The sequence below is a fragment of the Geothrix fuzhouensis genome (genome assembly GCF_024609325.1).
GTDB lineage: Bacteria > Acidobacteriota > Holophagae > Holophagales > Holophagaceae > Geothrix > Geothrix fuzhouensis.
The window spans coordinates 169,349-226,220 of the sequence record NZ_JANHMQ010000001.1 but is presented as its reverse complement, the minus strand read 5'-3'; the positions used below and the strand labels follow the sequence as shown (position 1 = coordinate 226,220).

The following is a 56,872-nucleotide window of genomic DNA, read 5'->3' as shown; positions in this document are numbered from 1 at the left end:
CCGATAACCGGAAGGCCGTACCAAACATCTGGTTCCCTGCCGTGTACTGGTAGGCGGCCAGGTTGGTGCCGGCGATGTCCTTGCCCTTGATTACCTGGTTGTAGTACCCAGCCAGGTGACGTGACCGCTTCATCGAGGGATCAGGTATTCCACCCAGCGCCGACAGGGTGATGCGGAGGGGATTCAGGCCCAGCAACTCCAAGGTCCCCGCCTGTCGGACGACGAAGTTGTGGCTCAGCTGCTTATTGTGGATCACGTTGCCGGAGGCATCCACGATCTCGGCGCGCTCAGGGGCAAGGTTCTCAGCCAGGCGCCAGATCTGGTCTTTCGAAGGCGTGATGGGCGTGGTGAGATAGGGCCGGTTGGTATTAGCCGCATTGGTGCCGAGATACAAGGTGTTGCTCTGGACAGCGTTCCTCGCGGTCACCCGGTAAGGCTGGTTGTAGCCCGTCCCCCGTGCATCGGCGACGGCCGGCAGCAGGACTCCGATGGGTCCGTCGACCGAGGGGATGTCACTGGCCTCACGCCAGTCCACCCGTTCCGTCACCCAGTGGGAGGGATCTGCATCCGCGGCTGGATCAGCGTTCAGGCCTGTATAGCGCTCGAACCGGAACTCGGTCTGGAGGGGACCTGTGCGGGCCGCCGTACCGAAGGAATCGTAGGTCAAGATGCCGAAATCCCCACCTCGGAGGCCAGTCCGTGCCTGGACCATCTCATTGAAGACGGCCGTGGCCTGGGCTGGCTGGGTGGCGGAGATGCTGGGTCCCCCCACCAGATACAACCGCCGCCGGTAGGTCATGGACTGCCCAGCGGACAGGCTGGCCGCGGCCGGGCTCCCCACCACCAGACGACCGGGGAATCCGGGGCGCAATTCTGTGAGTGCATGCTGGGGATCCGAGGCCACCAGCACCTGATCTACATCCAGGGGGAGGATGCCCAGGGATGCGTGCTCATCCAGGGTGCTTCCGGCGGATTCCGAACCCATGAGCGCCACCATGGGGGCCACCACACTCGTGGTCAGGGGCGCCGAGAAGTCCGATCCGGGGATATCCACGCCCCAGCTGCTGAGCGGCGTTCCAGCAAAGGTGGAGATCGCCGGAACCACGAATCGGAAGCCGCCGCCATGCTGGGACAGGAAATCCCCAATGCTCTGGATGGGAAGCGCCGTGGTGCCGGTGTTGGTGACGGTGGTCTCCAGGGTAAAGAAGGTATCGGCTTTGGCCAGGGAGATCCGGTGGAGGACGCTGAGACCCTGCACCTTCCCCTGGCTGTCCGTGGCCACCCCCAACTTGCCCTTGGGATCCAGCAGGTAGCCCTGCATCTCCAGGTCCACCTGATTGGCGCCGGTCCCGGGCGCGTAGCGGTCGAAGACCAGCGGCAGATCAGGATCCTGGTTGACGACGGGCCCCAGGCGCTCCACCAGATCGGTGGGCATGGACACCCGCTTGAAGTTCTGGTCGAGAGAGACGACACCCACATCAAGGATGGCTCCGCCCGAGGCTGCCCCGAACTGGGCTTCCCGGTCCCCGAAGGCCGCGCCGTCCACCGCCAACTGCACCGCATCGTTGCCGAGGTAGAAGTCCCCCGGACCTGAGGTGGCCTTCAGGCCGGCCAGCCGGTCGCCTCCTGAGGCTGGAATTTCCTCTACCGCCACCGTGGGGCGCCCTACACCTGTGGCCCGGAAGCAACCCATCCCCCCCGCGGCCAGGATCAGGGCCAAAGGGGCCAGGACCAGCTGCAGTCGACGAGAGGACAGACGGGTGGGAAAGGCTGCGGGATCAAGGCTCATGTTCATTCAGGCGTCTCGTTCAGGCGGGAGGTCCATGGGGCTGGAGCGTACGGAAGGTCTATGCTAACTCACGATGCCGATCTCCGCCTTTCTTCATCGCTGCAGGCCGCACCGACGGACCCTGTTCCTGGTCTTGGCGCTCCTACTCCTGGGAGACTTGCTTTGGACTCTGGGAAGGTTCCCGGCCCTCCACCACCAGCAAATCTACCGGGCTGAGGACCTTCCGGCGGTGGGTGGACCAGTGCTGGTCCTGGGGGCTGGTGTCTACGGCGACGGGGAACCCACCGAATTGCTTCAGGGTCGCCTACGCACGGCCCTGAACCTCTACCAGCACGGGAAGATCCGCTGGTTCCTGGTGTCCGGTGACAACCGCCACCCTTCCTACAATGAGCCTCAGGCCATGCGGCGGTGGCTGGTGAAACAGGGCGTCCCCCCCACCCGCATCGTGAGCGATTACGCGGGATTGCGCACCTGGGACAGCCTGAAGCGAGCCCGGGCGGTCTTCGGCCAACGGCAGGTAGTCATCGTCACGTCGGATTTCCATCTTCCCCGGGCCCTCTACCTTGCCGATCACCTCGGGCTGCAGGCCTGGGGAGTGCCTGCGTCCACCGAGAACCGCCCGCCGGTGAATCGGGTCCGTTACTGGCTCCGGGAATACGTCGCCCGGCATTTGGCCCTCTGGGATGTCTGGTTCCCGCCGGATACCCGCCTCGGCCCGCGAGAACCGACCCCAGACGATTGGGATCAGGCTTCGTGAGAAACCCAGGTGATCTGCTGATCCTCGCCGCGGGGCGCCTGCCCCAGGGCCGCTATGGCGGCAGCCTCGCGGGCCTGGGCGCCGTGCCTCTCGGGCTCTCGGCCGTGGAAGGCCTGCTGTCACGACCCACCCTGCCCCGGCCGGGCAGCCTGCTCTGGGGCATGGCCAGGAGCCACACCCAGGGCATGAACCCGGCCCGTACCATCGCTCTGAAAGCCGGCCTCCCCCACGATACCCCCGCCTTCACGGTGAACATGGCCTGCGGCTCCAGCCTTCAGGCCCTCATTCTCGCTGCCCAGCGGCTCAGGGATGGCGCAGAAGCGCCCATCCTGGCGGGTGGGAGCGAGGCCATGTCGGACACCCCCCACTTGATACCGGGCCTCCGCTGGGGCTTCCGCATGGGCCACCGCGAGCTGCCGGACGTCATGCATCACGACGGTCTGCGCTGCCCGGTGACGGGCCTGCTCATGGGCGAAACCATCGAACGGCTGGCGACCAAGCGGGGGATTGCGCGCCCGGAGGCTGATGCCTGGGCGGCCGAGAGCCATCGCCGCGCCGCCAGCGCGGACTTCCAGGCTGAGCTGCTACCCCATGCCAACCTTGCTCACGACGAATCCATCCGGCCGGAGATCACGGCGGAATCGTTGGCGCGCCTCTCACCGGTCTTCGATCCGCAAGGCCAGGTCACAGCGGGCAACGCCTCTGCCCTATCCGATGGCGCTGCCGCCATTCTGGTAGCCCGGCAGGATCAAGCGGAGGGCGCCACTCCCTTGGCCCGGATCCTTGGCTGGAGCGAGGCTGGCGTGGATCCGCTGGACATAGGCGAAGCCCCCGTTCCGGCCGTGCAACGGCTATTGGCTGCCCACAGACTGATGGTGGCGGACATTGATCTGTGGGAACTCAACGAGGCTTTCTCAGCCCAGCTTCTCGTTTGCCAACGACAACTTGGCCTTCCCGAGGACCGACTGAATGTGGCCGGGGGGGGTGTGGCCCTGGGCCATCCCATCGGGGCCACCGGCGCCCGCATCGTCGCTACCCTCATCCACCAACTGAAGGCGCGGGGTGGCGGCCTGGGCGTGGCAACCCTCGGTATCGGGGGTGGTCTAGGATTGGCAGTGCTGATCGAAACCGCGCCCTAAACCAGGCAGGCACTTCTGCGAAGATGAGACAGGGCCTCTGGCGGCCCTTCGAGGTTCCCATGACCGACGCTCCCCTGATCCGTCTCACCGACATCACCAAGGTCTATCAGATGGGCGACATGGAGGTGCGGGCCCTGGACGGCGTGTCCATGGAGATCCGCCGCGGCGAGTACGTGGCCATCATGGGCCCTTCCGGCTCTGGCAAGTCCACCATGATGAACGTCATCGGTTGCCTCGACACGCCCACCAACGGCACCTACGAGTTGAACGGCAAGCTGGCCTCCGCCATGACGGACGATGACCTCGCCCAGATCCGGAATGAGGAGATCGGCTTCGTCTTCCAGACCTTCAACCTGCTGGCCCGCACCACTTCGCTCCAGAACGTGGAACTGCCGCTGATCTACGCGGGGAAGACACCCATCGAGCGGCATCAGATGGCCCTGAGGGCCCTGGAGAACGTCGGCTTGGGCACCCGTAGCGACCACATGCCCAACCAGCTCTCCGGTGGCCAGCGGCAGCGCGTGGCCATCGCCCGGGCCCTGGTGAACGATCCCTCCATCCTCCTGGCGGATGAACCTACCGGCGCCCTGGATTCCAAGACCAGCATCGAGATCATGGCCCTATTTGAAGATTTGTATCAGAAGGGCAACACCATTATCCTCGTCACCCATGAGGAGGACATCGCCCGCCACGCCCACCGCATCGTGAAGTTGCGCGATGGCAAGGTCATCCACGACGAGCCGAACACACCCATCACCTCGGAAGAGCACCTGGCTCACCTGAACCTTTGATTCACGGCCCTGTCCAGGGGCTTGACCTCCGGTAAACTGGACGGATGCAGAAGCTCGTTCAAGGCATCCACCAGTTCCAGACCCAGATCTTCAGCTCGCACAAAGAGCTTTTCGAGCGCTTGGACAAAGACCAGGCACCGGAAACCCTCTTCATCACCTGCTCGGACTCGCGCATCAGCCCGAACCTGATCACGCAGACCCAGCCAGGCGAGCTGTTCATTCTGCGCAACGTTGGCAACCTCGTCCCCCCGTACGAACACATGGGTGGCATGAGCGCGGGCATCGAGTTCGCCGTCACGGTCCTTCAGGTAAAGGACATCATCGTCTGCGGTCACTCCAACTGCGGGGCCATGAAGGCTCTGCTGGAGCCCGACCAGCTGGGCGAGTTGCCGGCCACCAAGGCCTGGCTGGCCCATGCCCGGAAGACCGAACAGATCATGTGGGAGAGCTACGGCCACCTCCATGGGAACCAGCTGCTCCATGCCACGGTCGAGGAGAATGCCCTGGTCCAGCTGGAGAACCTGCGCAGCCACCCCTCTGTCGCCAAAGCCGTCGCTGCCGGCCTGCTGCACCTGCACGCCTGGGTCTACAAGATTGAGACCGGTGAGGTCTTCGCCTTCGATCCGGACCGCGGCCAGTACACCTCGGTCACCGGGACGGAGGGTCTCGCGCCGCTCGACCCCGAGCACCGCGCGACGGATCTCTCGATCTAGCCGATCACCGGATGGCGAAGCGGCCTGCGGGGCAGGCCAGCGAAGCGAGGCTCCGGTGAAGCGGCTATGCCACGGTCGTATTAGATGGACAGTCGGTCCAACCGATCGGGACGGTCCCGCCAGTCTTCGTCCACCTTCACGAACAGTTCCAGGCGCACGGGGCGCTGAAGGAGCTTCCTCAATTCGCGCTGGGCGCTCTGGCGGATGTCCTTGATCATCTCACCCTGGCTACCGAGAAGAATCTTGCGGTGGCCATCGCGATCCACCAGGATCCGCGCCGCGATGAAGACGCCTTCGGGACCGAGATCCTCTGGGTAGTCCGCATGGCCCGCCTCGATCCATTGCTCGATGAGCACCGCCACCCCGTGGGGGACTTCCTCCCGGGTCTTCCGGAGCACCTTTTCACGGATGAACTCCGCGGCCAGGGACCGCTCGGTCTGGTCCGTGAAGATTTCCTCGGCGTAGGGCCAGCCGGGCTGGGTTGCATCCCGTTCGAGGAGGGCCCAGAGCGGATCCAGGTTCAGCCCCATCTTAGCGCCGATGGGGACGATCTCCTTGAAGGGCATCAGATCCTTGTAGGTGGCGATCTTCTCGAGGAGGCGGCCCTTGGAGAGCAGGTCGATCTTGTTCAGCAGCAGGTAGGTGGGTCGGCCCAGCTTGCGCAGGCGCTTGGCCAGAGCGTGTTCACCCGTGCCCAGGTAGTCATCCGCGTCCACCATCCACAGGAGCAGGTCGGCTTCTTCGAGGGCCTGCTCGACATGGGCCATCATGCGTTCGTTCAAGGCGTGCTTGGGCAGGTGGATCCCCGGCGTGTCGAGGAAGGCCAGCTGGACATCACCCCGGTTCACCACGCCCAGCACCTTGGTGCGGGTGGTCTGGGGGATCTGGCTCGTGGCCGCCAGCTTCTGCCCCAGCAGGGCATTCAGCAGGGTGGATTTGCCGGCATTGGGAAGGCCGATGATGGCGAGGGTGGCGTGGCGCCGGTGCGGGCCCGTCTCGGGCTGATCAGCCACGATGCACGCCCCGTTTGGCTTCCCGGATGAACTTCAGCAGGTAGGCCACCTCGGCGATATGACCCACTTCCTTCTCGGTCTGGGCCATGGCCTCGTCCCGCAGCAGTCCCGAGTGAAAGAGAAGACGGTGAGCCTTCTTCAACCCCTCGACGACCTCCACGGGGAAACCCTTGCGCTGCAGGCCGATGGTGTTCACGCCGTAGCTCTTGGTGTCCCGGGCGCCGGCGGTTTTCATGAAGGGAAGCACATCCTGGGTTGCCACGGTGAAACCACCCATGAAGGCGTGGTGGCCGACCCGGCAGAACTGGTGGACGGCGGAGAAGGCCCCGATGTTGCAGCCGTCCCCCACCTCCACGTGGCCCGCCAGCGTGGCGCAGTTGGCGAAGATGTTCTTGTTCCCCACATGGCAGTCGTGGGCCACATGGGATCCCGTCATCAGGAAGTTGTCGTCGCCCAGGGTGGTGAGGCCGCCGCCGCCTTCGGTGCCCCGATGAAGGGTGCAGCCCTCACGGATCACATTGCGGTTGCCGACCACCAGGCGCGTGGGTGCGCCCTTGAACTTCAGGTCCTGGGGGCCCATGCCCAGGGTGGCGTGGGGGTAGATGTCATTGTCCTCGCCGACCTCGGTGTGGGGGCCGATGACGATGTGGCTGCGCAGCACGGTGCGGGCGCCAATGACCGCATTGCCTTCGATGGCACAGAAGGGACCCACGACCACGCCCTCGCCCAACCGGGCCTCCGGGCTCACCACGCTGCTCGGATGGATCTGAGCGCTCATCGTCCTTCTCCCTCAGCCAGGTCCATCAGCATGGACATGAATTCGGCTTCTGCGACCTTCTGACCATCCACGAAGGCCTCGCCGCGCATTTTGCAGATCCGGCCCTTAAGGTGGATCACTTTGACTTCCATCACCATCTGGTCGCCGGGCAACACCGGCTTACGGAACTTCACCGCATCAATGCCCATGAAGTAGATCACCTTCCGCGCCCGGTCCTCGATCTCCTGGAGCAGCAGACAGCCCCCGGTCTGGGCCATGGCCTCGATGATGTAGACGCCCGGGTAGACGGGGCGACTGGGGAAATGCCCCTGGAGGACCGCTTCGTTGAAGCTGACGTTCTTCAACCCCTTGATCCATTGCTTGGGCTCGAAATCCAGGATGCGGTCCACCAAGAGGATCGGATACCGGTGGGGTAGCAGATCCATGATTCCTTGCAGATCGATCGTTCGGGGTTCGCGTTCCGACATGAGCACTCCAATCCTCTAGCCTACCGGCTTAGGCCCCTGGCCTCCAGTCTCAGGCTTTCCGGGCGGTCCGCTCGTAGATCCGGGCCTCGATAAAGAGGTCCAGCAGACCTCGGTCCAGGGCCCCCTCCCGGGCCTCTTCGTCCAGGATGGCCAGGCTCCGCTCCACCGGCACCGCCCCCTTGTAGGGCCGGTCCTGGGCGGTCAGGGCATCGTAGACGTCTGCGATGGCCATGGCCCTGCTCTGGACCGGAATTTCCGGTTCCGCCAGCTTCCGGGGATAGCCCCGGCCTGTCAGGCGCTCGTGGTGGGCGTAGGCGATGTCGGGAATGCCCGCTAGGTCCCGGGTCCAGGGGATGCGCTCCAGGAACCGGAAGGTGTGGGTGACATGGCTCTCGATCTCCAGGCGTTCGGCCTCGGAGAGACTTCCCCGGCGGATCCGGAGGCTGGCCAGGTCGGCTGGCTCCACGAGGGCCCGGCGTTCGCCGCTCCAGTGGGTGAAGGTGAGGTCCTCCAGCAGACCCAGGCCTTCGGCCACTTCCTGGGCCATCACGGTGGGCTCATTGCTCTGGCGCACCAGGTGGATGAGTCGCTCCGCTTCGGTTTGGCGATCCTGGAGGGTGCGCTCCCACAGGGCGGTGCTCCCCCCGCCCTTCCAGGCCCGGGCCAGGGCGTCCAGGGCCTCCTCTAGCTCACGCTGGCGCAAGCGCTGGAGGATGATTTCGAGCTGGCCGGGGTCCAGCTTCTTGGCCTTCACCAGCACCTGCTCGCGGACCCCCACCTTGCCGAAGTCGTGCAACAGACTGGCATAGCGCAGTTCCCGCAGCTGGCGGTCCGTGAAGGCCAAGTTACCGTAAGGGCCATTGGGCGTGGCGTTGACCACTTCCGCCAGCCCCACCGTAAGCTCCGCCACCCGCCCCGAATGGCCGCTGGTGACCGGGTCCCGCGCTTCGATGGCCGTCACGGAAGCTGCCACGAAGCCTTCAAAAAGCCGCTCAATCTCCTCCCGCAGTTGGGCGTTCTTCACGGCCACCGCCGCCTGTCCAGCCAGGCTCTGGGCCAGCCTCTGGTCGGCAGAGGTGAAGGCAACCACTCGCCCGTCCTCCTCCTGGCGATTGAGCAGCTGCAGGACGCCCAGCACCTGCCCTTCCGTATCGAGCATGGGCACCACCAGGATGGAGGTGGTGCGGTAGCCGGCCTGGCGGTCGTAGCTGTCATTGAAGTGGTAGGGTGCTTCCGCCGGGATGTGATAGGCGTCCGGCAGGTTCAGGCTCTCCTGGCTGAGAGCCACAAAACCCGCCAGGGTTTCCCGGGAAATGGGCATGGCGAATCGATGGAAGGGCAGGCTCACCCTGGCGTTCTGGGTATGGGCGAAGAGCAGTTCGGGACGATCCTCCTCGCCGGTGAGCAGGTAGATGGACCCGGCCTCGGCCAGCAACAATTCCCGGGCCTTGGTGAGGATCAGGTCCAACAGGCGGTCCAGATTCTGTTCCGACACCAGGGCACGGCCCACTTCATGGAGCCGTTCCATGTCCCGGCGGTCCTGCAGGCGGGCCCAGGCGGACCGCACCAGGGCCTCCGCCGCCTCCGTGCCTGGCCAGATCTCGCAGTCCGCGAAGGTTCCGTCTCCCGGCAGCCCCAGGACCACATCCGCGGTACCGCCGGCCACGAAGACCATGGCCCGGCGCATCTCTCCGGCCGCACGACCCAGGAGGATGCTACGGTGCTCTGGGGGGACGGCAATCGTGAATCGCAAGGCGGAATCAGGCTCCAAAAGGATGAAGGCGAAAGTCCCGCCAGCATATCGGAATTCCCCCGTCCCCACCCAAACCTGGCAGGGCCCCGTCGAGCGCCTGGCCTGGGGCGGTAAGGGTGTGGGCCGCGAGGCCGACGGTCGCCTGCTGCTGCTGGAGGCCCCCCTCGCCCTGTTCCCCGGCGAGGTGGTGGAAGCCACCGTCATCTGGAAGGCCCGCCATGGCGAAGGCCGCGTCACCCGCTGGATCACCCGGGATCCCCGTCGCGCCACGGCGGAGTGCCCCGTGGCCGGCACCTGCGGTGGCTGCGACCTCTGGGAAGCGGGTCGCCACGCCTCCGACCTCAAGCGGCAGATGGTCGCGGACCTCCTGCGCCGCCAACTTGGCGGCGAGGTGGCCTGGGACTGGCATCCTGCCCCCGCGGAGGCCCGCCGCCACCGCATCCAGCTTCACTGGGATGGGACCGCCCTCGGCTACTTCCGCCGCCACAGCCACGCGCTGGTGCCTGTCTCCGCCTGTCCCGCCGCTGCCGAACCCCTGTCCCAGGCCATTCCGCGGCTCCAGGAAGCCCTGGCAGCGCACATCCTCACCTCCCGCCCAGGTCGGTGGGAGCTGGCCACCGGCACGCCCGCGAACGAGGTGCTCGCCACCGATGAGCGGGGTCGCACTTGGCGCCTGGAACCCGATGGCTGGCACCGCAGCGAAGAACCTCTTTCCCAGCGGCTGGGCGGGATCACCCTGCGTCACGAGCCCGGCGCCTTCTTCCAGGTGAGCCCGCCCTGGGCGGCGGAGGCCTTCCGCGGCCTGCTCGAAGGCTGGGATGTGAAGGGCCGTACTCTCTACGACCTCTACGGCGGCGTGGGCCTCTTCTCCGCCCTGCTCGGCAAGCGCTTCGACCAGCGCGTGCTGGTGGAATCCGGCGAAGCGGCCGTGGCCTGGGCCCGCCGCAACCTGGAGGCTCTGGGCCTGCCGGCGGACTGTCTGGTGGGCGATGTGGCGGAGTGGGTGCCCGAAAGCCTGGGCAGACCGGATGACGTGATCCTGCTGGACCCCCCGCGAGCCGGCCTCGAACCCGCGCTCAGCGACCGCCTCTGCACCGCCGGGGCCGGAACGCTGGTGCTAGTGGGCTGCGATGGCGCCGCCTTCTGCCGGGACCTGAAGCGCCTGGAAGCCGCATGGACCCTCGAAAAGCTGGCGGTGTTGGACCTCTTCCCCCTTACCAGCCACGTGGAGTGCGTGGCACTGCTGGTGAAGCGGCCGTGACCGCCTTGGGCCGTCACCTGCTCGTGGAATACACGGGCTGCGATGCCACCATCCTCGCGGATCTGGCGAGGATCACCACCGCCATGCTCGAGGCCGCCCGGGCCTCCGGTGCCACCATCGTCACCCACAGCTTCCACCACTTCAGCCCGCACGGAATCAGCGGGGCGGTGATCATCGCCGAGAGCCACCTGGCCATCCATACCTGGCCCGAGCACTGCTTCGCCGCCGTGGACTTCTTCAGCTGCGGGCCCGTGGACATGGACCGGGGTCTGGCCGTTCTCCGCGCCGCCATTGGCGCCACGGACGAGACCCGGATGGCGCTGGAACGCGGGCCTCTGCGGGCGGTCAACCTCGGATAGCACCCTCCAGCCGCAACAGCCGCTCCTTCATCCCCAGGCCGCCCGCATAACCCGTCAGGCTGCCGCTGGTACCGATCACCCGGTGGCAAGGCACGAGAATGGACATGGGATTGGCGCCGTTGGCCCGGCCCACGGCCCGGCTGAGGTTCGGATCGCCAAGGGCCGCGGCCAGCTGGCCGTAGCTGCGGGTTTCGCCGAAGGGGATGCGCTGAAGTTCGGCCCAGACACGCTGCTCGAAAGGACTGCCGTGGAGGCGGAAGGGCACGTCGAAAGCCGCCCGGTGGCCTGCCGCATAGGTTTCCAGCCGCTCCCGGAGGTGCGCCAAAGCCCTGGCGGGTGGTTCCATAACCGGGCTCAGCCGGGCCAGCTTTGCCAGCAGGGGCTCGCGGAATTCGTGGTCCGCGAAGCCCAGGTAGATCACGGCACCGTCGGCATCAAATGCAGCCTGAAGCAGACCAAGCGAAGTATCGAATCGATGAATCCCGGTCATGCGGGTACTCCTTTCAGGCTGGCCCAGAGATGGAAGGTGGCCAGGCTGCGGTGGGGCGCGAAGGGTGCCATCAGACGGGTGGTGGCCGGGCCATCAGGACGCGCGTCGAGCTTGAACCAGCGTTGCAGGGCCAAGGTGAGGGCCGCATCCCCCACGGGCACGCAGTCCCGGAAGCCCAGGCCACGCATCAGCACGTACTGGGCCGTCCAGGGCCCGCAGCCCCGCAAAGCCAAGAGCGCTTTCCCGGCTCCAGTGGCGGTGAGCAGCCCCTCCAGCCGCAGCTCCCCCTGAGCGACCTTCCCTGCTGCATTCAGGAGGTACTCTGCCTTGCGCCGCGAGAACCGCCGGGCCAGCAGCTCTCCGATATCGAGCGCCGCGATGCTCTTGGCCTCGGGATGGGCCATGAGGTCACCCACCGGCGTGCCCGTCAGGCGGAGCAGATCGCGCCGGAGGGCGTAGGCGAAGGCCAGGTTCACCTGCTGGCCCAGGATGGCCCAGACCAGGGCCTCGAAGGGATCCAGGGTGAGGGGCACGCGCAGGCCCTCCCGGCTTCGGGCCAGGGTCGGATGCGCATCTTCAAAGGGGGCCGGATCCCCGTGCCAGGCCAGCAGACGCAGGGCCGCCCGATGGGCTTCCGCCATGGCGCTGGCCCCGTGGGCGCCCTCCAGGGACACGGACACGCTCCCGGAATCGAAAGCCAGGCTCAGCACCCCCGGCTTCCCGGCGAAATGGGCGGCTTTGCGCAGGGTGGCGCCTTCCACTCGCTCGGAGACGCTTTCGGGATCGCGGCCATGGAACCGCAGCAGGTCGTCCAGCCGGGTGCGCTCTGGCAGCGGCAGGGTGAATCGATCCGAGCCCAGCATGTCGCGATAGGCTCCTGGCGCGAGGCCGGTCTGCCGCCGGAAGGCTTCGTGGAAACCCGAAGGGCTTTCGAATCCCACCGCGGCACCCAGGTCCAGGAGGGATCCTTCGCCGGCATCCAGCCGGGCGCAGGCGGCCTGGATGCGGGCCCGCTGGAGGAACGCCGCGGGCTGGGTGTGGGCATGGTCCCGGAACAAGAGCTTCAGCTTGGTGAGCCCGACCCCTGCCGCTTCCGCCAGGGCACCTGCCTCCTGAAAAGCCGCAGGATCCGCCACCGCCTGGGCCATGGCGTCTTCCAGCCGGGCCAGGTCCGCATCCTCGCCCCGGTAGAAGGCATCGGGCCGGCAGCGCTTGCAGGGGCGGAGGCCCGCCGCTTGTGCCGTGGCCTCGTCCGCGAAGAACCGCACGTTTCGGGCCAGGGGCTTCCGCGCCGGACAGGAGGGCAGGCAGTAGATCCCGGTGGTCAGGACACCCGTGAGCACCCGCCCGTTGAAGGAGGCATCCTTCGCCAGGATCCGTTCGTAGAGGTGCTCGTCCGACCAGCGCATGAATCCCATGCTAGGAGCCCAGGCGGGGGAAGTCCTCCGATGGGCGGCGCCGGAATTATTTCTCAGTCCCACTCCAGCGGCAGGCGGGGCTGAGGCGGGGCCTTGGGCAGCGCACCTTCCAGTCGCAGGAGGAACTCCTTCATATCGAGCCCGCCGGCATAGCCCACCAGGGATCCATCGGACCCGATGACGCGGTGGCAGGGGATGAGGATGGCAATGGGGTTGGCCCCGCTGGCCCGGGCCGCCGCGCGGATGCATTTCTCATCCCCCAGGCGCCGCGCCAGTTCCAAATACGAGATGGTCTGGCCGTAGGGGATGTTCTGCAGTTCCTTCCACACCCGCCGCTGGAAATCTGTGCCCGCCGCGAGCATGGGGATGTTGAAGTCCCGGAGGTTGCCCGAGAAATAGGAATCCAGTTGCCGCTTGAGGAAGGGCAGGCTCTTCGGGACAGGGCCAGCGGGAGCCAGCGGTGGGCGCCCGTGCAGGCGATCCAGCCGAACCAGATGTCCCGCGCCATCAAAGGCCGCGCCCAGGTCACCCAGGGGCGTGGACAGCAGATGGAAGGGCCCGTTCATGGGCACCAGGATGGCAGAATCACGGTTTTTTGTTAAAACCGATCAAGGTCTCCGCCAACCCATGCCCGATTCCAGTTCCCTCAGGGCTTTTGGAAGGGCCCCCTCGCCGGGCAGGGCCACCCGGTGGGTGGGCACGAGCAGGATGATGGGGTTCGCGACGCAGGCCATGACGATGAGTTCCTCGTCCACCCCCAGCCAGGCGCCGAGATCGCCGGGGAGCCGGTATTGGCCATAGGGAATGGTCCGCACGGTGTCCCAGATCCGCAGCTGCAGGGGTGAGCCCTGGGGGTCCACCGGCACCGTGAAGGTGCGCAGGGTGCCCGCCAAATAGGCTTCGAGTTGACGGTCCAGGTACCGCTTGGCCTCGCGCTGCTCCTTGGGCGGCAGGGGGCTGGTCTTCCGCGGATCCAGCCCCTCCACGGCCAACTCCCGCAGCCTTCCCCGGCCGTCGAAGGCGGCACGCATCGGCCCCATCGGGGTATTGAGCTCGTAATGCCAGAGGACCATCAGGGAATCATCGCAGGGTCGGTAGACTGTTGCCATGGCCACTGAACCATTCCGCCTGTCCATCATCGATTATCTGAACGCCGCCCCCCTGAACCATGGATTCAAGCACGGCCTCGGCTGGGAGCATTTCCACCTGAAGTTCCACTACCCCTCCGCCTGCGCCGATCGGCTGCGGTCCGGGGAGGTGGACGCGGGCATCGTCAGCTCCATCGAGTATCTGAGGATCCCCGACCTCCGCATCGTTCCCGGTCTCTGCATCGCCTCCCCCAAGCGGGTGCGCAGCGTGGTGATCCTTTCTAAAGTTCCGCCCGAGCAGATCCAGACCCTGGCCCTGGACACCTCCAGTCGCACCAGCGTGGTGCTGGCCCAGCTGCTGCTCCGGGAGCGCTACGGGGTGGTCCCGGCCGTGACCGACATGGGCCCCGATCTCCCCGCCATGCTCGAGGCGAACGATGCGGCCCTGATGATCGGCGACTCCGCCATGCGGGCCCCCCGCCAGGGCCTGTTCGTGTTGGACCTGGCCGAGGAGTGGCACGCCTGGACAGGCCTGCCCTTTGTTTTCGCGCTCTGGCTGGTCCGCAAGGATGCCCCGGAACTGCCGGTGCCCGGCGGGGTGGCCTCTTTCTTCCACAAGAGCTTCGAGATCGGCCAGGCCCAACTGCCCGCCATCATTGAAGAGGCCCGGCGCACCATCGGCTGGACCAAGATCGAGCTGCACGAGTACCTTACCGAGAACATCAGCTACACCCTGGGCGAAGCCGAGCGCGAAAGCCTCGCCCTCTTCTTCGAAAAAGCCGTACGCCACGGCTTCGCCCCCGAAGAGAAACCCCTGCGGTTCCTCTGACGCCCCTGATCATCCAATGATCCGACTTCTGACCATTCCTGAAGGGACTCCATGACCGACCTCGCCTCCCTCTTCCACGCCCATATCGCCGAGCGCCAGCACACCACCGCCGAAGCCCTGGCCGAAACGGGGTTCGACACGCTGGTGATCTCCAGCGGCAAGGTCTATACCCACTTCGCGGATGATCAGGACGCCCCCTTCCACTCCGTTCCCCACTTCGCCCACTGGTGCCCCATGGCTGGGCCGCACCATATTCTCGTGGTCCGCCCGGGCCAGCGCCCCCGGCTCATCCGCTATGCACCCGAAGACTTCTGGTACGAGCAGCTGCCCCTCGGAACGCCCTTCTGGGCCGCCGAATTCGACATCGAGGAGGTGGGCACCGTCGAAGATGCCTGGAAACGCCTGGGATCGCCTGACCGGGCCGCCTACATCGGCAATGAGACGGACCGGGCCGAGGCGGCGAACCTGGAGCTGAACCCGGTCGGCCTCACCGCCCGTCTGGACTGGCACCGCACCAACAAGTCCGCCTACGAAGTGCAGAACATCGAGGAAGCCACGGTGCTGGCCGCCCGGGGCCACCTGGCTGCCAGGGCTGCCTTCCTGGCCGGCGCCAGCGAACTCGAAATCCACTACGCCTACATCCAGGCCGTAGGCATCGTGGATCACGAGATGCCCTACGGCAGCATCGTGGCCCTCAACGAGAAGGGCGCCACCCTCCACTACGAAGGCAAGCGCACCCTGAAGAATGGCCACGTCATGCTCATCGACGCCGGCGCGCAGGTGCGTGGCTACGCCGCCGACATCACCCGCACCGTGGCCGCGCCCCACTGCGACAGCCGCTTCGCCGACCTCGTGGAAGGCATGGTGAAGCTCGAACTCCAGCTGTGCGACCTCGTGAAGCCCGGCCTGCCTTACGGCGACCTGCACCACCAGGGGCACCTGGCCATTGCAGGCCTGCTGAAAGACCACGGCATCCTGAAGGCCGACCCCGACGAGGCCGTGGAGAAGGGCCTCAGCCGCCCCTTCTTCCCCCACGGTCTGGGCCACCACCTCGGCATCCAGGTGCATGACGTGGCCGGCCGCCAGGGCGCGCCCGACGGCACCATGGCACCACCGCCGCCCCAGCACCCCACCCTGCGCACCACCCGCACCATCGACGCGGGCCAAGTGTTCACCGTGGAGCCGGGCCTCTACTTCATCCCCATGCTGCTGCGCCCCTTCCGGGAGAACGAGCACAAGAACCGCTTCGACTGGAAGCTCATCGACGAGCTCACCCCCTGCGGCGGTATCCGGATCGAGGACAACCTGCTGGTGACCCCCACTGGGCACCGCAACCTCACCCGACCGCATCTCCCCAGCTAGCCTGCGGATCTGGACTACCGCCGACCACACGCCTGCGGCGGAAGGGCGGGATATGGCCCAGGCCATTCCCTCCTGGCGTCTGGTTGCGTCGTCCGCACGGATTGCCACAGCCTCATCTTGTGAGCTGACAGATCTTCGGGTCTGATGGGAGACATCCTCTCGATCCTCCCATCCAGGCCCCCAGGCCGCCCTCCAGGAGTGACCCTGTGTCCACCCAGCCCTTCGACCCCACCCGCGATCACCGCATCTCGCGCGAGGAGGCGGCGAGCCTAGTCCGGAACCATCACGTCCACGCCGAGGCAGGCGCCCACCGCGCCTCCGCCTTCAACCGCAGCGCCTTCGAGCAGCTCCTGGCCCAGCCCGGCGCCGCTGGCATCCGCATCTACCACGCCCGCCACGCCGACGGTTCGCCAACGATGGTGATGGTGGCAGTGGACGCCCAAGGCACTGATGTGGCGAGCGCCGAGGCGGTCTACATCCAGAACACCACCGACTGCCCGCCCATCTGCTCTGGCACGACCCTCGGCCCTTCGGTCTAGCTTCAGGGCGGACACCTTGCCGTCACCCAGGACCCTCATCCGGATCATCCACTTCGCCCTGAACCCGTGGATGCTGGCCCCCATCGCCGCCTGCCTGTGGGGCCGGTGGCGTGGTGGGTACCTTTATCCGGACTGGATGCGGCTGTACACCAAAGTTCAGGTATTCGATCTGGCCCAGGGACTCGTCTTCACAGGCATGGCCATGAACCACAGGAACAATCAGTGGCTGCGCCATCTGACACAGCCAGTGGTCTTCGCTGGGATGCTCGGGACGCTGTATCTCATGGCACCGCCCAGGACCAGGAATCGTAAAATTGTGTACGGGGCCTACCTGTTCATCGGATTGGTGGCCGCAGTCTTCGGGGCCTTCCTCGATGGGACGACCTGGCGCAATTCGGTCTTCACCTCCGTGATGTGCCTCGTCTATCTCATAGCCGTCCCGCAGGAACTGAAATTACTGTCGGAATCCGCCGAGGAGGTCTGGCTGGCCGCCCAGCCCTCTTTCTGGGTGCTCTCTGCCCTGCTGGTGTACAGTTCGGGCACGCTGATCTTCAACGCCAGTTCGAACTACTTCCTCAGGTCCCTCCCCCCTCGCCTGGTTCTTATCCCGTGGGTGGTGGTGGGCTTCATCCACGCCATCCACGAAGCCATGCTCGCCAAGGCCTTCCTGTGTCCGAAACCCGCCTCGTCCTGATGTTCGTGCTGGCCACCACCGCCGTGGTGGTGCTGGCTTGGCTCACGCTCTTCAGCGTGGTCTCCGCGAAATCCCGCATCATCCGGGAGCAACGCAAGGCGCTGGATGCCGAGCAGCGACTCCGCCTGGCTCAGGAAGCCTTCATGGACAACGCGCACCACGAGCTGCGCACACCTCTGCAGGTGCTGGCGGGGAATCTGCAAATGGTGCGAGACCTGGGACTCGGGCTCGAGCAAGCCGCGATCCTCGACCGGGCCCAAGAGACGGCCACGCGCCTGGGCCATCTGGTGCAGGGGCTCCTCGACTTTGCCAGCCTCGGCCAGGGGACCCTCACCCTGCGGCCGGCCGCGGCGGACCTGAGTGCCCATCTGGCCCTCCTGGCGCAGTCCCTGGGCGCCCGTGCCCAGGCCAAGGGACTCGAGGCGCGTGTGGCGCTGGCCGCCTTGCCCGCCCCCCTGGCCTGCGATACAGCCCGCTTGTCCCAGGCCCTGGAGGCCCTGCTGGACAATGCAGTGGGCTTCACCGAGCGGGGAGCCGTAGGATTCCGCATGACGGCCCGCCCGGACGGAACCGCCTGGAACCTCCGTTTCGAGATCGAGGATGAGGGCCCGGGTCTGTCGGTGGACTGGGAGCGGCTTCTGAAGCCTTTCGAGCAGGAGGAACGGAGCCTGCGCCGCCGCCGGGGAGGCCTGGGCATCGGCCTGCCTCTGGCCGCGGGCCTCATCCAGTTGATGGGAGGCAGAATGGGGCTGGTGCCCCTCGCCACCGGCACCCTGGCCTGGGTGGAAGTCCGGTTGGAGGAAGCAGTGGGCTGACGAGGCCTCGTTTTCCGATATACATGGAGGATCCCCCGGAGTCTCCATGTCCGTCCGCACTCTTCTGGCCTGCCTGGTCCTCGTCCCCACCCTGCTGGGCCAGGGCACCGACAGGCTCACCCTCGAAGCCGTCGCCCATCCCACGAAGAAAGTGGCCTATGCAGGTCGGCCAGCCACGCGCCTGGACTGGCTGCCGGACGGAGCCCTGGTCGAAACCCGCCGGGAGGGCGCTCAGGTGGCCCTCTATCGGATCAATCCCGCCACCTGGGAACGGAAGCCCCTGCTGGAATCCGCCCGCCTCCAGTCAGCCCTCGCGGCGGCAGGGGCCGGAGACGCCGCCGCCAAGGAAGCCCTAGGGCGCGGCGCCTTCATCTGGAAGGAGGACCACAGTGCCTTCCTGCTGACCGTGGCGGAGGACCTCTTCCTGGTGGATGTGAAGGCGGCCACGGCCAAGCGGCTCGCGGGCGGCAAGCCTGAGGAGCCGGCATTCAGCCCCGATGGGACCCAGGTGGCCTACCTCCGGGGCAGTGACCTCTATCGGGTGGACGTGACAACGACCCAGGAGACCCGCCTCACCACCGGTGGCGGAGAGACCGTGTTCAATGGGCGCCTGGACTGGGTGTACCAGGAGGAGGTCTACGGCCGGGGCAGCTTCCGTGCCTTCTGGTGGGCCCCGGATTCCAAGCACCTGGCCTATCTCAGCCTCGATGAGACCAAGGTGCCGGTCTACACCCTCATGGATGACCGCTTCCAGCCCCAGAAGGCCCTGAGGGCCCGCTATCCCAAAGCCGGGGATCCCAATCCCAGCGTCCGCCTGGGCGTGGTGGACCTCACGGGGGCCACCACCTGGATGGACGAGCCCTATTCCGGCCAGGAGACCCTCATCGTGCAAGTGGGCTGGGATCCGGCCGGTCACTTGCTGGCCACGCATCAGGACCGGATCCAGAGCTGGCTCGATCTGCGTCGCTATGAAGGGGCCACATCCCAGTTGCTCATCCACGAGAACGGCCGCGCCTGGCAGGAGCGGCTGCCCCTGCCCCACTTCCTCCCCGACGGGGGCTTCCTGTGGGAGTCCGGACGCACGGGGCGCCACCACGTCTACCGCTACGGCAAGGAGAGCCAGCTGCTCGGCCCTGTCACGGCCGGGGACTGGGATGTCCGGCAGGTGCATGGCGTGGACTCCAGGACTGGGCAACTCTATTTCGACGCGACCGAACGCAGCCCCATCGGCCTGGACGCCTACCGCGTGGGGCTGGACGGAAAGGGCCTCGTGCGGCTGACGGACCGGCCGGGCACCCACCGGGTGAAGTTCAATGCCGCGTTCACCGCCCTCCTCGACACCTGGAGTGACATCCACACCCCGCCCCAGCAGGCACTCCACGACGGCCAGGGCAAGCTGGTCCGCCTCATCGACGCCAATCCCGCCGAAGCCTGGAAGGCCCTGAAGCTCGGCAAGGTGAGTTTCCAGCAGGTGAGAACCCGCGAAGGCTTCCCCATGGAATCGATGTTGGTCCTGCCCGTGGACTTCGACCCCGCGAAGAAATACCCCGTGTTCCAGACGCTCTACGGCGGGCCGATGGCCCCCGAGGTGCGGAACCTCTGGCGCCGGGACATGCCCTGGTTCCAGTTCCTGGCCCAACAGGGCATCGCTACCTGGATCTGCGACAACCGCAGCGCCTCGGGGAAGGGCCTGGCCAGCGCCCACGGCATCTACCGCAACCTGGGGGCCCAGGAGCTTCAGGATCAGCTCGACGGCCTGGCCTGGCTGAAGGCCCAGGGCTGGGCGGACATGGACCGGATCTGCCTGGACGGCTGGAGCTACGGCGGCTTCATGACCACCTATGGCCTCACGCACAGCAAGGCCTGGAAGCTGGGCATCGCCGGAGCGCCCGTGACGGACTGGCACCTCTACGACAGCATCTACACCGAGCGCTACATGGGCCTGCCCAGCAACAACAAGGCGGGCTACGACTCCAGCTCCGTGCTCAAGGCCGCGGCCAACCTGTCCGGCCGCCTCCTGCTGCTCCACGGCACCCTGGATGACAATGTCCATCCCCAGAACACCGTCATGCTCATCGACGCCATGGAGAAGGCGGGATTCCCCGTCCAGATGGTACCCCTGCCGGGCTCCGACCACAGCCCCCGCGCCCCCCAGCACAACTGGGCACGCTTCCAGGCCATGTGGGAGTTCCTCTCGAAGTACCTCTGATCAGGCTTCCCGTTTGCGTCGATCCAAGGAACGGACAACCTGAAGCAGCAGCAGCTGGCCGGGACGCCGATGAGGCGTCTCGACTGGGCTGGACAATAGTCAGGCCAGGGTTGCCTCGTCCGGTTTCGCGGGCAATAGTCGGTCGTACACCCACAACAGCACGGCCGTGAGCACGCCCACCCCGATGATCGTCCAGAGCATGCCGGCCGGCTTGTGGGTCACTTCGCCGAAATGGTGCATCAATTTCCCGCCGAACCAGCCGCCAATGAGGGAGCCCAGCCCGATGGGGAGAAAGGCAAAGCCCATGTAGGTGCCCTGCTGGCCCGGAGGGGCGAGGCGTGAAATGTACTCGTAGTAGCGCGGCGACTGGACGATCTCCCCCAGCGCGACGCAAATGAGCGTGATGATCACGCCCGTCACAGTCGGCTTGAAGATCAACACGATCCAGGCGAGGGACGACATCAAGGTTCCGATCGTGACCGCCTTCACCGAGGCGATCTTCTGCGTGGCCAGGTTGATCAACACCGTCAGGGAAATCACCACCAGGGGGCCGGTCATCAACAGGAGTTCCGTATCCGCCTTCGGATCGATGTACTTCGCGACGTACAAGGGCAACGTGATGAATTCCTGCCAGTACACAACCCAGTACCCTGTGAAGATCACCAGGAACAACATGAACTTCGGATTCGAGAGCACCGTGACGAAGTTCTTGCCTGTTTCCGCCAAGGAGGGCGGCGGCACATCACCCGCTTTGCGCGGTTCCTTGAACATCAGCAGCACGGCGAAAAACATCAAAAACACGCTGACGGCAGCCACGCGGAACACATTCTCCACGCTCATGTGCCGATGGACGTACGACGCAACAAAGGGACCGGCGGCGCCGCCGATGTTCACCAGCGTGTAATAGATCGAGTAGCCAATCGAGCGGACATTTTCCTTTGAGGCTCGCGCGGTTGTTCCGACCACGGCCGGCTTCACCAGCGCGATGCCGAGCGCGGGCAGCATCAGCAGGAAGGCCACGAGCGCGCCAAGGGGCACCAGGCCGCGAACGGGTGCCATCCAGGAAGACCCGAGTGATCCGAGCAGGAAATAGGAGCAGCTGAGGATCAGATAGGCGAGGGAGAGCGCGCGGCGGAAGCCCAGGCGGTCGGCAATCGCTCCTCCAAAAGCCGCCAGGAACCAGACCAGCCCACCGAACAAACCGGCCAGACTGCTGGCATCCTGAGTCGGAAATCCGAGTGATTCGTTCAGATAGCGGGCAAGCGACGCGAAGGCCGCGTAGTAGGAGAGCCGCTCGAACAACTCACTGACATTGGCAACCCAGAAGGGGCGCTCAAATCCGTCGCGGATATCGCGCAAACGCTGAGCTGTGCTCAAAGTGCCTCCTGGGCAAGGGAACTGCCCTTCGATCTTCCTGGGAATCCGTGGGAGCGGTCAACCGGGTCAGCCGGGAACGATCACGGAGTCCAATTGCCCTATGACAAAAGAAGGGGAGAGCGCTGGCCCCCACCTTCTGATTGGCCTGCCTATTCCCGAGTCTTGGCGAACTCCACCACGGCCTTGAGCATGTCGCCCACGGACATGATGCCCACAAGCTTGCCCTTGGCATCCACGACACACAAGCCGTAGAGCTTGTGGTCAAGGATGGACTGTGCGGCCGTGGCCAAGTCCGTATCCGGCGTGACCGTGTGCGGGTGGGGGTTCATGACCTCCTTCACGGCGGTCTTGGAGAGCAGGTAGTGCACTTCCCAGGTGTCGAGCGAAGTGGCCTTGCCCGGGGTGTAGTCCTTGATCATCCGCTCCGTGATCAGACCCACGAGGTGGCCCTTGGCCATGACGGGGAGGCGCCGGATGCCCTTTTCTTTCATGAGGTGGATGGCCTCGATGATCGAGGCGTCCTCGCTGATCGTGATGGGATTCTTGGTCATCCACTTTTCGACAGTGGTCATCGGGATCTCCTCACATGCCCAGGAAGGCTTTCTTGATGTGTTCATTGTTGAGCAGTTCGTCGCCCCGGCCCGTGAGCACCACCCGGCCCGTCTCCATGACGTAGGCACGATGGGCGATGCGGAGAGATTGGTAGACGTTCTGTTCCACGAGAAGGATGGTAACGCCCTCCTTGTTGATGCCGGTGATGATGTCGAAGATGTTCTTCACCAGCAGGGGCGAGAGACCCAGGGAAGGCTCATCCAGGAGCAGCACCTTGGGATTGGCCATGAGGCCCCGGGCGATGGCCAGCATCTGCTGCTCACCGCCGGACATCGTTCCACCCAGTTGCTTCTCCCGCTCCTTGAGGCGCGGGAACAGCTGGAACACCCAGTCGATGTTCTTCTGACGATCCCCCCGGGTGGCCTTGACGTAGGACCCCATGCGGAGGTTCTCCATGACGGTCATCTCGGGGAAGATGCGGCGGCCCTCGGGCACCTGCACCAGGCCAGCTTCAACCACGTGGTGCGGCTGCATCTTGCCGAGGTCCTTGCCATCGAAGGTGATGCTCCCAGACGTGGGTTTGACAAGGCGGGAAATATTCTTGAGGGTGGTGGATTTCCCGGCGCCATTGGAGCCGACCACGGTGACGATTTCACCCTCATGCACTTCCAGATCCACATCCCACAGGACCTTGAGATCGCCATACGCGAAATTCAGTTTCTCGATCTTAAGCATGGCTCTCACCCAGGTAGGCATCGATCACGTCCTGATTGCTCACCACCTCCTGGGGGGTGCCTTCGGTCAGCTTCTCGCCGGAGGTGAGGACGACGATCCGGTCGGAGATGCGCATGATGGCCTTCATGTCGTGCTCGATGACCATCTGCGTGAGCCCGCGCTGCTTGATGTCCAGGATGAGCTGGATGATCTCTTCGCTTTCCGCCGGGTTGAGACCACCCATGACCTCGTCCAGCAACAGGAGTTTGGGCTGCGTGGCAAGGGCCCGGGCCACCTCGAGCTTCTTCCGCTCGCCGATGGGCAGGCCGCCGGCCAAAAGGTCGACGCGGTGTTCCAGGCGGACCACCTTGAGCTGCTCCATGGCCAGTTCCCGAGCGTGTTTCAGCGAGGAGGTACGGGCGAGGGCACCCACCATCACGTTGTCGATCACCGATAGCTTGGCCAGGGGTCGCACCTTCTGCCAGGTCCGCACCATGCCGAGCATGCAGACCTTGTCGGGCTGAAGTCCGTTCATGCGCCGGCCGTCAAAGATGACTTCCCCTTTGGATGGGGGGTAGTAGCCGGTGATGCAGTTGAAGAGGGTAGTCTTGCCCGCGCCATTGGGCCCGATGAGACCCATGATCGTGCCCTCCTCGACAGAAAAGGACACGTCGGAATTGGCCGCCAGGCCGCCGAAGAACTTGCTGACGCTTTTGATCTCCAGGATGGCCATCAGACCGCCTCCCGATTACGGCGCGGGGCCAACTTTTTGATAAAGCCCATGAGCCCATCCGGCATGAAGAGGATCACCAGCACCACGAGGATGCCGTAGAGCAGGACATGCGCGTGGGCGAGATTCTCCTTGAGGAAGAGCCCGATTCTCGAATCTGCGCTCACAAAACCGATCTTCACCAGGCCCTCGGTGATCATGTTGCTGCGAAGCGCCTCGGACAGAGGCACCAGCAACAAAGAACCGAGCACTGGGCCCCAGATGGTCCCCATGCCGCCTATGATGCAGATCAGCATGATCTGGACGGAGACATCCAGCCCGAGGACCGTCGGCGGATCGACGAACCCCACATAGATGCCGTAGAAGGCGCCAGCCAGAGAGGTCAGCACCGCGGAGATCACCAGGCCGATGTTCTTGTAGGCCGTGATGTGGATGCCCAGGGAATGCGCCGCGTCCTGGTCCTCCCTAATGGCCTGGAAATAGTAGCCCAGCTTGGAGTGCTGCACCCAGTATGTGATCGCAATGGTGAACAGGGCCAGAAAGAGGCCGATGTAATAGAAGGGGACCTTGGTGAGGAAATCCGTGATCACCCGCCCCCCGATCTTGAAAGCAGGAATCTCCGTGGCCAGGATGCCCTCGGCGCCATTGGTGAGGGTTGTCAGGTTGATGGCGGAAAGCCGCATGATCTCGGCCACGGCGATGGAGGCCAGCACGAAGTACGGGCCACGCAACCGGAAGCAGATGCTGCCGATCACGAGCGCCACCACGATCACGATCGCCACGCCCACCCAGACACCCACCCAGGGAACGACCTGCCTGGAATACATGAGCATCATGGTGGTGTAGGCCCCCACCCCGAAGTAGGCGGCGTGGCCTACGGAATACTGCCCTGCATAGCCGCCCAGGATGTTCCAGCTCTGCCCCTGGGACACACTTAGAAAGAGCAGGATCATCATGTGCAGGGCGTAGGGGCTCTCCACGTACCGGGGAATCACCAGCAGGGCCGCCAGAAACAGGAGGCCGATCGCAGCCTTGAGAATGGTCTTGGTCATGTCGATCTCCTCAGGTCCGCGACTTGCCCATCAGGCCCGAGGGCTTGAAGAGGAGTACGAGCAGGAAGAGCACGAAGACCACAACATCCTTCCAGCCGGATGAGATGTAGACCGCGCTCATGGATTCGGTGACGCCGATGAGGATTCCGCCCAAGGTGGCGCCCACCACGCTGCCCATGCCGCCGAGCACCGTGATGACGAAGGCCTTCAGGGTAAAGGTACTGCCCACCTGCGGGAAGATGTAGTAGGTCGGGGAGATCAGCGCGCCGGCAGTGCCCGCCAGGGCAGCGCCGAGACCAAAGGCGATGACAGACATACGGCTGACGTTGATGCCCATGAGCTGCGCCGCATCCCGGTCCTGCGCCGTGGCTCGGATGGCCTGGCCCGTGTCGGTTTTCAACAGGAACCAACCCAACGCCGCCGTGATGGCGGCCGTGATCAGGAAGGAGACCAGCAGAGGCACGGATACCGAGACCCCGCCGCCCACCTGGATGGTGGAGGAGGAATACGAGGTGGTGAGGATCTTGTAATCCGACGTGAAGATCAGCATCACCGTGTTGCTCATGATGAGGCCGAGCCCGATGGTCAACAGGATCTGGTTCTGGGCCACGGCGTTGAGCACGCGGTTGATGAAGACCTTCTGAAGGAAACCTCCGAAGAGGAACATCAGTGGAAAGCTGATGAGCACGGACACGAAGGGATCAATGCCCATCAGCGTGAACAGCAGGTAGGTGAGATACATCCCGACCATCATGATGTCGCCGTGCGCAAAGTTGACGACCCGCATCACACCGAAGATGAGCGTGAGCCCGATGCCGATGAGCGCGTACACGCCACCGATCAGGACGCCGCTGATAAGGGATTGAAGGAAGACGGCCATGGTTTCTCAAGGCTCCGGAGGGAAAGTCCCAGTCCGGCTCAGCCGGACTGGGACACGGGGGTGTGCGCGCAGCAGCGCGGGACCCCCGGCAGAATTCGGCCTCACTTCCACTTCGGGAAGGGGAAGACCGCCTTCTTGGTGGCGAACTTGGCGGGCAGCACCGTCTCGTAGTTTCCGTTGATGATTTGCTGCACCAGCATCTGGTGGTTGTTCTGGTTCGTGAACCCTTCGTAGTCGGCGAACTGGACCTCGCCCATGACGCCGTTCCATTTGCCGGCCTTCAGGGCATCCCGAGTCTTGACGCGGTCACCAGCCTTCTTGGCCGTCTCGGCCATGATGATCATGGACGCGTAGGCACAAGCGGCATGGTAGGTGGGTTCCTTACCAAACTTGGCCTTGAAGCGGGCTTCGAACTCCTTCGCGCCGGGCCAGTTCACATCACCGGTCCACTGGGTGCAGGAGATGACGTCTTCGGAGATCGCTCTTTCCTTCGCGAACTCGGGGGTGGTGAAGCCCGCACCGGCGCCCAGGAAGGCCTGAGGCTGCAGGCCCACTTCCTTCGACTGCCGCATGAGCAGGATGGCGTCGGCCACGTAGGACACCATGAACACCAGATCGGGATTCTTCGATTTCACTTTGGCAAGGGTAGAGCGGTAGTCTGCCGCGCCCTTGGGATAGGGTTCGTCAGCGACGACCTGCATGCCCTTCTTGGCCACATATTCCTTGGCGGTCTTGGTGGTGGAGGTGCCGAAATCGGTGTTTTCGTAGATGAAGGCGATGGTCTTCGGCTTGCCGAGGGAAGACGCCGCGTCAATGAGGCTGGAGGCATACTTGTCCGCGGGCGCATTCATGCGGAAGACGTACTTGAGGCCCTGGCGCGTGATCTCCTCCTTGGCCGCGGCAGGGATCAGCAGGGGCACACGGTACTTCTCCGCCAGCTTGGCCACGGCATTGGAGCAGGCCGAGGTGTAGGGGCCCACCACGCCCACGACGTTGTCGCGGGTGGCCAGCTTCTCCATGGCGCTCATGGAAATCTGTGGCTTGCCCGTGTCGTCCTCCCAGACGAGCTGCAGATTGATGCCCTTCTTCTTGAGGTCCTCTTCCGCGAGCTTGATGCCGTTGGTGATGTGCTCCCCGATGGGGGCCTCGGGGCCGCTCATGGAATTGATGACGCCGATCTTCTGCGCCAGGAGACACGGAGAGAGGGCGAGAACGGCGCCCAGGGCCAAGAGGTGCTTTCGCATGGCAGCTCCAGTGCAAGAGAGTTGGGGGTGGATGGTGTCCATCATTCTACGCTTTGGAGTCTTGAAAATCACCCGGCAAACCCCAAATATCACCCATGCCTCGATTATCTGTGGCGCCTGTCACACAAGGCTTTCGGCTTCCCCAAGGGGCATGCCAATCACTTGCCAATTCGAAGTCTTAACTTCACTCCTAGAGGAAAGAACCAGGGCTGGACGGACCTCTCTTCGATCCACCTGGATCACTCGATACAGCTGCACCCACTGAGCGGTAACCACCTGATGGGTAACCCCAGAATCAGAGGGCCTTTTCGTCGAACAAAAAAACGGGCGCAAAGCGCCCGTTTTTTTGGGAAGAAGCAAGAATTTAGAACACGAACCGGAGACCTGCGCCGAAAGCCTTCGGATCCGCACCGGCCTTGACTTGGCCAGCAGTGCCGATGGCACCGACGTTGAAGTTGATAGCCGACTGAGCCTCGTTGGTGATGGCCGCGTAGAGCACGAACAGCTGGGTGTTCTTGAAGAGGTTGTAACCGTACCGGGCGGCGATGGAACTCGCGCCGGAATCCGCTTCAGCATAAGCACCAGTGGCAGGGAGATTAGTTCCCGTGTGCTTGGGGGCGGACTGGTAGTTCACCATGAACTCATGCGGGCCCACGACCTGCTTGACCCCGATATAGAAGGAATTCTGCTTCATTTCGAAGCTGGTGGCGCCAACGGTGGTGGGCAGGAGCGTCGCCTTGCTCATGTTGTACATCGCGCTGACGCTGGTGCCGGTGGGGAAACTGATACCAGCAAAGAGCGCGTCGGATTTGTTGGTCTCCGAAGCGAAGCCACCGAAGGTAACGTCCTTCAGATCGGTGTGAACGAAAGTGACATGGAAGAGCTTGTTTTCGTAGCGGGCCAGGACATCCCAGCCTCCGGGGTCGACCTGACCATTTTCGACCGCCTTGGTGGTGTTCGGAATGTAGGTGACGGCCGCAGAGAAGCCGCTGAAGGTCGGCGTCGTGTACATGATCGAGGGGTAGCGCTGGAACCAGTTCTTCCCCGCCCCGGCGTAGCCGAACACCTCATAGCTGGCCGTGACGCCCGTGGAGCCGGGTGCCAGATCAGCCTTGGCGGTCGCGCCACGGAAGCCCGTGGTCATGTAGCCTGCCTTCAGGGTGCCCCAGTCACCCGTCATGCCCAGGAAGGTATCCCGGCGGCCCCCAAACATGCTGGTGCTGCTGCCATTCAGGCCGGCAGTCGTGATGGTCGATCCGGTGGCACTCGTGGCCGGAGCGTTGATGCCGGCATATTCGTTGTTCCCCAGGTCGATATAGGTTTCGAACTGGTAGATGACAGCATTGCCGTTGCCCACGTCGTACTTGCCCTTGACGCCGAGCAGGGAACTGTTGGCGTTCAGCCGGATACGGCTGGGGATGTCATTCCCCACCGCACCAGCGGTGGCACCGGTGGCCGAGACGGATTCGACGGACAAGTCGGCGACGCCGTAAACCGTTGGGCCGGACTGTGCGAAGGCAGTGCCAGCGACAAGCGCGGCGGCAACCAGCGTGATGTATTTCCTATGCATTTGGGCTCCTAGTGAGGGAGGGTTGGGAGGGATTGAGTGATTGAGAGGCCGGAAGGAAGGAGCAGTGGATTCAGGTCTGACCACCAGATGTCTGGGACATCGAACGCTCGGGATCTGGAGTTGGATCGAACGGATTCAAGCTAAACGGGGGGACTCCTTACGTCTATTGAAAATGGTCTAAAAGTTCCGATGGTTGTGACGATGGACACAAAGGTGTGGCAACACCTCGCCTGCCACTGGCTGGGCAGGTAGACGCGACATCTGCGCAAGGTGGGACCAACTCAGATTAGTTCTTGTGAAGAATCGTGACCTGGCTGGTGAAATCAAGACCCTTATAAGCGCCAGCCTCGTGTAGAAAACCGGGATCAAACTGCTCTGGCATGAATTCACCCCTCTGGCACAGGACCGGACCACGGTCTTCGCGGCCATGTCACAGGAAGTCGGGAACCTTTCTCCCATCGGCCTGTCGGCCCTCTAGGAGATTCCATGCAGCGCATCCACCATTTCGGCTTGGCCGTTCTCGCTCTCGTGGCCCTGCCCGCCGCCGCCCAGACGGTGAAGATCGGCGGCGACATCCAGCTCTGGTACACCCAGATGCTGGACAGCAACCTCAGGTACAACAGTGCTGCTCCGGGTGGGTACTACAACCTCCGCAGCGAGTTCAAGGAGAACACCTTCTCCATCCGTCGGTCGGAGATCAAACTCTACGGGAACGTGGCCCAGGACGTGGATTACGAAGTCATGTTCGACCCCTCCATTTCGGTGGGAACTTCGAACCCCATCATCCTGCAGGACGCCTTCATCGTCTGGAAGGCGGGTGCCGGGTTCGACGTGAAGGTCGGCCAGTTCAAGAACCTCCAGACCTACGAAGGCGTGATGAGCTCCACCGAGCTGCTGTTCGCCGAGCGTAGCCAGCTGGGTCGGATGTTCGGTGACAAGCGGGACCGCGGGCTGGCCCTCGGCTACGCCTTTGGCGACCCCAAGGCATTCGGGGGCAAGGCCACCCTCGCCGTGTTCAACGGCATGAACGACGCCACTTCGGGCAAGACCAACGACACCAATGCCCAGAAGGACTTCGTGTTCCGGCTTGAGTTCGGTGCCGCCAAGTTCCACAAGTTCGCCGTCTACACCCTCCAGGGCTCCACCGACGTGGCCGACAAGGCCAATCCATCCAGGGCCATCGCCGCGAACCCCGGCGGTGTCTGGCCCACCCAGACGGCCATCTACGACCACAAGGACAAGACCACCAATCTTGGCGCGTTCTACACCTATCAGGACGGCACCTGGACGCTCACCGCGGAATACATGACAGGCCTGCTCGGCCGCCGCTTCCCCACCCTTGCCGCCAGCGCGCCCACGGTGAAACGTGAGCATCTGGACCAGAAGTTCACGAGCTACTACGTCACCGGTGGCTACACCGTCGGCCACCACAGCGTCATGGCCCGCTACGACTTCATGAACTTCAATAGCGGTGACCAGTGGTACACCGCCTACAACCCCTACACCGAGAGCGCGCCCGGCGTCGCGCTCCTGGCCAACGGCGCCCCCGTCGATTACACCCCCAAATACACCGAGATGACGGTGGGCTACACCTACGCCTGGGTTCCAGAAAAGGCGAAGGCCGCCAACGTCAAGCTGAACTACATCGCCCGCAGCAAGAATTTCCTCAAGCCATCTGGAACCGAGACCGGAGAACAGGGCGGCAACACCGTCGTGGCCGCCCTTGTGGTCGCGTTCTGATCCACCGCACGCAGCGCGGCAAAGAGCAGCTCCTGGCCACCAGGGGCTGCTCTTTTTTTGGATGCCGCGACCTTGGGTGGCCGTTTGGAAAGACAGGATTCTGCCCTCACAAGCCCTCTTACCCGGACATGTTCAGGCGTTCCACGCAAAGTTTGCGTGAAGAAAAATCTGTAGTTCCTCGGTCAGATCGCCATTTTGAGCGGGAATGACGACCTCAGTAACAAGGTCGCGAACACCCTCTTCCCGACGCCCAGTCCCCTCCAGCAATAGGCCTTCGACCTTCTCCGCCTCAACCCCGTCCTGTAGTCAGAATCCAAGCACCCCCATTCCTATCAAACCCGAGCGGGGCACGGGATTTCTCGCTGGATCCATATGGAACTTCGGTCAGGAAGTCTTGCAAAGACCCACGAACTTCTCTTAGGTGCAGCCATTCATGGTCCTGAATATCAATCTCAATAGTTGTTGATTCAGGTTCTACGGCTAAGGCTCAATTATTAATTTGAGGTAATTTTGGGTACAACTACATGAAAAAAACTTAAATGTATAAATTGTTTACACTATCGATAACTTATTAATTTCATTAACATTCCTTGACGATGACCCATCCTGAACTCACTGTATTCCACAAGCCTGGAGACAGTCATGAATATGGCAGCGCAGAGGCCACCACTATCCACTAAGAGGGAGTCATCCCCCTTCTCCTGGCGTTCCGCGGGGCTGTTTCTAGCCCAGGCGGCACTCATCCTGACCATGGCCTGCGGAGGTGGAGGCGGAGGTGGTGGCGGAACTACCAACCCAAATACGGCTCCCCTGATCACCACCCAGCCCGTGAGCCAGACCGTGAACGCGGGCAGCACAGCCACCTTCACCGCCGCGGCCAGCGGCACACCTGCGCCCACCTTCACCTGGCAGCGCAGCAGCGACGGTGGCACCACCTGGACAGCGATCCCCGGTGCCATCAGCGCGACCTATACCACCGCCGCCACGGTCAAGGCGGACAATGGCGCCCAGTTTCGCGCCGTGGCCACCAACACCGTTAGCCCGGATGCCACCAGCACAGCGGCCACACTGACCGTACGGTGGCTCGCCATCACCACCCAGCCTGCCAACGCGAGTGTGACGGCCGGTGCTACGGCCACCTTCACCGTGGTGCCGGATGCCAGCCCGGTCGCTACCTATCAATGGCAATCCAGCACGAACGGAACCACCTGGGCGAACGTGTCCGGCGGCACGGGCGCCACGAGCGCCAGCTACACCACAGCCGCCACCTCCTTGAGCGACACCGGTACCCAGTATCGTTGTGCCTTGACCAACGCCGCTGGGACGCTGAACAGCAGTGGGGCCACGCTCACTGTGATCGCGGCTCCTGTCATCACCAGCTTTGTCGCGGCCAAGAGTCCCGTGACCACGGGAACCGGCACGACATTGACGGCAGTGTTCACGGGCGGAACGGGCACTGTGGACCACGGCATCGGCGCCGTGGCCAGCGGTGTTGCCGTGCCCACGGGCAATTTGGCGACCACAACGATTTTCACCCTGACCGTGACCAACGCAACGGGCACCGCCGTCACCTTGCCGGTGACCGCGACCGTGGTGGCCGCGCCGACGACTCCGGTGGTCACGGCCCCGGCCAGCGTGACTGCCAATAAGGCGGGCTACACCGCGTCGGTCCCGGCTCAGGCGGGCAGCACCTATGCCTGGACCATCACGAATGGAAGCATCACGGCCGGTGCGACCACGACCAGCATCACGTTCACCGCGGGCGCATCCGGCAGCGCCATCCCGTCCTGCATCGTCACCAATGCGGCCGGCACCGCCTCCACCGCCGGAACCGCCACGTGCGCCATCGTGGCCCCGCCGACGACTCCGGTGGTCACGGCCCCGGCCAGCGTCACTGCCAGCCAGGCGGGCTACACCGCGTCGGTCCCGGCTCAGGCGGGCAGCACCTATGCCTGGACCATCACGAATGGAAGCATCACGGCCGGTGCCACCACCACCAGCATCACGTTCACGGCGGGCGCATCAGGCAGCACCGTCCCGTCCTGCATCGTCACCAATGCGGCCGGCACCGCCTCCACCGCCGGAACCGCCACGTGCGCCATCGTGGCCCCGCCGACGACTCCGGTGGTCACGGCCCCGGCCAGCGTCACTGCCAGCCAGGCGGGTTACACCGCGTCGGTCCCGGCCCAGGCGGGTAGCACCTATGCCTGGACCATCACGAATGGAACCATCACGGCCGGTGCCACCACGATCAGCATCACGTTCACAGCGGGAGCTTCAGGCAACACCACCCCGTCCTGCATCGTCACCAATGCGGCCGGCACAGCCTCCACGGCCGGAACCGCCACCTGCGCCATCGTGGCCGCACCGACGACTCCGGTGGTCACGGCCCCAGCCAATGTGACGGCCAGCCAGGCTGGTTACACCGCGTCGGTCCCGGCTCAGGCGGGTAGCACCTATGCCTGGACCATCACGAATGGCACCATCACGGCCGGTGCCACCACGACCAGCATCACGTTCACAGCGGGAGCCTCAGGCAGCACCATCTCGTCCTGCATCGTCACCAACGCGGCCGGCACAGCCTCCACTGCGGGAACAGCCACCAGCACCATCGTGGCCGCGCCTGCCATCACCGACTTCACCGCTAGTGGCGGCCTCAGCACCATCACCATCACCAATGGCTTTAGCACCACCCTGTCGTTCACCTTCAGTGGAGGCACGGGCTCCATCGACCAGGGGGTTGGCTCCGTAACAAGCCTCGGAACAAAGAATGTGAGCCCGACAGTCACCACGACCTATACCCTGACCGTGACCAATGGCGTGAGTACCCCCGCTACAGCGCAGGTGACCGTGAATGTGGTGGACCCGCCCGTGATAACCAGCTTCACGGCCGCGGACTCGTCCATCCCTTCGGGCACCAGCACGACCCTGACCGGGGCATTCACCGGCGGAACGGGCTCTGTTGACCAAGGCGTCGGTGCCGTGACTACCGCAGTTGCCAAGACCACGGGCAATCTGACGGCCACGACCACCTTCACCTTGACCGTGACCAACACGGCGACCACTCCCGCAACGGCCACAGCCACCGCCACCGTGACCGTGGGCAACACCCTCACCGTGAACATCACGGGTCTGGGCAACCTGCCGGGCAACGTGGTTGTCACTGGACCCGGCGGCTATACCAGCGCGGTGCTTACCGCTGCCACGCAGACTCTCTCGGGCCTGGCGGATGGCGACTATACCATCACCCCCGCTACCGTCACGGACCCGAGCCAACCCGGCCAGGGGCGGGGCGTGGATGGCACCGGCACTCCTGGTACCTTGGGACCCGCCAACCTACAGCGCTACCCCGCCGTGCTTTCGCTGACCCAGACCCTTGCCCTCGCTGGCACCAACACCGCCACCGTGGCCGTGGATTATCCCGCCCCGTACCTGACCGTGACGGTGCCTGGCACCTCGACCTCTTCCGGTGTCAGCACCTCGATCGACCTCGTCCTGGTCCCGGCGGGCAACTTCACCATGGGCGAAACGGAGTCTGTTATTGGGTCAGATCCCTGGACACAGCCTTCGCACGGCGTGACCTTGGGCAAGGCGTTCTACATCGCGAAGGTGCCCTGCACCCAGGCCCAGTGGGTGGCCATCATGAATAACAACCCCGCGCATTTCACAACCTTCAATGGATTCCCGGATCCGAACGAGCTGACTCGACCTGTGGATACAGTGGACTTCAACGCCATCACCACCACCAGCACCGGCTTCCTGGACATGTTGAACTCGGCCTCGGCGTCGGTTCTGACAGGCCCGCTTGCGGGCAGTTCCTTCCGCCTGCCCACGGAAGCCGAGTACGAATACGCCTGCCGGGCAGGGAGTGGATCCACCGTGTTGAACGTCCCGGATCCCTTGAACAATAATTACTATTTCGGCTCCTATGATCCGGGTGGCGGAGATCCGGCCGTCATCCTGCTCGTCCAACAGTACATGTGGTACGCCGACAACAGCAACCTGACTACTCAGCCGGTAGCCCAGAAACTCCCCAACGCCTGGGGCTTGTACGACATGATCGGCAACGTGTGGGAGCTCTGCCGGGATGATTGGCACACCGATTATTCCGTCACTGGAGCAGGCATCCCCCCGCTCCCGATTGATGGCAGTGCCTGGCTGGATGCCACGCCGAACATCCAGCACTCCTACAAGGGCGGGTCCTGGTATGGTCCCGCGGGCAATGGCCAGTCCAAGCGACGTGGGCCCTATCCCCTGAATACCAATCCTCCGGACCCGGCCAATGAATACGCGGGCTTCCGCGTGGTGCTCCCGCTGCCTTGATGCTTCCCCCTCCGGCCCCGGCGCACTTGCTCCGGGGCCGACGCAGGTTTGACGCCTTCCTGAATACCCGATCCCCGTTTGTTTCCGGCCTCAGCTCCTGGCAGGGGCGAGCGGGGATCAGGACTTTCGACTGGTTTCGCGGTTCCCGCCAACCATCGGGGACCGGATCAAACCTGTGAGCGCCTGAGCTCTGTGTGGGTAGGGCCGGGTGCTAGCACTTCCCCTCCCGGGGCCTTGGCCAGGGTTCTTGTGGTACAAGGATTTCCCGAGCCAAATCAGTTGCACCTCTATTGCACCTGCACGACCCTGAAACCTCACCCATGAGGCGAAGTGGTGGCTCTTCGACAACCCGCCTGAACAAGCAAAACCCCCGTCAGCGCTAGGCTTCAGGGGGTTTGAGTGGTGGTCCCGGAGCGATTCGAACGCCCGACCCTCAGATTCGTAGTCTGATGCTCTATCCAGCTGAGCTACGGGACCGCACTGAAGGAATGATTCTACCGGATCTCCGCGTGCTGTCCATCCCAAAGGCGCAGGGGCGCGGTGGTGGAGGCTTCGCAACGCAGGCCGGTGAGGTCTGTGGCGAGCCGATCCATGAGGGCGCGAGCGGTGGTGAGCTTGCCGCCGAGCACCAGGGTCAAGTTTGTGAAGCGAGTGTGCCGCTCCAGCACCGCCTCGCGGCTCAGGTGGGTGGTGGCACCGCTGGCGGCCACCAGGGGCCGTACACCCAATTCTTCGGCACGCACGGGCATCTCCCGCCAGGGGAGGCTGGGCTGATTGGCCTCCAGGGCGCCCAAGAGTTCCTCCCGTTCACCTTCGAGGATGGGCACCCAGCCGTCTCCCACCTCCCGCTCGGTGGTGCCCACCTGGAGCATGCCGTCCCGCGGGATCACGAAGAGGATGCGCCCCTTGGGCCGCCGGATGGCCCAGGGCCGCTCGCACCCGGGCACTGGATCGAACCAGAGGTGGATGCCGGCCGATAGTCGCAAGCGCTTCCGGGACTCGTCGAACCATTGGGACATGGCGCCATCGGTCCAGGGTCCGAGGGCGAAGACCCAGCGGCGCGCTGTGAGCTGACGCACCGACCCGTCCCTTCGGTCCTGCAGGCGCAGGGACCGCAGGCCGCCACCGTCCACCTCGAAGGCTTCCGCCTCGTGGAAATCCAGGAGGATCGCCTCGCTGGAGGCCGCCAGGTCCTTCGTCAGGTCGCGGTCCCAGGTCATAAGGTCGGCGTAGGCCGTGGCGCCGCGAAAGGGGCCAAGGACGCCCCGCGGATCGCCCAGGAAGGCTTCCTTCGGCACGTGGCCGAGACTCAGCTCCGCGGGCCAGTTGGGGCGCTCGGAGCCCCAGAAGTCGTAGAGACCGATGCCCACGCGGTGCGCCAGACCCTCGGGCCAGGACCGGTGGGGCATCCAGAAGGCCTCCCAGTGGCACCGGCGAGGCGCGATGCGGGCCCAGGTCGCGCGTTCCACAAGGCCCTCCCGCATCTGGCGGATGTCGCCCGTGAGCATGTAGCGTATGCCGCCGTGCAGGAGCTGGCTGGACCACTGGCTGGTGCCGCCACCCACCTCGCCCCGGTCCACCAGGGCGCAAGTCACGCCCCGCAGGGTCAGCTCTCGCGCCAGGGCCGCGCCATGGATGCCCGCGCCGAGGATGGCCACCTCGGCATCCACGGTGGCAGGAAGGGCGCAGGGCCCTTGGGGTGGCGCGGGCCAGGCAGGATCCGACATGAGCACCTCGCTATCAGTGTGCCGGGATCTCACAAGCTTTCGTATGGTTCAATGACCCCCATGACCCAGACACGCCTTCGCACCGTCCTGAATCTCACTGTCTTCGTGGCGGCCCTCGGCTACTTCGTCGACATGTTCGATCTGCTGCTCTTCCCCATCGTGCGCCAGCCCAGCCTCACGGCCCTGGGCGTTCCTGCCAGCATGCAGATCGATGTCGGAGCCCATCTGCTGAACTGGCAGATGGCGGGTATGCTGCTGGGCGGAATCTTCTGGGGCATCCTGGGTGACAAGAAGGGTCGCCTCTCCACCTTGTTTGGCAGCATCGCCCTCTACTCCGTGGCGAACATCGCCAACGCCTTCGTCCAGTCCGTTCCCGCCTATGCGGCCTGGCGCTTCCTGGCGGGCCTTGGGTTGGCAGGCGAATTGGGTGCGGCGGTCACCATGGTGTCCGAGATCCTGCCGAAGGATCTGCGCGGCTACGGCACGGCCATTGTCGCCGCCGTGGGGATCTTCGGGGCCGTGACGGCCAAGCTGGTGGGTGACTTCTTCCCGTGGCGTGTCACCTACGCAGTGGGCGGTGCGCTCGGCGTGGCCCTGCTGTTCCTGCGGGTGGGCCTCCGGGAAAGTTTCATGTTTGCGAAGACCCACGAAGCCACGGTGACCCGGGGCGACTTCCTCAGCCTCTTCACGGACTGGGGCCGCCTGGGGCGCTATGTCCGGTGTATCCTCATCGGCCTCCCGACCTGGTACGTGGTGGGCATCCTCATCACGTTCTCGCCGGAGTTCGCCCCGGTGCTGAAGGTCACGGGGCCGGTGAAGGCCGGCACAGCCGTCGCCTTCTGCTACACGGGAATCACCCTCGGCAGTGTGCTGAGTGGCTTTCTCAGTCAGGCCCTGCAGACCCGGAAGAAGGTGGTCGGATGGTTCTCCGCTGGGGCTTTGGCGGGGGTCGCGGTCTACCTGACGACCCGGGGACTGACACCAGGCGTGTTCTACCTGTTGGCGGGCTATCTGGGCCTGGCCACGGGCTACTGGGCTGTCTTCGTGACGGTGGCCGCCGAGCAGTTCGGCACCAACCTCCGGGCCACCGTTGCCACCACCGTGCCGAATTTCGTCCGTGGGGCCGTCCCCCTCATCACGGGCAGCTTCCTCTTCTTCAGGCCATCCATGGGCCTGGTGCGGTCCGCCTGGATCGTGGGGGTCGTCTGCTTCGCCCTGGCCTTCGGTGCCCTGTGGGGTCTCCCGGAGACGCACGGGCGGGATCTGGATTTCGTCGAGTAAACGGCGGCCTAGTAGACGGCGTCGGCGCCACCATCGATCGGAATCACGGTCCCCGTCGTCCACCCGCTCTCACTGCCGAGCAGGTACGCCGCCAGAGTGGCCACTTCGATTTCGGCGCCCAGACGCTTGAGTGGATTCACGGCCGACAGTTCGGCTAGGTCACCCTCGGGATCCGCGCTGGCGGCCAAGCGAGTGTCCACCATGGCCGTCCGCACGGGCCCGGGTGCGATGGCGTTGCAGCGGATCCGCCGGGGCGCCCATTCCAGGGCCAGCACCTTCGCCAGCATGTGGACACCGGCCTTGGCCACGCTGTAGGCCGCACTTTCCGGAATGGCCCGGAGGCCGATGTTGGAACCCACCAGCACGACACTGCCGCCATCCTTCAACCGGCCACCCAGGTGGTGAGCCATGAGCCAGGGACCCCGCAGATTCGCAGCGATCGCGGCGTCGAAGTCGGCCATCGGAGTTGAGGCCACCGAACCCAACACGAGGCTCCCGGCGTTCAGGAACATCCCGTCCAACTCCGGGCACTCCCTGGCAAAGGTCGCCACCGCGGCGTCATCCGAGTGATCCAGGACCACATGGATCGCATCCGGCAGGGTCTCCTGCAGCGTGGCGAGATGCCGTCCCGCCAGGATCAGCTCCGCGCCGCGATCCCTGAAGAGCCTGGCTGCGGCCCGACCGATGCCGCTGCCAGCACCCGTGACAAGGATGCGGCGGCCCTGCAGGGCGCTCATGGTCTTTCCGGCATTCGGAACGAACCGGTCCCCGTTCGGGGCGGTACCACCACGCCACCACTGATGGCCCAAGTCAGGGCCTGGTCGGCGCTGAGGTCCGCCGGCTTCACCTTCGAGGCCTCGATCATGATCACGTAGCCTGAGGTTGGATTGGGGGCGGTCGGAATGTAGACGGCGAGCATGCCCTGCCCGCCCGGGATGGCCCAGGAACAGTCCCGGCTGGCCACGAAGCCCAGGGTGTAGGAGCCGGGATGGGGCCACTCCACGACCACCACCTCCTTGAAGCTCCCGCCCTGGCCCGACTGGATGGCCCCCATGAGCTGCCGGGTGGCACCGTAGACAGTCTTCACCACCGGCAGCGACATCATCAGATCGTCCATCCAGGACAAGAGCTGGAGGCCGATGAAGTTGCCCATCAAGGCGCCCACCACCAGCAGCAGCAGCACGGTAGCCAGGGCGGAGAACAGGGCCAGCGCCCAGGTCGGGGGATCCGGCACGTGCGCCAGGTGGGCCAGGAAAGTCAGCGGTTCCCTGAAGATGCCCACGAGGGCCGTGAAGATGCCCCTCAGGATCCAGAGCGTCACCACCAGGGGCAACAAGGTAAACAGGCCGGCGAGGAGATACTTGCGGATCATTCAGGGTCCTTGTGGCCGGTTAGGTGGCCGTCCTCGGCCATGATGCTCGGCCCCACCGCCTTCCAGAAGCCATGGAAATAGGAAATGGCACTCCAGATGGCGAGTATGACCGCACCCCAGAGCAGCAGCACACCCATGCCCCAGAAGAAGCTGTAGGGCCGGTTGAGCTGGATGAAGAAGTGGAAGATGTCCTTGTGGGTCCATTCGTACAGCCAGTAGTCGAGCCTGGGGCCAAGGATGAGGCAGGAGATGGCCGCCACCTGGAAGCCCATCTTCCACTTGCCAATGGTGCCGGCCGGAATGGTGTGACCCTCCTCGCTGGCGATGCCACGCAACCCGGTGACCGCGAATTCCCGGGCCAGGATGATGAAGGTCATCCAGGCCGGCGCGAGGTTCAACTCCACCAGGGAGATCAGGGCCCCGGACACCAGCAGTTTGTCGGCCAGCGGGTCCAGCAGCTTGCCAAGGGTGGTCACCTGTTTCCAGCGCCGAGCGAAATAGCCATCCAGGGCATCCGTGATGGAGGCTGCCCAGAACACCAGTACGCCGATCACCTCGTGGTTCGTCACCTTGGTCATGAGGACCACGACCAGAACCGGGACCATGAGGATCCGTGCGAGCGACAGGATGTTGGGCAGGTTCATGGCAGACGTTCGGCTCCGCATCCAGCCTACCCCCATTTCCTGAATGACCATGCCGTCCTGCGCCCAGAAGCCCGTGACAGCAACCGGCCCAGGAGGTGAGGATGGTCCTGGGAGGTGGCGTTCACGTGCCAGCCGAGCACCCCGATCCACTGCCGTTCAAGGCCTGGCTTCGATCCGAGGCCCTTGCCGCCGGATTCGCCCGGGTCGGGTTCTCGGGCTGCGATCCTTTCCAGGCAGAGGAGGATCAGCTCCGGACCTGGTTCCAGGAGGGACGAGGCACCCTGCTCCCCTACCTGGATCCTGCGACGCTCCTGGATCCCCGGGCCCTCTGGCCTCAGGCCCGCACGGCTCTGGTGGGCTTCTTTCCCTACGGGCGGCCCGAGGCGGTGCCCGGCAGCGCGCCTGGCAGCCTGAAACTCAGCCGGTACCTGTGGGGGCCGGACTACCACATGCTCCTCAAGCCCCGACTGGCCCGTTTGCTGGAGGCGGCCCAGGCCTGGTGGCCTGGCCTGGAGGGCCGGGTCTGCGTGGACACGGCGCCGCTGCTGGAGCGCCAGCTGGCGGTCCGCGCAGGCCTGGGCTGGCAGGGCAAGCACACGCTGTTGATCGCCGGGAAGGGCGGCTCCTGGGGCTTTCTCGGGGTGCTGCTGCTCTCCCTCGAACTGCCGCCGGACAAGCCCTTTGGAACCCAACAGTGCGGGACCTGCACCGCCTGCCTGGAGGCCTGTCCCTCAGGGGCCCTGACCCCCTTCCGCCTCGACCCCTCCCGCTGCCTGACCACCTACACCATCGAGACCGAAGCCGAGCCCCCTCCCGAGGTCGCTGCCGCCCTGGCGGAGAGCCGCTGGGCCGCGGGGTGCGACGCCTGCCAGGAGGTCTGCCCCTGGAATCGGGCCCCGCTCTGGGGTGATCCGGCCCTCTGGGGCGGCTCCAGCCCCCTCCACACCCGGTCTGCGGAGGATCTACCCCGGGGGGCAGCCCAGTGGCGGAAGCTCACCCGACGCACCGCCCTGAGGCGCGTGAGGGACCGCCACTGGCGCGCTACCCTGGCCCGAATCCTCGATTCTTGATTTTTCATTGGAACTGTTTGGCTTTTTTCCATATAAACGAACTTCCGGCCAAAGGTGGCCGCCCCGGTTTTGAGGAGGCACCTCGGATGCCCATGAAGCACTGGACGGTCCAGGACGCCGCAACCCTTTACGGCGTGAAAGAGTGGGGGAACGGCTACTTCGGCATCAATGCCAAGGGCCATCTGGAGATCACGCCCACCAAGGACGAGTCCCTCAGTTGCGACGTCTACGAGATCGTGCAGCATCTGAAGAAGAAGGGCATCCGCACCCCGGTGAACCTGCGTTTCCCCCAGGTGCTGGACCACCGCGTGGTCGAGGTCAACGAGGCCTTCCGCCGCGCCATCAGCGAATTCGGGTACGAGGGCAGCTACCAGGGCGTCTACCCGGTGAAGACCAACCAGACGAAGGAAGTGGTCGAAGAGATCGTCCGCTCCGGCAACAAATACCACTACGGCCTGGAGGCAGGCTCCAAGCCCGAGCTGATGATCGCCCTGAGCCTGGATCTGCATCCCGAGGCCCTGGTGCTGTGCAACGGGTACAAGGACGAATCCTTCATCCGCATGGCGCTGCTGGCCCGCAAGGCCGGGCGCAAGGTGGTCATCACGGTCGAGAAGATGACCGAGCTGCCTTTGATCCTGAAGGTGGCCAAGGAGCTGAAGGTCGAGCCGCTCATCGGACTGCGGGCCAAGCTCAACGCCCAGGGCAGCGGAAAGTGGGAGACCAGCGCGGGCGACCACGCGAAGTTCGGCCTCACCACTCGCGAGATCCTGGACGCCATCGAGGTGCTGGAGAAGCGCGACCTGCTGGATAGCGTCATCGAGTTGCACTTCCATATCGGCAGCCAGATCACGGACATCCGCAAGATCAAGTCGGCCATGAAGGAAGCCACCCGTATCTACGCCAAGCTCCGCAAGATGGGCCTGCCCATCCGCTACCTCAACGTGGGCGGCGGCCTCGGCGTGGACTACGACGGCAGCAAGACCACCTTCAGCAGTTCCATGAACTACACCATCGCCGAATATGCGGCGGACGTGGTCTACACCACCAAGGACATCTGCACCCAGGAGCAGGTGCCCATGCCGGACCTGCTCAGCGAATCGGGCCGCGCCATCGTGGCCTATCACGAGGTGGTGGTAGTCGACATCATCGGCCTCATCGACACGACCCATACCAAGTACTCCGTCACGCTCACGGGCAACGAGCCCCAGATCCTCAAGGAGCTGGCCTACACCCGAGACAACATCTCCGTGAAGAACTTCGCCGAGATGTACCACGACGCCATCACCCAGAAGGACGAGCTGCTCACCCTCTTCAATCTGGGCTACCTGGGCCTGGAGGACCGCAGCAAGGGCGAGACGCTGTTCTGGGAGGTCTGCCGCAAGCTGTCCCGCATCCTCACCAGCAAGAGCCTGAAGTACATTCCCGAGGAGTTCCAGGACCTCAACAAGAGTCTGGCGGACAAGCTCATCGCCAACTTCAGCATCTTCCAGTCCATGCCCGACCACTGGGCCATCGAGCAGCTCTTCCCCGTCATGCCCATCCATCGGCTGAAGGAGAAGCCCGCGCTGTCCGCCACCCTCTGCGACATCACCTGCGACAGCGACGGGAAGATGGAAAAATTCATCGACCTGAAGGATGTGAGGGACGAGCTCCCCTTCCATGAGCCCCGCGGCGGCGAGTCCTACTACGTGGCCTTCTTCCTCACCGGCGCCTACCAGGACATCCTTGGCATGCGGCACAACCTCTTCGGCGCGCCCAACGAAGCCCACATCGTGGTCCACGAAGACGACACCTTCAAGGTGCAGCACCTGGTCAAGGGCGATACCGTTGACCACGTGCTCCGCAGTGTCCACTACGATCCGGACGTGCTGATCCAGGGCCCCCAGACCAAGCGGAAGACCAGCCCCAAGAGTGATGCCGCCGAAGCCCTGCGGGCTCTGCTCACCGAAGAGCGGAAGCTCCACACCTATCTGGAAATTTAGCTTCGGCTATCAATAGGGAATCTTGTCCGGCTTGGCGTCCCAGGCGCGGAAGACGGCCAGGGCTTCCTCGCGCAGCAGCTGGGTAGCGGGCAGGCTTCGTTCACCGGGGGGCAATGCCACTTCGTGATAGAGCCATGCGTCATCGAACTGGATGGCCGCGGCGTCCGCCCGGCCATTGGCGTACCAGATCCGATCCAGCCTCGCCCAGTAGATGGCCGCCAGGCACATGGGACAGGGTTCGCAGCTCGTGTAGATCTCGCATCCCCTCAGCTCGAAAGTGTTCAGCTTCCCGCAAGCCTGGCGGATGGCCACCACTTCTGCGTGAGCCGTGGGGTCGTGGCTGGAGGTTACGCGATTCCACCCCTCGCCCAGGATCTCGCCGTCCTTCACGATCACCGCACCAAACGGGCCGCCTCCATTTTCCGCCATGTGAAGGCTGGAGAGCTCGATGGCGCGCCGCATGAAGCGCAGGGGATCAGGCTCAGTCGCCATAGGGTTTCCCGAAGTGGTCACCAACTGTCCCCTTTCTCAAAGTTCCCAGTGGCCCTCCGGCTTCTGTTTCCAGAGCCAGATGATGTAGTCCACATTCTTCGGCACGCCGCCCAGGGCCTTGAGGCGCGTCATGTTCTGGGCGCGGTGGTGCTGGGTATGCAGGCAGACCTGGGCCAGTGCCTCCGCCACGGACACCAGGCAGGGCGGGTCCGGGAACCAGGGCACCCGCACGATGCGCGCCAGGGCGGCCGCGTCGAGACCGCGGCCCAGGGCACCGAAGGCCTCGTGGTTGGCCCGGCAGCGCCTTTTCAACGTCTCAAAATCCTGAATGGGACGAGCCTCCGGCACTCCTGCTTCACCCTTGAGAATGCCTAGGAACGCCTCCTGCACATCCACCAGATGGCCAGTCCGGGTCTGCAACTCGGGGTCCTCCCGACAGGCCGACTTGCCCCAGGCGTGGAAGAACATCGCGTCGGCCCAGGCCTGATGGCCGAGAAGATCCTTGAGCAGGCCGGTCATGGGCACCCCCCGGGTACTGGCCGATCATAGCGAAAGAAGCCTACCGCAGGTCATCCTCCCGCCCGGTGTGTAACCAGCAGAGAATGGGGACCAGGCCATCACCATTCCAACAGGGGGCTCGTTATGGACATCCAGCGCATCGGCATCGTCGGTTGCGGACTCATGGGCTCGGGCATCGCACAGTGCGCCGCGGAGGCGGGCTGCGAAGTCTGGGTGAAGGAGGCGGACGAGTCCCTCCTCGCCAAGGGCCTGGGCCGGATCCAGGGCACCTGGGAGCGGGCCGTGGGCAAGGGCAAGATCACCGAAGACCAGAAGACTGCCTTCAGCAGCCGGCTCCACGGCACCGTCAGCTTCGCCGCCATGGCCACCTGCGATCTGGTCATCGAGGCCGTCCCGGAGCGCATGGAGCTCAAGCTCGAGACCTTCGCCGAACTGGACAAGGTCATGGCCGCAGGCGCCCTGCTCTGCACCAACACCTCCAGCCTCACGGTCGCCCACCTCAGCCCCGTGCTGTCACCGGGCCGCCTGCCCCGGCTGGCGGGCCTGCACTTCTTCAACCCTGTGCCCGCCATGCCTCTCGTTGAGATCGTCCGCACCCTCGCCACGGACGCGGACACGCTGGAGGCCCTGAAGGCCTTCGTCCAGCGGCTTGGCAAGACGGCCGTGCTGGCGCCGGATGCCCCCGGCTTCGTGGTGAACCGGCTCCTGGTGCCCTATCTTCTGGACGCCCTGCGCTGCGCCGAACAGAAGTTGGCGACGATCGAGGACATCGACACCGCCATGAAACTGGGCTGCGGCCACCCCATGGGCCCCCTGCACCTCAGCGATTTCATCGGTCTGGACACCATGCAGAGCGTGGCCGAAGTGCTCTTCGAAGCCTTTGGCGAACCCCGCTTCAAGGCCCCCTCGGTGTTGCGCCAACTGGTGGCCGCCGGTCGCTTGGGCCGAAAATCCGGCGCTGGTTTCTACCGCTGGGAGGGCGAGAAGCGCCAGGAGCCCCTTCCCCTCTGATCCACCTGAGGTAGTCTGGCCCGGATGCTGGACCTGCTGCTCATCCCCGCCGCCATTCTCCTGGGCTTCGCCCTGCGCGCCGTCCGGCGGGGGGAGTACCGGCTCCATGGCCATCTCATGATGGCCACCTTCACCGTGATCGGCCTGCGGGTCATCCTCCACCCCCGAGGGCTGGGGCCGCTGCACCTTGCCTTGTGGCTGGCAGTCCTGGTCGCTGCCGGCTCAACCATGCTCCTGGGCCGCGCTGCGCTGGCTTGGCGGGAGGGTCGCAGTGAGCGCTCCGGCCTCCCCCGTGTCCACCGGGCTGCCGGTGCGCTCACCCTCGTGCTGGCGGTACTGACTCTGGCAACTTGGTTCCTACGCAATCACAGGTAGTCACCACGGATCCTGAACGGTCTTACCCGCCTTGGCGTGGTTCAGAGCCTTGAGGCCGATGTCGTGCCGGACTTGCATGCCGGGCCACTGGACCTGGGCCAAGGCGGCCTCGATGGCCGCCCGAGCCATGGCGAGGTCCGGTGCCGAGGTGGCCAGGTTCATCACACGGCCCCCATTCGTGAGCCAGCGTCCGTCCTGCTTGCGGGTGCCCGCGTGGATGAGGGTGACTTCCGGGGCCCCGATCTGGATGGGCACGCCCTTCTTCGCCCCGTCGGGGTAGCCTTCGGCGGCCAGCACCACGGTGATGGCCGTGTGGGGCTTGAGCTTCAGTTCGCGGGAAACCAGCCGGCCTTGGGCGACCTCCAGCAACAGGGCCACCAGATCCTCGTCCAGCAGCTGCATGAGCACCTGGGTTTCCGGATCCCCGAAGCGAACGTTGTACTCCAGCAACTTGGGTCCTGCCGCGGTCCACATGACGCCAAGGAACAGCACCCCCCGCGCCACGAGACCGTCCTTCTGGAGACCCTGAACGGTGGGCTCCACCAGCTCGGTTCTCATCCTCTGGATGTCCTCAGGACGCAGGAACGGGATGGGGCCGAAAGCACCCATGCCCCCCGTGTTGGGGCCCCGGTCCCCCTCGAAGATGCGCTTGTGGTCCTGACAGGCAGGCAGGATCGCGAAGGCGGCATGTTGAGCGTCCACGTCCACCAGGACATGCAGCGACAGTTCCATGCCGATCAAGGGTTCCTCGAACACCACCGTCTTGCTCGCTTCCCCGAACTGGCCGGCCAGGAAAGCCCGGAATGTAGCCAGAGCGTCTTCTTCGCTCTCAGCCAGCACGACGCCCTTGCCTGCGGCCAGGCCATCGGCCTTGAGGACGATGGGATAGCCGTGGGGCCAGGTGTGGATAAGCCCTTCTCCTTCGGCGAGATCCGTCACGGTGTGGCTCGCGGCGCAGGGGATGCCGTGCCGTTCCATGAAGGCCTTGGCCACCGCCTTGCTGCCCTCCAGCCGCGCCGTGGCGGCGTCATGACCAAACACGGGGATGCCCAGGGCCCGCACCGCATCGGCGACGCCAGCCACCAGGGGCACCTCAGGCCCAGCCACCAGCAGATCCGGACGGTTCATGGCGCACCAGGCGGCCACAGCTGAAGGAGCCTCCAGATCGAGCGCCACGCAGGTCCCCAGCTCCGCCAGGGCGTCGCTGCCCGGTGCCGACACCAGCCCCACGGGAGTGGGCGAGGCCTTGAGCTTCAGGGCCAGGGCATGTTCCCGGCCACCAGCGCCGAGGAGCAGGATCTTCATGGGTGCCTCCGCCTCCCAGTATCGCCCAGGCCGCCCGTACTCCGTTCGCCGGGGATTCTGGGTCCCTCGATTCCCCCGGCCTGCCCCCTCAATGACCCCCTTCACCCAGTCTCAGGCCACTTCACCCCAGATCTGTGGCCTGATCCGGGGCCCCTGCGCATGTTGTTGGGCATTCACCCGCCCGCCGGATCGCCGCACCGGGCTCTCCTTCTATCTGCCGCCGGTGGCACCCCCCGACGGCCTTCCCGCCGGAGGCAACATGAACCGAATTTCGACGTCCCTCTTTGTGGCTGTGACGGCCTTCGCTGGCCTGGCCCTTCACGCCGAAGACTTCCAGCCGTTGATGAAGGCCACCCAGACCACCTGGCCGGCGAAGCTGCACCTCGGCGTGATCTGCGACTTCAACGCGAGCCGGGACGAAGTGATGGCGCTGGCCAAGGCCGCGGGAGAGGGCGCCTTCATCACCGTGGCTGATACCCGGCGCGTCGAGCAGGCGGTCCCCGCCGCCCACCTCATCGCCAACCGCAAGGCCGACTACCTGGTGCTGCTGCCGGGTGATCGCATGTTCCGCGACGGATCCTTCGGCGCCACCTTGGCCATCTCCCAGCTTGGGCAAAGGGGCGTCCCGGCCATCGGAACCACCCCCGTGGCGCTCAAGCAGGGGGCGGTGTTCAGCCTCGGCGACGGCACCCGGGGTGAACTGCTTGTCACGGACCGTCTCATCGGCACCGTGGACGTGATCCTGCCCAACCGCGAACTGGCCCAGAAGTCCACGCTGGTGCTCCGTGAGAAAGGCATGGCCACCATCGCGGTTCTCCCATCGGAATGACCCGTCCCGCCACCCAGAAAGGCCCGGCCCCGCCGGGCCTTTCTGCATCAAAACCACTCCCCGAATTGCTCCCGGTAGGTTCGGCTCAGGGTCAGCTTGGTACCGTCACGCATGATCACCAGCTGGTCCCCGCCGGTCCAGGATTGGAATTCGCGGATGCAGTCGAGGTTCACGATGGCCGAGCGGTGGATGCGCCGAAACCGGGCGGGGTCCAATCGCGCAAGCAGACCGGCCATGGTCTGACGGAGCAGGTGGGAGGTGCCCTCGACGTGCAGGCGGACATAGTTGTCCTCGGCCTCGATCCACTGGAGAGACTCCGTCTTCACCAGGACATGCCGGTCCCCCTGCCGCACCAGGAGGCGGTCCACCCAAGGTCGGTCCTTGTTCAGGCTGACCATCAGGGCTTCCAGGTCCGGCCTCGGCTCGGCCAAAGTGTGCTGGCACCAGCGGCGCGCTCGTTCCAACGCCTGATGGAACCGTTCGGGCGAGAAGGGCTTGAGCAGATAGTCCACGGCGTGGACCTCGAAGGCACGAAGGGCGTGCTGGTCGTAGGCCGTGACAAAGAGTGTCACCGGCATGCGATCCGTCCCCACCGCTTCCACCACGCCGAAGCCGTCCAACTCGGGCATCTGGATATCCAGGAAGACCAGTTCCGGCGCGAGCTCCTCGATGGCCTGCACCGCTTCCAGGCCATTGGCACACTCCCCCACCACCTCGATATCCGTGGACCGGCGAAGCAGATGGCGGACCCGCTGGCGGGCCAGCGCCTCATCATCCACCACCAGGGCACGGAGGTTCACGATCCCTCCCCACCAATGTCGTCCAGAGGCAACCGAAGCACCACCAGGGTGCCCCGGCCGGGAATGCCCATGATATCTAGTTGGTAGTTCCCCTTGTAGATCAGCCCCAGGCGGGCCCGGACGTTCCCGAGACCCACCCCTTCAGGGCCCGGCTGGTAGCCTTCCCCGTCGTCTTGCACCTCCAAGGTGAGGTACTCCGAATCCCGGGAGGCCCGCAGACGCAGGGTTCCGCCTTGGGTGCGGTCGGCCAGGCCGTGCTTCAGTGCGTTTTCCACCAGGGGCTGGAGGATGAAGCTGGGCACCCGCAGGTAGTCCTGCAGGCCTGAGGGCACATCCAGTTCCACTCGCAAGCGGCTTTGGAAGCGCACCTGCTCAATCGCGAGATAGGCCCGGATGAAAGCCAGTTCCTTCCGCAGGGGCACCATCTGATCGGGTGAAGCGTCCAGGGTCATCCGGAGGAAGTCCCCCAGTCGGCTGATCATGTCATCCGCACCCTCCGGGTTGGAGTGGACGAGCGCGGAGATGGAGTTGAGCGTATTGAAGAGGAAGTGCGGCTGGAGCTGCATGCGCAGGGCCAGGTTCTGGGCCTCGGCGAACCGGGCCTCCAGCTGGGCGGCCTGCACCTCGCGGGCCTTGTACTTCCGATAGATCCGCATGCCATGGAAGGCCGCCACCACGGCCCACATGAAGAGCAGATTCATGTGGAAATACGTCCGATAGAACCGTGGCAGGCCCATCCAGAGCCGAGCCGGATCCATCGGCTTCTCCCAGCCGGCCGCCACCGCGAGGGAGATCAGGTAGGCCAGGAAGAGTCCCAAGGCCGCGACGACGACGCTGGCCAGGAGGTGAAGACCCCAGATCCGCCATTGGGACCAGGCGAAGGATTCAATGGGGCGACATTCCGCCAGCCAGATCAGGAAGAGGCCCAACACGGCCCAAGTTCCATTCTGGAGGAGGTTCAGCACCAGCATCCGGAGGGCCGGGGCCGAAGGGTACAGGGCCAGGTCCCAGGTGGCCATGTAGAGCCCCAGGAGAGCCCAGATGCCCCAGTACCAGCGCCATTTCATCCCCGCGGGACCCATGCCACAAGCCTAGATACCTAAGCCAGATCCCGCCAGCGCGTTGGGGCCAGACGAGGGATTCCGTGGGCGATCTCCAAAAAGATCATCCGCAGATCGTGAATGGCGCCACCCCCATTTCCCGGATCGGGAGTAGGATGGGCCCGCCCGGAGGTCACCATGGCCACGATCACCCTGAACGGGAATCCCATCCACACCTGCGGCGAGCTGCCCGCGGTTGGTTCCCCCACCCCCGTGTTCACCCTCACCCGCACGGATCTCCGCGACCTGACCAGCGTGGACCTGGAGGGAAAACGGGTGCTGCTGAGCATCTTCCCCAGCCTCGACACGTCGACCTGCGCGGAGAGCGTGCGGAAATTCAACGCCCTGACGGCGGATCTGACTGACACGGTGTTGCTGTGCGTGTCCATGGACCTGCCCTTCGCCCAGGATCTCTTCTGCGGTTCCAAGAGCCTGGAGCGCGCCGTTCCCGCCTCCACCTTCCGACATCCGGAGTTCGGCGCCCAGTTCGGCGTCACCCTCATCGATGGGCCCATGCGTGGCCTTCTTGCCAGGGCCGTCGTAGCGCTGGATGAGAATGGGACGGTCATCCACACCGAGCTTGTGCCCGAGCTGACGCGGGAGCCTGATTACGATCTGGCTGTCCACGCCATCCGGAGCCACCACCATCCCTGCCCTGAGGACGCTCTCGAGAGCACGGAATAAGAAAAGCGGAACACAGAGGACTCAGAAACCCGCAGAGAACACAGAGAAAAGACTTCTTCTCGGTGTTCTCTGCTGAATTCTGTGCCCTCTGTGTTCCTGTGATTGAACCTAGGAACTCAGCCCTTCGCCATGAGCCTCGCCCGGGTGTACGGGATGAGCCCTCCGGCGTCCATGATGCCCTTGCGGGCGGCAGGCAGCTTCACCTGGTCAAAGACCTTGTGGGTGGTCTTGTTGATCACCTGATCCGCGGTGATCTCCAGGTCATCGCCCTCGCTGGCCTCGAGCCCCGGACAGATCACGACCTGGAGGCCCAGGTTGATGCTGTTCTGGAGGAAGATCCGGGAGATGCTCTTGGCGATGACCGCCACGTCGTGACCCTTGAGCGTGGAGCAGGCCTGCTCGCGGCTGGAGCCACAGCCGAAGTTCTCGCCCCCCACAATGATGGAACCAGGTGCAAAGGCCTTGGCCTTCAGCTGGGCGTTGAACTCCGTGCGGTCGAAGAAGGCGAACTGGGGCGTTTCGGTGGGCAGCACAGTGGCCATGAAGCGGCCCGGATAGATGTCGTCGGTGCTGATGTCGTTCTCGAGTTTGATGATCACTTTCGCCATGGCTCAGCCCTTTCTCGGATCGGTGATGACGCCGGTGATGGCGGAGGCGGCGGCCACCGCAGGGCTGCAGAGGTAGACCTCGCCCGTGGGATTGCCCATGCGCCCCTTGAAGTTGCGGTTGGTGGTGCTGAGCGCCTTTTCGTGATCACCCAGGGCGCCTTCGTGGACGCCCAGACAGGGCCCACAGCCGGAGTTCATCACCACGGCGCCGGCCTTCATCAGGTCGTGGACATAGCCCTTGTCCAGAGCCTGGGCGAAGATCTTGCTCGAGGCCGGGAACACCAGCATGCGCGTGCCCTGGGCCACCTTCTTGCCCCGCAGGATGTCGGCGGCGGCGGCCAGATCGTCCAACCGCCCATTCGTGCAGCTGCCGATGACGATCTGCTGGATGCGCGTACCCACAACTTCACCGATGGGCTTCACGTTGTCCACCATGTGGGGGCAGGCGATCTGTGGCACCAACCTGGTCACATCGATGTCCAAGGTCTGTACGTAGCTCGCGTCCAGATCGGGGGTGACGCAGGGGATAGGATCGGTGACGCCCGCCTCCTCCCGCAGGTAGCGCAGGGTCTCCGCATCACCGGGAACGATGCCCGAGGTGGCGCCGGCTTCCACGCTCATGTTGCAGATGGCGATGCGGCCGCTGGTGCTCATCTTCCGGATGGTCTCGCCATGGAACTCCAGCACCTTGTAGTTGGCCCCCTGGGCGGTCAGCTTGCCAATGACATGGAGAATCAGATCCTTGGGCCCCACGAAGGGCGGGAACTCGCCCTTCACCACCACCTTGATGGTGGCCGGCACTTCGATGTTGACGGCGATTCCCAGGCTCCACACTGAGGCCATTTCCGTGGCGCCGATGCCGAAGCTGAAGGCGCCCAGGGCCCCATGACTGGTGGTGTGGGAGTCGGTCCCCACCACCACGTAGCCCGGCCGGACGTAGCCGTATTCCGGCAGGATCTGGTGGCAGATGCCGCCCACATCGCCGCGAATGTCGTGGAACTTTGTGATGCCGTGGTCCGCTACAAAACCGCGGATCTTTTTCTGATTCGTGGCGGTCTTCGGAGATTCTGCCGGTACGCGATGGTCGAAGATGATGGCGATCCGGGACGGGTCCCACACCTTCGCGGGGAGCCCGGTACCCTGGAACACCTCCTGGAACTGGTTGATGACCAGCGCCGCGTTCTCGTGGGACATGGCAAGGTCCACCTTGGGCTCCACCACATCCCCGACTTTCACGGACGGCAAGCCCGCCGCGCGGGCCAAGATTTTCTCGACGACCGTCATGCCCATAACTGCCTCCTCAGATGACGCCTTTGGTCTTCAATTCAGTCAGATCGGACTCGGCCAGGCCCAAGCGCCCGTAGATCTCGGCATTGTGCTCACCCAGCAGGGGTGGCGGTGCCTCCACGGACCCGGGGGTCTTCTCGAACAGCGCCGTCAGGCCGAAGACCTCGATCTCGCCCACGCCCGCGACCTGCACCTTCCGCAGTACCTCACGGTGCTGGATCTGCGGCTGCCGAAGGGCTTCCTGAAGTCCCAGAATCTCCCCGCTGGGAACATCCTTCGCGTTCAGTGCCCCCACCCAGAAACCGGTGGGTTTCTGGGTCAGCCGGGCCTCCAATAGCGGCGTCAACACCTCGCGGTTCTTCTTGCGGGTGTCGCGCTCCTGGAACCGTGGGTCAGTCTTCAATTCGGGAAGCTCCAGCACCTCACAGACCGCCTCCCACTGCTCCTGCTTGTTGGCCGCGATATTGATGTGGCCATCCTGGGTGCGGAAGGTGCCGCTGGGCGCCGCCGTGAAGTTGTCATTGCCCATGAGCACCGGCTGCTCGCCGCCGATGAGCAGGTTGGCCGCCACCCAGCCCATGAGGGGCATGATGCTGTCCAGCAGGGCCACGTCGATGGACTGTCCCTGCCCCGTGCGCTCCCGGTGGAAGAGCGCCGCCATCACGGCGAAGGCGGCATTGAGGCCACCGACCGTATCGCAGACGGGGAACCCCGTGCGCAGGGGGTTCAGCCGCTCATCGCCATTGACCGCCATCTCGCCCGACAGGCCCTGGATGATCTGGTCGTAGGCGGGTTTCAGCGCATCCGGGCCGGTCTGCCCGAAGCCGGAGATGGCGCAGTAGATCAAGCGGGGGTTGAGCTCCGCCAGGACCTTGTAGCCGATGCCCAGGCGATCCATGACACCGGGTCGGAAATTCTCCACCACCACATCCGCATCCTTCGCCAGCTTCCGGAACAGCTCCTTGCCTTCGGGCGACTTGGTGTTCAGTGTGATGGATTTCTTGTTGCAGTTCTGAGCCAGGAAGCTAGTACCCATGAGCTTCTTGTTCAGCTCAGGCACGATGCCCAGCTTGCGGGCCAGATCGCCATCCTTGGGGTTCTCCACCTTAATGACTTCGGCCCCGAGGAGGGCCAGATGCAGGGTGGTGAAGGGGCCTGACAGGACGTTGGTGAGGTCCAGGACCTTGATGCCTTCGAGGATTTTTATGCTCATGGGATGACCTGTGAGGTGCTTTGGTTTTGAACCGCAGATGACGCAGATGGCGCAGATAAAAAGCGCATTTCCATCTGCGGAATCTGCGTCATCTGCGGTTGCTTTCTTGAATCGGTCCGGTCTTGTACACGCAGCCGGGAAGCTCCCGCCCGAGGTGCCGGGCGACATCCCGGCTGACGCCGATGAGAGCCGCCAGGTCGATGTCCAGGCGCTGTCCGGTCCGCTGGAGGACGTGCACCAGATCCTCGGTGGCCACGTTACCGGCGGCCACCTTGGTGAAGGGACAGCCGCCGAGGCCGCCGAAGCTGGTCTCGATGGCTTTTGCTCCGGCTTCCATGGCGGCATAGACGCTGGCCATGCCCAGGCCATAGGTGTTGTGGATGTGGGCGGTGAGTTCGGTGTTGGGATCCAGGGCCAGCACGCTCTGCACGTAGCGCCGGACCTGGGCCGGATGGGCGTGACCGGCTGTGTCCGCGAGGCTGATGGAAGTCAATCCGGCCTCCAGATAGGCCGCCACGATGCCCATGACGCGAGCCTCGGGAATGGGGCCTTCGAAACCGCAACCGAAGGCGCTCTGGACACTCACCTGGACCTTCCGGCCGGCCTGCTTCGCCGCCAGGGCCGTGGCGATGATGCGACGCTGGGCCTCGTCGGTACCCATGCCGGTGTTCTTCCGGCTATGCGTTTCCGAAGCGGACACGCCCAGGCAGATAAGTGGCACGCCCACCTCCAGGGCCCGCTCCAGGCCCTTCTCGTTCAAGACCAGGCCTGACAACAAGGCGTGGTGGGCTTCCTTGGCAAGGATGCGGAACAGCTCATCGGTGTCGGCCATCTGGGGCACCTTGTCGCCCCGCACGAAGGAGCCCACCTGCACGATGTCCACACCCGAATCCGCCACGCGGCGGATCCAGTCGAGCTTGACCTCCGTCGGCACCACCGCAGCCTCGACCTGGAGGCCATCGCGGGGGCCGACTTCGTGGATGAGGATGGGATTCATGACAAACCTTTAGTGATTAACCGCAGATGACGCAGATTTCGCAGATGGAATTTCGAGGTTTTTATCTGCGGCATCTGCGTCATCTGCGGTTTCAATCAAAGTTTTTTCGCGATGGCTTCGCCCATGTCGAGGGTCGAGGCGCTGCCGCCCATGTCGTAGGTGCGCACCTGGCCTTCGGCGATGACGGCGGCCACGGCCTTTTCCAGGCGGGCGCCCTTCTCCGGCTCGCCCAGCCAATCCAGCATCATCTTGGCGGCGAGAATGGTGGCGATGGGGTTCACCTTGTACTGGCCCGCATACTTTGGCGCGCTGCCGTGGCTGGGCTCGAAGACCGCCAGCTTGTCGCCGATGTTGCCCGAGCAGCCGAAGCCAAGGCCACCCACCATCTGGGCCGCCAGGTCGCTGACGATGTCGCCGAAGAGGTTCGTGGCCACCATCACGCCGTAGTTCTTCGGGTTCTTCAGCATCCACATGGTGATGGCGTCCACGTTGGCGTCGTCCATCTGGATGCCGGGGTATTCCCTGGCGATGCGCTTGCCGGTCTCCAGGAACATGCCTTCCGTCGCCCGCACCACATTGGCCTTATGGATGACCGTGACCTTGGGATAGCCGAAGGTCTTCGCGTACTCGAAGGCGGCGCGGATGATGCGGTCGCAGCCCTTCACCGTGTTGATCTTGCAGGTGATGGCGAACTGGTCGCCCGGCAGGTCCGCGAAGTGGCTGAACGGTTTGCTGAGCCGCTTCAGGCTGTCCTTCAGCTCGTCGGGAACGGGGGCGAACTCGACGCCGGAATAGAGATCCTCCGTGTTCTCGCGGAAGATCACCATGTCGATGCCTTCCTTGTAGTTCAGCGGGTTGCCCGGGTAGGCCTTGCAGGGCCGCAGGCAGGTGTAGAGGTCGAACATCTGCCGCATGCGGACGATGGGGCTGCGATAGATCAGCCCCTTGCCCTTCAGCTCGGGGATCAGCTCGGCCTCGGCATCCTTCACGGGCTTGGAGGTGATGGCGCCGAACATGGCGGCGTGGCTGTTCTTGAGCAGGTCGATGGTGCGCTGGGGGAAGGACTCCCCCTCCTTGCACCAGAACTCCCAGCCGATGTCGCCGTGGGTGTAGGCGGCGTCGAACTTCAGGGCATCCAGGCAGATCTTCGCCGCCTCCATGACCTCGACGCCCACGCCGTCACCGGGCAACCAGGCGATGTTGTATTGGCTCATGATCGGCTCCTGCGGGAAGGGGGCTTGCCCAGGCGCAAAGCCGCGCCGGGACCGCCCAATCATGACCTCCCCGTTAGGTTTGAGCTCCGACCGCCATCACAATTCCGACCGAAAAGGCAAGTTTCGGCTCTCCGGACCTACAGATCGTCAAAATCTACTTGCAGGCCAGCCAGCTGTCTCCAGTGCGGACCTCGGCCGCCAGCTTCACGCCCAGGGCCCCCAGGTCGTCGGCGCCTTCCATGGCCTCCTTCAGCAGGGCCGAGGTGCGGTCCACTTCCTCTGGCGGCGCTTCCATCAGCAGTTCGTCATGGACCTGCAGCAGCAGCCGCGCCCGAAGCCCTGTTGCTCGGAGGCTATGGTGTAGGCGCACCATGGCCCGGCGGATGAGGTCCGCGGCGGTGCCCTGCACGATGGTGTTGACCGCCTCGCGCAGGCCCTGGGCCTGGAACTGTTTGTTGGGGCTCTCCAATTCCGGGATACGCCGGATGCGGCCCCAGTGGGTGCGCACCAGACCCTCGGCCAGGGCCTGCTCCTTGGCGCGCTCGATCCAGGCGGCCACCTTGGGCATGCGCTCGAAGTACCGCTCGATAAAGGCCTTGGCTTCCTTCTGGCTGACGCCGATGTTGGCAGCGAGGGCGAAGGCCCCCTGGCCGTAGAGCAGGCCGAAGTTGACGGCCTTGGACGCACTGCGCTGCTCCGAGGTGACCTGATCCATGGGCACGTTGAAGACCTCGGAGGCGGTGCGACGGTGGATGTCCTCGCCGGCCTCGAAGGCGCCCAGCAGCACGGGATCCTGGGCCAAGGCCGCCACCACCCGCAGTTCGATCTGGCTGTAGTCGGCGTCCAGCAGCACCCAGCCGGGCTCGGGCACGAAGGCGCCCCGGATGGCGCGGCCTTCCTCGGTGCGGATCGGGATGTTCTGCAGGTTGGGATCACTGGAGGCCAGCCGTCCCGAGGCTACGGCCGCCTGATGCAGACGCGTGTGCACCCGCCCGGTGACGGGGTTCACCATCTGGGGTAGGGCCTCCACGTAGGTGCCCAGCAGCTTCACCATCTGCCGGTGGCGCAGCAGTTCGCTGGCGATCTCGGCACCCTGCTTCTCCGCCAGTTCCTGGAGTACGTCTTCGTCCGTGCTGGGCGCTTTGGTCTTGCCAGTGTACTTCACGGGCTTGTAGCCCAGCTTGCCAAACAGGATGGCGCCCAGCTGGGTGGGGCTGTTCAGGTTGAAGGGCTCGCCAGCGAGTTCGGTCACGCGAGCTTCCGCGCGCTTGCGCTCGCCGTGCATGCGCACGGCGAGTTGGGAAAGGACGGCCAAATCAAGTCGAACTCCGTGGCCTTCCAAGGCAGCCAGCGCATCCACCAAGGGCAGATCCACCTCTTCGTAGAGCCGCTTCAACCGGTCGTCCGTGAGCATGGTCCGCAGCTTGTCGCAGAGCTGGAGCGCGAGATCGGCGTCCTCCGCGGCGTACTGCACAGCGTGCTCGAACTCGGCCTCGTCGAAGCGCTTCTGCACCTTGCCCTTCCCCACCACCTCCTCGAAGGCGATGGGCTTCACATCCAACAAGCGCACGGACAGGTCGTCCAGGTTGTGGCGGACACCGCTTTCCAGCAGGAAGCTCAGCACCATGCTGTCGTCCGCCAACCCCGCCACCGGCAGACCGTGGCGGGCCAGCACCTGGAGGTCGTACTTGAGGTTCTGGCCGCACTTGCCCACCGCGGGGTCCGCGAACAGTGGGGCGAGGACGCGCCGGGCCCCTACGAAGGGCACGTTCCGGGGATCCAGGTGGGGCGCCAGCTCGGCAAAGAAGGCCCCCGCGTCTCCACGCAGGTCCAGCAGGGCTGTGGGCAGGCCGCTGTCTGGCAGCAGCCCCGGCAGGGAACCTTCTGTGTCCGCGGTGGCCGGCTTCAGGTGGGCC

53 protein-coding genes and 1 tRNA gene (2 of these 54 cut by a window edge) are annotated in these 56,872 nt (G+C 64.7%); 21 read left to right on the top strand and 33 right to left on the bottom strand.

What is annotated here, in order from left to right; genetic code table 11:
• Window positions 1-1,789, bottom strand: the 5' portion of a protein-coding gene (locus tag NOV74_RS01030; protein ID WP_257308524.1) for a CehA/McbA family metallohydrolase domain-containing protein. It extends 1,352 nt beyond the left edge of the window; only the first 1,789 of its 3,141 coding nucleotides appear in the window; the start codon lies at window positions 1,787-1,789; its stop codon lies off the left edge, out of view.
• Window positions 1,790-1,946: 157 nt separating this feature from the next.
• Here NOV74_RS01030 and NOV74_RS01025 point away from each other — a divergent pair, with 157 nt between their 5' ends.
• From NOV74_RS01025 to NOV74_RS01010, 4 genes are read left to right on the top strand one after another with little or no spacing between them, the layout of a single operon-like run.
• The gene (locus tag NOV74_RS01025) at window positions 1,947-2,546 is read left to right on the top strand and encodes a SanA/YdcF family protein (protein ID WP_257308522.1); all 600 of its coding nucleotides are present in this window, start codon (window positions 1,947-1,949) and stop codon (window positions 2,544-2,546) included.
• A complete protein-coding gene (locus NOV74_RS01020) occupies window positions 2,543-3,685 on the top strand; it encodes a thiolase family protein (protein WP_257308521.1) in 1,143 nt (380 codons plus the stop codon). The genes NOV74_RS01025 and NOV74_RS01020 overlap by 4 nt, the downstream gene beginning before the upstream one ends.
• Window positions 3,686-3,744: 59 nt before the next feature.
• A complete protein-coding gene (locus NOV74_RS01015) occupies window positions 3,745-4,476 on the top strand; it encodes an ABC transporter ATP-binding protein (RefSeq protein WP_257308519.1) in 732 nt (243 codons plus the stop codon).
• Between the two features lie 44 nt (window positions 4,477-4,520).
• Complete coding sequence (locus NOV74_RS01010; protein WP_257308517.1) at window positions 4,521-5,189, top strand: carbonic anhydrase; 669 nt, start codon at window positions 4,521-4,523, stop codon at window positions 5,187-5,189.
• 80 nt (window positions 5,190-5,269) lie between these two features.
• Here NOV74_RS01010 and era read toward each other — a convergent pair whose 3' ends face one another.
• The 4 genes from era to NOV74_RS00990 are packed head-to-tail and all read right to left on the bottom strand — an operon-like array spanning window position 5,270 to window position 9,200.
• Entirely contained in the window at window positions 5,270-6,202 is a 933-nt protein-coding gene (gene era / locus NOV74_RS01005; protein WP_257308515.1) for a GTPase Era, read from the bottom strand.
• On the bottom strand, window positions 6,195-6,980 hold the full coding sequence (lpxA, locus tag NOV74_RS01000) for an acyl-ACP--UDP-N-acetylglucosamine O-acyltransferase (RefSeq protein ID WP_257308513.1): 786 nt from the start codon (window positions 6,978-6,980) through the stop codon (window positions 6,195-6,197). Before lpxA ends, era begins: the two co-directional genes overlap by 8 nt.
• A complete protein-coding gene (gene fabZ, locus NOV74_RS00995; RefSeq protein WP_257308511.1) occupies window positions 6,977-7,447 on the bottom strand; it encodes a 3-hydroxyacyl-ACP dehydratase FabZ in 471 nt (156 codons plus the stop codon). Before fabZ ends, lpxA begins: the two co-directional genes overlap by 4 nt.
• 49 nt (window positions 7,448-7,496) lie before the next feature.
• Window positions 7,497-9,200 carry an HD family phosphohydrolase gene (locus tag NOV74_RS00990; RefSeq protein ID WP_257308510.1) on the bottom strand — a complete coding sequence of 568 codons (1,704 nt, stop codon included), beginning with the start codon at window positions 9,198-9,200 and terminating at the stop codon, window positions 7,497-7,499.
• Between the two features lie 22 nt (window positions 9,201-9,222).
• Here NOV74_RS00990 and NOV74_RS00985 point away from each other — a divergent pair, with 22 nt between their 5' ends.
• Both NOV74_RS00985 and speD read left to right on the top strand, forming a co-directional pair.
• Window positions 9,223-10,461: a class I SAM-dependent RNA methyltransferase gene (locus tag NOV74_RS00985; protein ID WP_257308509.1), complete on the top strand. Its 1,239-nt coding sequence runs from the start codon at window positions 9,223-9,225 to the stop codon at window positions 10,459-10,461.
• Window positions 10,458-10,820 carry an adenosylmethionine decarboxylase gene (gene speD, locus NOV74_RS00980; RefSeq protein ID WP_257308507.1) on the top strand — a complete coding sequence of 121 codons (363 nt, stop codon included), beginning with the start codon at window positions 10,458-10,460 and terminating at the stop codon, window positions 10,818-10,820. Before NOV74_RS00985 ends, speD begins: the two co-directional genes overlap by 4 nt.
• Here speD and NOV74_RS15265 read toward each other — a convergent pair.
• The 4 genes from NOV74_RS15265 to NOV74_RS00960 form a co-directional block, all read right to left on the bottom strand.
• The gene (locus tag NOV74_RS15265) at window positions 10,807-11,310 is read right to left on the bottom strand and encodes a methylated-DNA--[protein]-cysteine S-methyltransferase (protein WP_306672250.1); all 504 of its coding nucleotides are present in this window, start codon (window positions 11,308-11,310) and stop codon (window positions 10,807-10,809) included. The genes speD and NOV74_RS15265 overlap by 14 nt on opposite strands.
• Window positions 11,307-12,719, bottom strand: coding sequence for a DNA-3-methyladenine glycosylase 2 (locus NOV74_RS00970; protein ID WP_257308506.1), 1,413 nt, complete (start codon window positions 12,717-12,719; stop codon window positions 11,307-11,309). Before NOV74_RS00970 ends, NOV74_RS15265 begins: the two co-directional genes overlap by 4 nt.
• Before the next feature lie 62 nt (window positions 12,720-12,781).
• Window positions 12,782-13,294: a methylated-DNA--[protein]-cysteine S-methyltransferase gene (locus tag NOV74_RS00965; protein WP_257308504.1), complete on the bottom strand. Its 513-nt coding sequence runs from the start codon at window positions 13,292-13,294 to the stop codon at window positions 12,782-12,784.
• 42 nt (window positions 13,295-13,336) lie between these two features.
• A complete protein-coding gene (locus NOV74_RS00960; protein ID WP_257308502.1) occupies window positions 13,337-13,801 on the bottom strand; it encodes a methylated-DNA--[protein]-cysteine S-methyltransferase in 465 nt (154 codons plus the stop codon).
• A gap of 34 nt (window positions 13,802-13,835) precedes the next feature.
• Here NOV74_RS00960 and NOV74_RS00955 point away from each other — a divergent pair, with 34 nt between their 5' ends.
• The 6 genes from NOV74_RS00955 to NOV74_RS00930 all read left to right on the top strand — a co-directional run bounded on the left by NOV74_RS00955 (window position 13,836) and on the right by NOV74_RS00930 (window position 20,264).
• On the top strand, window positions 13,836-14,645 hold the full coding sequence (locus NOV74_RS00955; protein WP_257308500.1) for a menaquinone biosynthetic enzyme MqnA/MqnD family protein: 810 nt from the start codon (window positions 13,836-13,838) through the stop codon (window positions 14,643-14,645).
• Window positions 14,646-14,696: 51 nt separating this feature from the next.
• Entirely contained in the window at window positions 14,697-16,007 is a 1,311-nt protein-coding gene (pepQ, locus tag NOV74_RS00950; protein ID WP_257308498.1) for a Xaa-Pro dipeptidase, read from the top strand.
• A gap of 206 nt (window positions 16,008-16,213) precedes the next feature.
• Complete coding sequence (locus tag NOV74_RS00945; RefSeq protein WP_257308497.1) at window positions 16,214-16,546, top strand: hypothetical protein; 333 nt, start codon at window positions 16,214-16,216, stop codon at window positions 16,544-16,546.
• Window positions 16,547-16,562: 16 nt separating this feature from the next.
• Complete coding sequence (locus NOV74_RS00940) at window positions 16,563-17,240, top strand: hypothetical protein (RefSeq protein ID WP_257308495.1); 678 nt, start codon at window positions 16,563-16,565, stop codon at window positions 17,238-17,240.
• Window positions 17,216-18,055 carry a sensor histidine kinase gene (locus tag NOV74_RS00935; protein ID WP_257308494.1) on the top strand — a complete coding sequence of 280 codons (840 nt, stop codon included), beginning with the start codon at window positions 17,216-17,218 and terminating at the stop codon, window positions 18,053-18,055. The genes NOV74_RS00940 and NOV74_RS00935 overlap by 25 nt, the downstream gene beginning before the upstream one ends.
• Window positions 18,056-18,101: 46 nt before the next feature.
• Window positions 18,102-20,264, top strand: a complete 2,163-nt coding sequence (locus NOV74_RS00930) for a S9 family peptidase (protein ID WP_257308493.1) — start codon at window positions 18,102-18,104, stop codon at window positions 20,262-20,264.
• A 99-nt stretch (window positions 20,265-20,363) separates the two neighbouring features.
• Here the strand turns inward: NOV74_RS00930 and NOV74_RS00925 are convergent, their stop codons facing one another.
• From NOV74_RS00925 to NOV74_RS00890, 8 genes are all read right to left on the bottom strand, one after another.
• Window positions 20,364-21,641 carry an MFS transporter gene (locus NOV74_RS00925; protein WP_257308492.1) on the bottom strand — a complete coding sequence of 426 codons (1,278 nt, stop codon included), beginning with the start codon at window positions 21,639-21,641 and terminating at the stop codon, window positions 20,364-20,366.
• Between the two features lie 149 nt (window positions 21,642-21,790).
• On the bottom strand, window positions 21,791-22,213 hold the full coding sequence (locus tag NOV74_RS00920; RefSeq protein WP_257308491.1) for a CBS domain-containing protein: 423 nt from the start codon (window positions 22,211-22,213) through the stop codon (window positions 21,791-21,793).
• Between the two features lie 10 nt (window positions 22,214-22,223).
• Window positions 22,224-22,928 carry an ABC transporter ATP-binding protein gene (locus tag NOV74_RS00915; protein WP_257308490.1) on the bottom strand — a complete coding sequence of 235 codons (705 nt, stop codon included), beginning with the start codon at window positions 22,926-22,928 and terminating at the stop codon, window positions 22,224-22,226.
• Entirely contained in the window at window positions 22,921-23,640 is a 720-nt protein-coding gene (locus NOV74_RS00910; protein ID WP_257308489.1) for an ABC transporter ATP-binding protein, read from the bottom strand. The genes NOV74_RS00915 and NOV74_RS00910 overlap by 8 nt, the downstream gene beginning before the upstream one ends.
• Window positions 23,640-24,689: a branched-chain amino acid ABC transporter permease gene (locus NOV74_RS00905; protein ID WP_257308487.1), complete on the bottom strand. Its 1,050-nt coding sequence runs from the start codon at window positions 24,687-24,689 to the stop codon at window positions 23,640-23,642. Before NOV74_RS00905 ends, NOV74_RS00910 begins: the two co-directional genes overlap by 1 nt.
• A gap of 10 nt (window positions 24,690-24,699) precedes the next feature.
• Window positions 24,700-25,569: a branched-chain amino acid ABC transporter permease gene (locus NOV74_RS00900; RefSeq protein WP_257308485.1), complete on the bottom strand. Its 870-nt coding sequence runs from the start codon at window positions 25,567-25,569 to the stop codon at window positions 24,700-24,702.
• Between the two features lie 101 nt (window positions 25,570-25,670).
• The gene (locus NOV74_RS00895) at window positions 25,671-26,813 is read right to left on the bottom strand and encodes an ABC transporter substrate-binding protein (protein WP_257308483.1); all 1,143 of its coding nucleotides are present in this window, start codon (window positions 26,811-26,813) and stop codon (window positions 25,671-25,673) included.
• Window positions 26,814-27,177: 364 nt separating this feature from the next.
• Window positions 27,178-28,383: a porin gene (locus NOV74_RS00890; RefSeq protein ID WP_257308482.1), complete on the bottom strand. Its 1,206-nt coding sequence runs from the start codon at window positions 28,381-28,383 to the stop codon at window positions 27,178-27,180.
• 486 nt (window positions 28,384-28,869) lie between these two features.
• Here NOV74_RS00890 and NOV74_RS00885 point away from each other — a divergent pair, with 486 nt between their 5' ends.
• Window positions 28,870-30,123 carry a porin gene (locus NOV74_RS00885; RefSeq protein WP_257308479.1) on the top strand — a complete coding sequence of 418 codons (1,254 nt, stop codon included), beginning with the start codon at window positions 28,870-28,872 and terminating at the stop codon, window positions 30,121-30,123.
• A gap of 828 nt (window positions 30,124-30,951) precedes the next feature.
• A complete protein-coding gene (locus tag NOV74_RS00880; RefSeq protein WP_257308477.1) occupies window positions 30,952-34,446 on the top strand; it encodes an SUMF1/EgtB/PvdO family nonheme iron enzyme in 3,495 nt (1,164 codons plus the stop codon).
• Between the two features lie 400 nt (window positions 34,447-34,846).
• Here the strand turns inward: NOV74_RS00880 and NOV74_RS00875 are convergent.
• Together NOV74_RS00875 and NOV74_RS00870 are read right to left on the bottom strand one after the other, a co-directional pair.
• Window positions 34,847-34,923 (bottom strand) — tRNA-Arg (locus tag NOV74_RS00875).
• A 17-nt stretch (window positions 34,924-34,940) separates the two neighbouring features.
• Window positions 34,941-36,173 carry an FAD-dependent oxidoreductase gene (locus tag NOV74_RS00870; protein ID WP_257308475.1) on the bottom strand — a complete coding sequence of 411 codons (1,233 nt, stop codon included), beginning with the start codon at window positions 36,171-36,173 and terminating at the stop codon, window positions 34,941-34,943.
• 60 nt (window positions 36,174-36,233) lie between these two features.
• On the opposite strand from NOV74_RS00870, the gene NOV74_RS00865 reads away from it, so the two are divergent.
• Complete coding sequence (locus NOV74_RS00865) at window positions 36,234-37,454, top strand: MFS transporter (protein WP_257308472.1); 1,221 nt, start codon at window positions 36,234-36,236, stop codon at window positions 37,452-37,454.
• Window positions 37,455-37,462: 8 nt separating this feature from the next.
• Here NOV74_RS00865 and NOV74_RS00860 read toward each other — a convergent pair whose 3' ends face one another.
• Genes NOV74_RS00860 through pgsA form a run of 3 tightly spaced genes read right to left on the bottom strand, consistent with a single transcriptional unit; the run spans window position 37,463 to window position 39,470 of the window.
• Window positions 37,463-38,191 (bottom strand): SDR family NAD(P)-dependent oxidoreductase, encoded by a 729-nt coding sequence (locus NOV74_RS00860; protein WP_257308470.1) that lies wholly within the window; start codon window positions 38,189-38,191, stop codon window positions 37,463-37,465.
• Complete coding sequence (locus tag NOV74_RS00855) at window positions 38,188-38,826, bottom strand: DUF502 domain-containing protein (protein ID WP_257308468.1); 639 nt, start codon at window positions 38,824-38,826, stop codon at window positions 38,188-38,190. The genes NOV74_RS00860 and NOV74_RS00855 overlap by 4 nt, the downstream gene beginning before the upstream one ends.
• Entirely contained in the window at window positions 38,823-39,470 is a 648-nt protein-coding gene (gene pgsA / locus NOV74_RS00850) for a CDP-diacylglycerol--glycerol-3-phosphate 3-phosphatidyltransferase (protein ID WP_257308466.1), read from the bottom strand. The genes NOV74_RS00855 and pgsA overlap by 4 nt, the downstream gene beginning before the upstream one ends.
• 101 nt (window positions 39,471-39,571) lie before the next feature.
• Here pgsA and queG point away from each other — a divergent pair, with 101 nt between their 5' ends.
• Window positions 39,572-40,540, top strand: coding sequence for a tRNA epoxyqueuosine(34) reductase QueG (gene queG / locus NOV74_RS00845; protein WP_257308464.1), 969 nt, complete (start codon window positions 39,572-39,574; stop codon window positions 40,538-40,540).
• Between the two features lie 92 nt (window positions 40,541-40,632).
• The gene (speA, locus tag NOV74_RS00840; protein WP_257308462.1) at window positions 40,633-42,522 is read left to right on the top strand and encodes a biosynthetic arginine decarboxylase; all 1,890 of its coding nucleotides are present in this window, start codon (window positions 40,633-40,635) and stop codon (window positions 42,520-42,522) included.
• Between the two features lie 9 nt (window positions 42,523-42,531).
• Here speA and NOV74_RS00835 read toward each other — a convergent pair whose 3' ends face one another.
• The gene (locus tag NOV74_RS00835; RefSeq protein ID WP_257308460.1) at window positions 42,532-43,014 is read right to left on the bottom strand and encodes a nucleoside deaminase; all 483 of its coding nucleotides are present in this window, start codon (window positions 43,012-43,014) and stop codon (window positions 42,532-42,534) included.
• 36 nt (window positions 43,015-43,050) lie between these two features.
• Window positions 43,051-43,533, bottom strand: a complete 483-nt coding sequence (locus tag NOV74_RS00830) for a DinB family protein (RefSeq protein WP_257308458.1) — start codon at window positions 43,531-43,533, stop codon at window positions 43,051-43,053.
• A 123-nt stretch (window positions 43,534-43,656) separates the two neighbouring features.
• On the opposite strand from NOV74_RS00830, the gene NOV74_RS00825 reads away from it, so the two are divergent.
• Window positions 43,657-44,544 carry a 3-hydroxyacyl-CoA dehydrogenase family protein gene (locus NOV74_RS00825; RefSeq protein WP_257308457.1) on the top strand — a complete coding sequence of 296 codons (888 nt, stop codon included), beginning with the start codon at window positions 43,657-43,659 and terminating at the stop codon, window positions 44,542-44,544.
• A 24-nt stretch (window positions 44,545-44,568) separates the two neighbouring features.
• Window positions 44,569-44,919, top strand: a complete 351-nt coding sequence (locus tag NOV74_RS00820; protein ID WP_257308456.1) for a hypothetical protein — start codon at window positions 44,569-44,571, stop codon at window positions 44,917-44,919.
• Here the strand turns inward: NOV74_RS00820 and purD are convergent, their stop codons facing one another.
• Window positions 44,920-46,224 (bottom strand): phosphoribosylamine--glycine ligase, encoded by a 1,305-nt coding sequence (gene purD / locus NOV74_RS00815; RefSeq protein ID WP_257308455.1) that lies wholly within the window; start codon window positions 46,222-46,224, stop codon window positions 44,920-44,922.
• A 259-nt stretch (window positions 46,225-46,483) separates the two neighbouring features.
• On the opposite strand from purD, the gene NOV74_RS00810 reads away from it, so the two are divergent.
• On the top strand, window positions 46,484-47,053 hold the full coding sequence (locus NOV74_RS00810; RefSeq protein ID WP_257308453.1) for a hypothetical protein: 570 nt from the start codon (window positions 46,484-46,486) through the stop codon (window positions 47,051-47,053).
• Between the two features lie 47 nt (window positions 47,054-47,100).
• Here the strand turns inward: NOV74_RS00810 and NOV74_RS00805 are convergent, their stop codons facing one another.
• Window positions 47,101-47,853: a LytR/AlgR family response regulator transcription factor gene (locus NOV74_RS00805; protein WP_371748399.1), complete on the bottom strand. Its 753-nt coding sequence runs from the start codon at window positions 47,851-47,853 to the stop codon at window positions 47,101-47,103.
• Complete coding sequence (locus tag NOV74_RS00800; RefSeq protein WP_257308450.1) at window positions 47,850-48,920, bottom strand: sensor histidine kinase; 1,071 nt, start codon at window positions 48,918-48,920, stop codon at window positions 47,850-47,852. The genes NOV74_RS00805 and NOV74_RS00800 overlap by 4 nt, the downstream gene beginning before the upstream one ends.
• Before the next feature lie 171 nt (window positions 48,921-49,091).
• On the opposite strand from NOV74_RS00800, the gene tpx reads away from it, so the two are divergent.
• Window positions 49,092-49,637, top strand: coding sequence for a thiol peroxidase (gene tpx / locus NOV74_RS00795; RefSeq protein ID WP_257308449.1), 546 nt, complete (start codon window positions 49,092-49,094; stop codon window positions 49,635-49,637).
• Between the two features lie 116 nt (window positions 49,638-49,753).
• Here the strand turns inward: tpx and NOV74_RS00790 are convergent, their stop codons facing one another.
• From NOV74_RS00790 to polA, 6 genes are all read right to left on the bottom strand, one after another.
• Window positions 49,754-50,245 (bottom strand): 3-isopropylmalate dehydratase small subunit, encoded by a 492-nt coding sequence (locus NOV74_RS00790; RefSeq protein WP_257308447.1) that lies wholly within the window; start codon window positions 50,243-50,245, stop codon window positions 49,754-49,756.
• A 3-nt stretch (window positions 50,246-50,248) separates the two neighbouring features.
• On the bottom strand, window positions 50,249-51,535 hold the full coding sequence (locus tag NOV74_RS00785; protein WP_257308445.1) for a 3-isopropylmalate dehydratase large subunit: 1,287 nt from the start codon (window positions 51,533-51,535) through the stop codon (window positions 50,249-50,251).
• 10 nt (window positions 51,536-51,545) lie between these two features.
• The gene (locus NOV74_RS00780; protein ID WP_257308442.1) at window positions 51,546-52,745 is read right to left on the bottom strand and encodes a CaiB/BaiF CoA transferase family protein; all 1,200 of its coding nucleotides are present in this window, start codon (window positions 52,743-52,745) and stop codon (window positions 51,546-51,548) included.
• Between the two features lie 88 nt (window positions 52,746-52,833).
• A complete protein-coding gene (locus tag NOV74_RS00775; protein ID WP_257308440.1) occupies window positions 52,834-53,742 on the bottom strand; it encodes a hydroxymethylglutaryl-CoA lyase in 909 nt (302 codons plus the stop codon).
• 95 nt (window positions 53,743-53,837) lie between these two features.
• Window positions 53,838-54,956: an isocitrate/isopropylmalate dehydrogenase family protein gene (locus NOV74_RS00770; RefSeq protein ID WP_257308439.1), complete on the bottom strand. Its 1,119-nt coding sequence runs from the start codon at window positions 54,954-54,956 to the stop codon at window positions 53,838-53,840.
• A 154-nt stretch (window positions 54,957-55,110) separates the two neighbouring features.
• Window positions 55,111-56,872 carry the 3' portion of a DNA polymerase I gene (gene polA, locus NOV74_RS00765; protein ID WP_257308437.1) on the bottom strand. 1,037 nt of this gene lie beyond the right edge of the window, so the window shows 1,762 of its 2,799 coding nt (coding positions 1,038-2,799); its start codon lies off the right edge, out of view; it ends in the stop codon at window positions 55,111-55,113.

Coding starts and splice junctions, on each gene's coding strand:
- NOV74_RS01015 (WP_257308519.1), top strand. CDS start 3,745: ATGACCGACGCTCCCCTGATCCGTCTCACCGACATCACCAAGGTCTAT.
- NOV74_RS01010 (WP_257308517.1), top strand. CDS start 4,521: ATGCAGAAGCTCGTTCAAGGCATCCACCAGTTCCAGACCCAGATCTTC.
- lpxA (WP_257308513.1), bottom strand. CDS start 6,980: ATGAGCGCTCAGATCCATCCGAGCAGCGTGGTGAGCCCGGAGGCCCGG.
- fabZ (WP_257308511.1), bottom strand. CDS start 7,447: ATGTCGGAACGCGAACCCCGAACGATCGATCTGCAAGGAATCATGGAT.
- NOV74_RS00985 (WP_257308509.1), top strand. CDS start 9,223: ATGAAGGCGAAAGTCCCGCCAGCATATCGGAATTCCCCCGTCCCCACC.
- NOV74_RS15265 (WP_306672250.1), bottom strand. CDS start 11,310: ATGACCGGGATTCATCGATTCGATACTTCGCTTGGTCTGCTTCAGGCT.
- NOV74_RS00970 (WP_257308506.1), bottom strand. CDS start 12,719: ATGCGCTGGTCGGACGAGCACCTCTACGAACGGATCCTGGCGAAGGAT.
- NOV74_RS00965 (WP_257308504.1), bottom strand. CDS start 13,294: ATGAACGGGCCCTTCCATCTGCTGTCCACGCCCCTGGGTGACCTGGGC.
- NOV74_RS00960 (WP_257308502.1), bottom strand. CDS start 13,801: ATGGTCCTCTGGCATTACGAGCTCAATACCCCGATGGGGCCGATGCGT.
- NOV74_RS00955 (WP_257308500.1), top strand. CDS start 13,836: ATGGCCACTGAACCATTCCGCCTGTCCATCATCGATTATCTGAACGCC.
- pepQ (WP_257308498.1), top strand. CDS start 14,697: ATGACCGACCTCGCCTCCCTCTTCCACGCCCATATCGCCGAGCGCCAG.
- NOV74_RS00930 (WP_257308493.1), top strand. CDS start 18,102: ATGTCCGTCCGCACTCTTCTGGCCTGCCTGGTCCTCGTCCCCACCCTG.
- NOV74_RS00920 (WP_257308491.1), bottom strand. CDS start 22,213: ATGACCACTGTCGAAAAGTGGATGACCAAGAATCCCATCACGATCAGC.
- NOV74_RS00915 (WP_257308490.1), bottom strand. CDS start 22,928: ATGCTTAAGATCGAGAAACTGAATTTCGCGTATGGCGATCTCAAGGTC.
- NOV74_RS00910 (WP_257308489.1), bottom strand. CDS start 23,640: ATGGCCATCCTGGAGATCAAAAGCGTCAGCAAGTTCTTCGGCGGCCTG.
- NOV74_RS00905 (WP_257308487.1), bottom strand. CDS start 24,689: ATGACCAAGACCATTCTCAAGGCTGCGATCGGCCTCCTGTTTCTGGCG.
- NOV74_RS00900 (WP_257308485.1), bottom strand. CDS start 25,569: ATGGCCGTCTTCCTTCAATCCCTTATCAGCGGCGTCCTGATCGGTGGC.
- NOV74_RS00895 (WP_257308483.1), bottom strand. CDS start 26,813: ATGCGAAAGCACCTCTTGGCCCTGGGCGCCGTTCTCGCCCTCTCTCCG.
- NOV74_RS00890 (WP_257308482.1), bottom strand. CDS start 28,383: ATGCATAGGAAATACATCACGCTGGTTGCCGCCGCGCTTGTCGCTGGC.
- NOV74_RS00885 (WP_257308479.1), top strand. CDS start 28,870: ATGCAGCGCATCCACCATTTCGGCTTGGCCGTTCTCGCTCTCGTGGCC.
- NOV74_RS00870 (WP_257308475.1), bottom strand. CDS start 36,173: ATGTCGGATCCTGCCTGGCCCGCGCCACCCCAAGGGCCCTGCGCCCTT.
- NOV74_RS00865 (WP_257308472.1), top strand. CDS start 36,234: ATGACCCAGACACGCCTTCGCACCGTCCTGAATCTCACTGTCTTCGTG.
- NOV74_RS00860 (WP_257308470.1), bottom strand. CDS start 38,191: ATGAGCGCCCTGCAGGGCCGCCGCATCCTTGTCACGGGTGCTGGCAGC.
- NOV74_RS00855 (WP_257308468.1), bottom strand. CDS start 38,826: ATGATCCGCAAGTATCTCCTCGCCGGCCTGTTTACCTTGTTGCCCCTG.
- pgsA (WP_257308466.1), bottom strand. CDS start 39,470: ATGAACCTGCCCAACATCCTGTCGCTCGCACGGATCCTCATGGTCCCG.
- queG (WP_257308464.1), top strand. CDS start 39,572: ATGGTCCTGGGAGGTGGCGTTCACGTGCCAGCCGAGCACCCCGATCCA.
- speA (WP_257308462.1), top strand. CDS start 40,633: ATGAAGCACTGGACGGTCCAGGACGCCGCAACCCTTTACGGCGTGAAA.
- NOV74_RS00835 (WP_257308460.1), bottom strand. CDS start 43,014: ATGGCGACTGAGCCTGATCCCCTGCGCTTCATGCGGCGCGCCATCGAG.
- NOV74_RS00830 (WP_257308458.1), bottom strand. CDS start 43,533: ATGACCGGCCTGCTCAAGGATCTTCTCGGCCATCAGGCCTGGGCCGAC.
- NOV74_RS00825 (WP_257308457.1), top strand. CDS start 43,657: ATGGACATCCAGCGCATCGGCATCGTCGGTTGCGGACTCATGGGCTCG.
- NOV74_RS00820 (WP_257308456.1), top strand. CDS start 44,569: ATGCTGGACCTGCTGCTCATCCCCGCCGCCATTCTCCTGGGCTTCGCC.
- purD (WP_257308455.1), bottom strand. CDS start 46,224: ATGAAGATCCTGCTCCTCGGCGCTGGTGGCCGGGAACATGCCCTGGCC.
- NOV74_RS00810 (WP_257308453.1), top strand. CDS start 46,484: ATGAACCGAATTTCGACGTCCCTCTTTGTGGCTGTGACGGCCTTCGCT.
- NOV74_RS00800 (WP_257308450.1), bottom strand. CDS start 48,920: ATGAAATGGCGCTGGTACTGGGGCATCTGGGCTCTCCTGGGGCTCTAC.
- tpx (WP_257308449.1), top strand. CDS start 49,092: ATGGCCACGATCACCCTGAACGGGAATCCCATCCACACCTGCGGCGAG.
- NOV74_RS00790 (WP_257308447.1), bottom strand. CDS start 50,245: ATGGCGAAAGTGATCATCAAACTCGAGAACGACATCAGCACCGACGAC.
- NOV74_RS00785 (WP_257308445.1), bottom strand. CDS start 51,535: ATGGGCATGACGGTCGTCGAGAAAATCTTGGCCCGCGCGGCGGGCTTG.
- NOV74_RS00780 (WP_257308442.1), bottom strand. CDS start 52,745: ATGAGCATAAAAATCCTCGAAGGCATCAAGGTCCTGGACCTCACCAAC.
- NOV74_RS00775 (WP_257308440.1), bottom strand. CDS start 53,742: ATGAATCCCATCCTCATCCACGAAGTCGGCCCCCGCGATGGCCTCCAG.
- NOV74_RS00770 (WP_257308439.1), bottom strand. CDS start 54,956: ATGAGCCAATACAACATCGCCTGGTTGCCCGGTGACGGCGTGGGCGTC.